Raw genomic sequence first — 57671 nt, 5'->3', positions numbered from 1 at the left:
GGGCTGGCCTGCGTGTTGCGGGGCCGGCCGCATGGCGCCGACGGCAAGCCGCTGAACGCCACCGAGGTGCTGGCGCTGTGGGAGCGCCATGGCGCCGCGCTGCCGCAGCAGCTGCGCGGCGGCTTCGCGCTGGCGCTGGTCGACGCGCGCCGCGGTCAGGCGCTGCTGGCGGTGGACCGCTTCTCGCGCGAAACCCTGTGCTACCGGCTGGCACCCGGCCATCTGGCCTTCGCCGAGCGCGCCGACCGCGTGCCCGGGCGCGGCAGCGATCTGAGCCTGCAGGCCATTTACGACTACCTGCTGCTGCACTGCATCCCGTCGCCGCAGACCGTGTTCGCCGACGTGCTGCGCCTGCCGCCCGGGCATGCGCTGCTGTGGGAGCGCGGCGAGGCGCGGCTGCAGTCCTACTGGCCGCTGGTCTTCGAGGAGCACCAGCGCCTGGGCTTCGCCGAGGCCAAGGAGCGCTTCCTGGGCCTGATCCGCGAGGGCGTGGCGCAGGAGCTGGACGGGGATGCCCGCGTCGGCGCCTTCCTGTCCGGCGGCACCGACAGCTCCACGGTGGCCGGCATGCTGGGCCAGGTCAGCGGCCGGCCGGCCAAGACCTACTCCATCGGCTTCGAGGCCGAGGGCTACGACGAGATGGCCTATGCGCGCATCGCCGCGCAGCGCTTCGGTTGCGAGCACCACGAGTACTACGTGACCCCGGCCGACCTGCGCGAGAGCATCGTCGCGGTGGCCCAGCACCACGACCAGCCCTTCGGCAACTCCTCCGCGCTGCCGGCCTACTACTGCGCCCGCTACGCGCGCAACGACGGCTGCGACAAGCTGCTGGCCGGCGATGGTGGCGACGAGCTGTTCGGTGGCAACAGCCGCTACGCGTCGCAGAAATTCCTCAACCACTACCATGCGCTGCCACTCGCGCTGCGCCGGCTGCTGGAGCCGCTGAGCGGCGAGGACAACCCGCTGCGCCGCATTCCCGGCGTGCGCCAGGCGCTGGGCTATGTACGCCATTCGCGCCAGCCCATGCCGGACCGGCTGCAGAGCATGAATTTGCTGCTGCAGCTGGGGCCGCAGACCCTGTTCGAGCCCGGCTTCTGGCAGCGCGTCGATGCGCAGGCGCCGCTGCGCCAGATGCGCGAGGTCTGGGGCCAGGCCCAGGCGCACAGCCTGATCAACCGCATGCTGGCCTACGACTGGCGCTACACCCTGGCCGAGAGCGACCTGCCCAAGGTGCGCGGTGCCACGCAGATGGCCGGCGTGGAGGTGGCCTATCCGCTGCTCAGCGACGAGCTGACCACCTTCTCGATGATGCTGGAGCCCGACTGGAAGCTGCGCGGCTACAAGCTGCGCTGGTTCTTCAAGGAGGCGCTGCGCGGCTTCCTGCCCGACGAAATCATCGCCAAGAAAAAGCACGGCTTCGGCCTGCCCTTCGGCGTCTGGGCCCACCGCGACCCCGGGCTGGCGCGCATCATGCGCGACGGCCTGGACTCCCTGGCCGCGCGCCGGCTCATCCGCCCCGAGTTCGTGCGCACCCTGCTCGACGAGCGCCTGCCCGAGCACCCGGGCTACTACGGCGAGATGGTGTGGATCCTGCTGGCGCTGGAGCATTGGCTGCAGGGACAGATGCCGGGGTATCGGCTCGATTGAATCGAGCTTGGTTCGGGTTCGGCTCGGTTCGCGGTGTGCCGGTCATGTGGTCGCCATCCCACGCCGTTGCGCCGCGCGCCGACCCCGCCGGGTCCCGCCCCGGCAGGCGGGTCACTTTCTTCTGAGCCCAGAAGAAAGTAACCAAAGAAGAGGGCTTTGAACTCGATCTGACAGAGAACTCCGCTCGAACCGAGAACCTCCCCGACCACCACCGCGCACCCCCACGATGCCCTCGCGGTACCCGCTCGCCGAGTACGGCTCGACTCGTCACCGAGCACCTCCCACACTCCCACACTGCCGCACTGCCGCTCTGCTTCTTCGTCTTCCTTTCTTCGTCTCGCCCCGTTTACACGAGGTTTGCAGCCGCGAGGGCGCGCGATGGAGTCTGTCCTGATGGTGGAAGCCAGGATCAGAGGCAGAGACGTGGCATGAGGCCCGATGTGGAGTCGAGCCGTACTCGGCGAGCGACTTGATGCCTGAGTGGTGGGATGGCCTCGATGGTGGTCGGGCCGGTACGCGGTGCGTAACGCGGGCCTCGGTCAAATCGTATTCAGGCCCTCTTCTTTGGTTACTTTCTTCTGGGCCCAGAAGAAAGTGACCCGGCCGTCAGGCCGGAACCTGGCAGCCAGGCATCAAACCAGTCCCAAACCGAACATCAAGCCCGCCACAGCCCCCGCCCGAAGGACGAAGAATCAAGCCGCCACCCGGTACGGCTCCCGATAGGCCTTCACCAACTGCCCCACCCACGCCGCCCCCGGACGGCGCCAGGGCGTGAAGCGGGGCAGCTGGAAGGGGTCGTCGCCGCGCGTGGCGATGCCCGGCGCGGTGCTGACCGCGGCCTCGAAGCCCAGTTCGCGCGCCAGCTGGGCATGCTCGGCGCGGTAGTCCTGGTCGGGCCGGCCGTTGGGATAGGCGAACAGCCGCACCGGCGCGTCCAGCCATTGCTCCAGCTGCGCCTTGCCCTCGGCCATTTCGCTGCGCGCCTGCGCCGGCGTCAGGGTCGCGAGGATGGGATGGTTGACGGTGTGGGCACCGATCTCCATGCCGGCACGCTGCAGGCGGCGCAGCTGGTCCAGGTCCATCATCAGGTCGCGCGGCGCGTCGCCGGCCTGCAGCAGCGCGCGCAGATGCGCGATGCGCGGCGCCCGCTCGGCGGGGGTCAGGTATTTGATCGGCCGGATCAGGCGCTCGATCAGCGCGGCGCGCTGGGCCTCGGTCTGCAGCGCGACGCGCTGCACGCCCTCCAGCCCCAGCGGCGCCAGATCGGCCTGCTGCAGCGGGCTGCGGCGCACGGCCTCGATGATGGCGTCGTTCCACATCAGCCCGCCGCCGATGAAGCCGGTGGCGATGAAGAAGCTGGCGCTCATGCCATGGCGCTGCAGCAGCGGCAGCGCCACCTCGGCGTTGTCGGCATAGCCGTCGTCGAAGCTGATGCTCAGGGCGCGCGGCGGCAGGCGGCCGTCGCGCAGCCGGCGCACCGCCTCGCCCAGCGGCAGCACGCGGTGGCTGCGCCCGACCAGACGCAGCAGCCGGTCGAAGCGCGCGGCGTCGATCTCGCCCGGGAACAGCGGGTCCGCCTCGGGCCGCACACGGTGGAAGATCAAGATGGGCAGCCGCTTCTCCCCGCCCAGCCGCGCCGCCAGCGTGAGCCCCGCGGCCGCCAGCGACGCCGTCAACAGGTCCACCACCGCCATCAGCCCCCCTGCCCGCCCGGCGCCGACGGGGCCGCCGCCTGCGGTTTCACCAGGGTGACCAGCAGCCAGCCCCGCAGCAGCTTGAGCGCGTCGAAGCGGCTGGTGACCCGCTCGAAGCACATGCCCAGGAAGAACAGCGCGCCGTTGAACATGAAGTAATTCGGGTATTGATTGAGATAGTCCAGGCTCTGCAGCCGCAGCCCGCTGCCGCGCGCCAGGCGCTCGATGTCGCCGCGCGTGTTGGTCTTGTACTGGGTCGGGAAGGTGTCCTCTTCCTTGCGGCCCTCGACATAGCGCACCACGCGCCCATGCCAGCGGTTGGGGATCAGGCGCGCGGCCAGCGTGCCGTAGTCCCACAGGTTGGCGGTGAGGAAGATCAGCGTGCCGCCGGGCTTGAGCACGCGCGCCATCTCGGCATAGACGGCCTGCGGGTCGGCCAGGTGCTCGAACACGCTGCGCGACATGATCAGGTCCACGCTGGCGTCTTCCAGCGGCAGGCGGCCCAGGTCGGCGTTGTAGGTCTCGATGCCCGGCGCGACGTCGACGAACTCGACCAGGTCGATGCCGATCAGCCGCTGCACCCGGCCCAGGTATTTGCGCAGCACCGGCGCGCTGCGCCCGCAGCCGGCATCCAGCAGCGTCATCCCCGGCCGCATCAGGGCCTCGGCATGCTGCTCGAACAGCCGGTAGGGATGGACCGCCCCGCTGTAGTACTTGTGCAGAAGACGCTCGGACAAGGTGCTGCTCACTGGACGACCCTCCTATGGCTCTGCAATCGAGCGCCGCGCCGCGCTCATGGACCCGACCCCAGGGCCCGGGCGCCCGCGAGGCCCCCCGCCGGCGGCGCCGCCAGGGCACGCCGGGCCCGTGCCTCGCGCATGCTGGCCTCGGTCAGCACCACGTAGCCGACGATGTAGTACGGCAGGTCGAAGTGGACCAGGGTCAGGAAGGCGCCGCCGACGGCAAAGCCCATCAGGCTGACCTGGCACATGCGCATCAGCAGCGGCACCCAGCTGGCGTATTCCGGGTCGTCGGCGGCCTCGCGCGCGACGCGCCCGGCCACGCGCCAGGTCGTGATGCCCAGCAGCAGGTAGAGGAAAAGGCCCGGGAAGCCATGCTCGCCCAGTGCCTGGAAGTAGATGCTGTGGGCGACGAAGATGCCGCCCTCGGTGTAGCTGCCCACGCCGCCCGGCGGCGCATAAAGCGCGAACACCAGCGGGTTGTCGGTCGCGAAGCCGCCGCCGACGACGGGCCGGTCCAGCGCCAGATTCCACAGCGTGGTCCAGGTATAGATGCGCGACATCGCCGACCCGTCCTGCTCGTAGGACGAGATGGTGTCCATGCGCTTGGTCCAGCTGTCCGGCATGAACAGGATGGCCAGGCCCACCATCGCGAGCAACACGAGGCTGGTGCGCACCGGGTGCTTGCCCTTGAGCCCGAGGAAGAAGGCCATCGCCAGCAGCGCCAGCAGCGCGCCGCGCGACTGGCTGCCCAGGATGGAGAACACGACGAGCACGATGCACACCACCAGGCCGCGGCGCATCCACTTGTTCTGCGCCGTCTGCTGCAGGTAGTAGAGGAAGGGCGTCAGCATCACCAGCGCCAGCCCCAGCTCGTTGTTGCCCTCGATCATGCCGCCCGGCGGGCCCCAGACGCGCCCGCCGCCGCCGGTGGTCACGGTCCAGAAGCCGCCCTTGATGCCGTAGTAGGCGATCGAGAAGGTGACCACCCAGATCAGCTGCTCGATCTGCACGCGGTCGCGCAGCAGCATCAGGGTCACGAACAGCATCACCTGGATCTTGGCGACGAAGATGAGCCGGTCCTGGATCTCCTGCGCCGGCGCCAGTCCGAACAGGCTGGTGACGCACATCCACAGCAGGAAGCACAGGTGCACCGCGGTGATCGCGTTCCAGGGAAAGGGCTTGCGCTCGCGGGTGAACAGCAGGCCCACCATGGTCGCCGCCGCCACCATCTGCGCGAAAGGCAGGGTGCGCGCGAAGCCGTAGGTCAGCTTGTGCGGGTTCATCATCGACAGCCAGGCCCAGGCCAGCGCGCCGATGCGCGGGCGGCGCAGGATGAAGGGCAGCAGCGCGAAGACGAAGCCGGCCAGGATCAGGTCGCGCATGCTCGGTCCTCAGCCTGCCAGCGCATGGCTTTGCACATAGCGGTACTTGCCCGACTTCTCAGCCGGGATCTCGTCGACCAGCCGCACGGTGATCTCCACGGCCTCGCCGAGGCGGCGCCGGAAGCCCTGGCGGATCTGCTCTTCGGCCTGGGGCTGGAAGCCCTGCTCGCGCACCAGCAGCACCTCGGTGTGCTCGCGCGTGTGCTGGACGATCTTGAAGCGCGCGATGCCCGGCAGGTCGCGCACCACGTAGATCAGCGCCAGCCCATGCATCAGCGTGCCGTCGCGCGCGACGACGAAGTCGGTACTGCGGCCGTCGATGCGCTCCAGCATGGGCAGGCCGCGGCCGCAGGCGCAGCGCGCGGTGGACAGCGCCGCGATGTCGCCGGTGCGGTAGCGCACGAAGGGGAAGTCGCCGGTGCCCAGGTGGGTGACGACGATCTCGCCACTCTCGCCCGGCGGCAAGACCTGGCCCTGCGGGTCGACGATCTCGACGACGATGTCCTCGGCGCTCAGGTGCATGCCGCCCTGCGGGCACTGGTGGGCGATGAAGCCGGCGTCGCGCGCGCCGTAGCCGTTGGCCACCGGGCAGCCGAAGCCGGCCTCGATCTGGCGCCGCTGCTCGTCATAGAGCCGCTCCGAGGTGACGAAGGCCACGCGGATGCCCAGCTGGTCCAGGCGCACGCCGCGCCGCGCCGCATGCGCGGCGATCAGCGACAGGCTGGACGGATAACCGAACAGCATGCGCGGGCGCGTGCTCGCGATGGTCCGCACATAGTGGTCCAGATTGGCCTCGGACATGTCGAAGGCCGGCAGCAGATGGCTGCGCATCAGCGCGTCGCGCAGCTGGCGCACGCGGTCTTGCGTGGACAGCTCCACCGGGCTGCCCCAGACCACCAGCTCCGGGTCGCCGATGTCCACACCCCACCAGCGCGTGGCGCGCCATTTGGCGCCCACGTCATGGCTCTTGCGTTCCAGCCCGATGTAGAAGACCAGCGGCTCGCCCGACGAGCCGCCGGTGTTGTAGCGCGTCACCGGGCCATGGCCATCGGCGAGCAGGCGCTCGCGGTGCTGGCGGATCAGCCCCTTGTCCAGGAAGGGCAGCCGTGCCAGGTCTTGCGCGCCGCGCACGCCGGCCGGGTCCAGGCCCAGCTCGCGGAATAGCTCGCGGTAATAGGGCACGGTCTGGCCGATGCGCTGCAGGAAGGCGCGCAGCCGAGCGCCCTGCTCTTCATGCAGCCGCTCGGGCGACCACCACTGGCTCTGCTCCAGCCGCCGGCGCACGGCCACCGAGTCGTGCTTCTTCAGGCGCTCATGCAGCGGGAACAGCAGCCGCGAGCACAGCGCGGTGTAGGGGCCGGAGCGCGGCGCGGCGACGGGCGCGGCCAGCATCTCAGCCCTCCCCGCCCGTGCGGGCCTGGCCCACCGGCCGCAGCGTGCGGCGCGCCGACCGGGCCACCTCGGCATAGGCGGCCAGCCACTGGCTGCGCACCGCCGGCCAGGCGTAGCGCTGGGCCTCGGCGTGGGCGGCGTCGATGCGCGCCTGGCGCAGCGCCGCGTCGCCCAGCAGCGCCAGGGCCTCGCGGGCCATGGCCGCGTCGTCGCCGATGTCCACCAGGCTGCCGGTGCGGCCGTGGGTCAGCATGTCGGGGATGCCGCCGGCGCGGGTGCTGACCACCGGGACGCCGCTCGCGAAGGACTCCAGGATGGAGATGGGCATGTTGTCGACGGTGCTGGGGTTGAGCATGCAGTCCGCCTGCGCGTAAAGCTGGGCCATGGCCGCATTGTCCATGCCGCCCGCGAAGCGGACCGCCTCCTGCACCCCCAGATCGCGGGAAAGCGCCTGCAACGCGCCCAGCTCCGGCCCGCGTCCGGCCACCGTGAGCCGCGCGCCGGGGAAGCGCTCGCGGACACGGGCGAAGGCGCGCAGCGCGGTGGCGTTGTCGTAGAGGGCTTCCAGGTTGCGCGTCACGATCAGGTGCGGCGCGTCGCCGAACGGCGCCGGCACGCGGCGCGCGAAGCGCGACAAGTCGATGATGTTGGGAATGATGGCCGCCTCCATCCCATGCGCGGCGAACACGCGCTGCAGGAAGGCCGACGGCGTAACGCGCAGCGCCACGCCGCGCAGCGTGCGCAGCACATGGCGCGGCGCGCGCTCGAAGAACTCGGCCGCATGCCCGCCCCGGTAGTTCACGATGGCCGGCCGGCCGCGCCAGCGCGCGAGGGTCAGGGCCGGCGCGGCGAGCAGATGCCAGGCCCAGCCGGAGTTGGCCAGCACATGCACGACCTCGCTGCGACCGATCGCGCGCCAGAGCTGGCACAGATAGGGCAGCAGGCGGAACAGCGCGCGCAGCATGGGGATGCGCCCGACCCACGCCGGGCGGTAGGGCGCGTTGGTGCGCACCAGCTCCACCACCACGCCCTCGGCGCGCAGCAGCCGGGCCAGTTGCTCGCACTGGTTGGCCATGCCGCCGGCCGGCGGCGGCAGCGGGCCGACCAGGCAGACGCGCGGCGCGGGCGACTCGGGCGGCATCGGGCCGGCGCTCATCGCGCCGCCTCCGCCTGCCCGGCGAGCGCGCGGCGCCGGTCGCGCCGGCAGCGCAGCCCCGCGTAGACGGTGAGTCCGGCCAGCAGCGGCGAGCCCACCAGCACGGCCAGCAGCCACAGCTTGAGTCGTTCCATGTTCTCCAGCGCGCGCGTCTCGTCGGCCTCGGGCAGCACGCGGATATGCGGATGCACGCCCGCGGCGATGGCCGCCAGCTGCTCCAGCCCGCGGCCCAACCGCGAGGACCAGCGCACCGCCTTGGACTGGTCGTAATCGAAGGCGTTGTTGCCCCACCAGAGATACCACTCCGGCAGGCCGCGGCGGAAATAGTCCCAGGCCTTGCGCTCGTCCGCATAGCCCGGACGCGCCTGCGGCGCGATCAGGTGCAGGCGCAGCGCCGGGTCGTTCTTCAGCAGCGCCTGGCGCAGCTCCATCGCCGCCAGCGGCTCGCCGCCCGCGGTGAAGTAGTAGTTGTTGTAGACGTCCAGCAGTTGCCAACGCTGGCGGTCGCGCAGCCAGACCTCCACCCAGACATGGCCGTGGCCGCCATAGCCGTCGAAGGAGAAGGCCCAGGAGCGCACCGGCATGCCGGCGGCCAGCGCCAGCGCGGTGTAGCTGCGCGTGAAGTCGGCGCAATAGCCCTTGCCCTCGCCGATGATGGCCTCGTAGGTGCTGCGCAGGTCGGCCTTGGTCGGCCCGCCCAGCAGCGTGGGCTGGCCGGTCAGCAGATGGGTGGCGATCGCCATCGCGCGGTCCCAGTCGCTGGGCAGGCGCTCCAGCTGCAGGGACTTCACCTGGCGGCGGAAGAACTCCGGCGCCTGCAGCTGCTCCCACAGGAAGTCGGGCGGCGGCTGCTCGGGCGTCCAGCTGCCCTGCGCGGGCAGCTCGTCGATCAGCAGCGCGTTGCGCAGGCGCACGAGCTCGGTGCCGCTGCCGAAGAAAGGCAGCAGGCTGCCCAGCAGCAACAGCAGCATCAAGGCGCACACCAGCGCGCCCCAGCACCCGTTCGAGCGTCGCGTCGCCTTCACCGGCTTACCAGGCCAGGCCTTGCACGCGGCCGCGCAGCGGCAGATCGGCCGGCAGACGCACCAGGTCCAGCACCTCCTGGTCCGCGCGCACCAGCTGCGCCAGACGGGTCGCGATCTCCGCGCCGTTCAGGCCCACGACCACCACCTCGGCCTCGGCCAGCGCCTCTTCCAGGCTGGCATGCAGCATGCGGCCCAGGTGCGGCAGATGGCGCTCGATGAAGCTCTTGTTGGCGCCCAGCAGGCGCGCCAGATTGACCTCGGGGTCGTAGATGGACAGCTCCATGCCCTTGCCCACCAGTTGTTCGGCCAGGGTCACCAGCGGGCTCTCGCGCAGGTCGTCGGTGCCGGTCTTGAAGGACAGGCCGACGAAGGCGATGCGGCGCTTGCCCAATGCCAGCAGCTTGTCCAGCGCGACGTCCAGATGGCGCCGGTTGGATTCCAGGATGGCGCCCAGCATGGGCAGCTCGACGTCGTGGACCTTGGCGAGGTAGCTGGTGGCGCGCAGGTCCTTGGGCAGGCAGGAGCCGCCGAAGGCGAAGCCGGGCTTCAGGTAGGCCTTGGAGATGTTCAGCTGCGTGTCCTGGCAGACCAGGTCCATCACCTCGAAGGCGTCCACGCCCAGCGCGTCGCACAGCCTGGCGGTCTCGTTGGCGAAGGTGATCTTCAGCGCGTGGAAGTTGTTGCAGCAGTACTTCATCATCTCGGCCGCGCGGACCGAGGTGCGGATGAACTTGCAGGGCAGATGGCCGAACAGGGCCTGCAGCCGCTGGACCGGGTGCTCGTGGTTGGCGCCGACGATGGTGAACGGCGGCTTGTCGTAGTCGCGGATGGACGAGCCCTCGCGCAGGAACTCGGGCTGGAAGCACAGGAAGAAGCCCTCGCCGTCCTTCTTGCCGGAATGGCTTTCGATGATGGGGCGCAGCACGTCCTCCACGGTGCCGGGCACCAGCGTGGAGCGGAACACGACGATGTGCGGCTCTTTCTTCGCCGCGATCGCCTTGCCGATGTCCACCGCCAGGCGCAGCACGGCGCCTTGGTCCTGGCTGCCGTTGGCCGCCGAGGGCGTGCCCACGCAGACCAGCGAGATCTCGCTGTCCAGCACCGCCTGCTGCGCGTCGGTGGTGACGCTGACGCGGCCGCTGGCGGCCACCTGGGCCATCAGCTCCACCATGCCCTCTTCCACCACCGGCGTCTTGCCCGCGCGGATCAGCTCCAGCTTGGCCGCCTCGATGTCCACGCCGATCAGCTCGTGACCGTCGCGCGACAGGCAGGCCAGCGACACCGCGCCCACATAACCCAGACCGAAGATGCTGATCTTCATTCGCTTCAACCCTCTTTCTTGCTTATCGGTTCGCACCGGCCACGATGGCGGCCCCGGCGGGGGCCGCATTGCGGCGGCTCAACAAGTTGTCAATGATGCCGTCCAGGCGCCGCATGGAGCCGGCCCAGGAATGGTGGCTCAGCACGCGCTCGCGGCCGGCGCGCGCGAGCTGCTCGCGGGCCTCGGGATGCTCGACCAGTTGCAGCACCGCGTCCGCGATCTCGGCCGGCGTGTCGGCCACGCGCAGATGATCGGGCGCCAGCGCGTCCACGCCGCCTGCGGCCACCGTGCTGGTGACCACGGGCACGCCCATCGCCATTGCCTCCAGGATCTTGTTCTGCGTGCCACGCGCGATCGCCAGCGGCGCAACCATCACCGCCGAGCGCCGCACATAGGGCCGCACATCGGGCACCGAGCCGGTGACGCTGACGCCGGGGATCTCGCCCAGCTTGCGCATCGCCGGCGACGGATCGGCGCCGACGATGACCAGCTTCAGAGTCGGGCGGCGCGCCCGCAGCAGCGGCCAGACCTCGGCACAGAAGCGCGCCATGCACTCCTGGTTGGGGTAGTAGTCCATGCGCCCGATGAAGCTGATCAGCTCGGGGTCGTAGGGCTCGCCATCGGGACAGAAGAAGCCGGCATCCACGCCGTTGGGAAACCAGTCGGTGCGCGCGCCGGTGCCGTAGTCCTCCAGCGTCTGCCACTCGGCCCGCGTCGTCGCGGTGCAGAGGTCGAACTTGCGCGCCAGACGCTTCTCGGCGCGCAGCATCTTCGCGCCTTCCAGCCGGTAGCCCAGCGACAGCGGGAAGGGCTTGTAGTTGGCGTACTCGAACCACTTCTGCGAGTCCATGTCGCCGAAGTCCAGGATCTTGGGAATGCCCTGCACGTCCTCGACATACTGGGCCACCGAGGAGCAGTGGACGAAGATCAGGTCCCAGCGCCGCGAGGCCAGCAGCTCGCGCACCTGGCGCGCCAGCTCGGGCGAGTAGAAGAAGCCCATGGACGAGGGCGTCAGCAGCGGCAGCCGCGCCACCATGCGCAGCACCTGCACCGGGTTGCTGACATGGCCCATCACGAAGCGCTCGCAATGCGCGGCGATGCCCTGCCCTTCCTGGGCCTCCGGCGCCGAGCGCGACAGCGAGCAGACCGTCACCTGGTGCCCGCGCTCGCTGAAGTGGCGGATCATGTTGAAGGGCCGGATCTTGCCGCCCCGCTTGGGCGGGAACGGGAAGCGGTGGCAGAGGTAGAGGATGTTCATGCGGCAATCGAATCGGAGGTCGCGGAGGACGGCACCGCGGCGGACGGCGCGAGGCGCGCCAACTGGCGCAGCTCGTCCGCCAGGTCGTCGCTGTCGCGACCGTCGATGTAGAGCCGCGCCCACAGCTCCAGGTTCATCAGCGCCAGCAGCGCGTCGGTGTAGTCGGCGCGCTGCGCCTCGTGATCGCGCACCAGCGCGGCGACCGGCGCGGCCTGCAGCCAGCCGCGCCGCGCCAGCGAGGCCGGGCTGAGCAGCTCGCGCAGCACCGGGGCCAGGTCTTGCTTGAGCCAGGCGCCCATCGGCGTGCCGAAGCCGCGCTTGGCACGGTACAGGATCTCTTGCGGCAGCAGGTCGGCGAGCGCCTTCTTCATCAGGCCCTTGAGCGCGCCGCCCGGGGTCTTCACCGCGTGCGGCATTGCCGCGCACAGCTCGACCAGCTCGTGGTCCAGCAGCGGCACGCGGCATTCCAGCGACACGGCCATGCTCATCTTGTCGGTGAGCAGCAGCAGGTCGTCGGTCAGTTGGGTCTCGGCGTCGACGGCGAGCATGCGGTTGAGCTCGTCCTCGCCGCCCGCGGCGGCGAAGGCGGCGGCCAGCGGGTCGGCGCCGCGCGCGCGCAGGCCCGCGTCGCCCAGCAGCGCGTCGACATGGTCCGGCGCCATGATCTGCAGATAGCTCTGGTAGCGCGCGTCCGGCGCCATCGCGGCGCTGGCCATGAAGCCCTTGGCCAGCCGCGCCTTGTTCATCCAGCCCGAATGGCGGTCGGCCGGCAACCGGTTCACCACCGCGCCCAGCACCGCGCGCAGCGGCGCCGGCACCGCCTGCAGCTTGCGCGCATAGTGGCCGCCCAGGTAGCGGCGGTAGCCACCGAACAGCTCGTCGCCGCCGACGCCGGACAGGATCACCTTGACGTCCTGGCGCGCGAACTGCGAAACCAGGTAGGTGGTGATGAAGGCGGTGTCGGCAATCGGCTCGTCCATGTGCCACAGCAGCTTGGGCAGCAGGCCGACGACGTCGGGCTTGACGACGATCTCCTTGTGCTGCGTGCCGAACAGCCGCGCGACCTGACGCGCATAGGGCAGCTCGTTGTAGAGCGCCTCCGCCGCGCCGCCCTCGAAGCCGATCGCGTAGGTGCGTATCGGCTCGCTGGCGTGGCGGGCCATCAGCCCGACCACGGCGCTGGAGTCCACGCCGCCGGACAGAAAGGCGCCGATGGGCACGTCGCTGACCATCTGCATCGCGACCGAGCGCTCCAGCTGCGCGCGCGCCATCTCCAGCCACTGCGCCTCGCTGCGCGCGCGCTCGATGCGCGGCGACAGCCGCCAGTAGCGCCATTCGCGCACCTGGCCGTCCTCGACCGCCAGCAGCGTGGCCGGCGGCAGCTTGCGTATGCCCTTGAACAGGCTGCCCGGCGCGGCCACATAGCCCAGCTGCAGATAGGCGGGCAGCTGGCTCATGTCCAGCTCGGCGCGCACGCCGGGCAGGCCCAGCAGGGCCTTGGCCTCGGTCGCGAAGGCCAGCATCCGGCCGTCCTGCAGCACATACAGCGGCTTCACGCCGATGCGGTCGCGGCCGATCAGCAGGCGGCGCCGGCGCGCGTCCCACAGCGCGAAGTCGAACATGCCATTGAGGCGGTGGACGAACTCATCGCCCTCGGCGTCGTACAGATGCAGCAGCACCTCGCTGTCGGAGCCGGTCTTGAAGCGGTAGCCCTTGGCGATCAGCTCGGCGCGCAGCTCGCGGTAGTTGTAGATCTCGCCATTGCAGACCAGCCACAGCGTGTCGTCGGCGTTGGAGATGGGCTGGTGCCCGCCGGCCAGGTCAATGATGGACAGGCGCCGCATCGCGATGCCGCAGGGGCCGGCGATGTGCTGGCCTTCGTCGTCCGGGCCGCGGTGCCGGGTCAGCTGCCCCATGCGCGACAGCAGCTCCGGCGTGACCGTGCGCCCGTCCAGGTAGTGGATGCCGTGTATGCCACACATTCTTCTTGCTCCTCAGGCCAGCGCCGCGTGCTGCTGGCCACGGCTCGCCATCGCCTGCGCATAGGCGTGGCGGTAGCCGGCGACGCTGCGCGTCCAGGTGCGCTCGTCCTCGACAAAGCGGCGCGCCTGCGCGCGCACGCGCGGCCAGTCCTGCTGCTGCGCCAGCACCTGCTCCAGCCGCGCCACCAGGGCCTGCACGTCGCCGGCGCGGAACAGAAAGCCGGTCTCGCCGTCGCGGATCAGTTCGCGGTGGCCGCCGACGTCGGAGGCCACGAAGATGCGCCCCTGCGCCATCGCCTCCAGCGGCTTCAGCGGCGTGACCAGCTCGGTCAGGCGCATGGGCAGGCGCGGATAGGCCAGCACGTCGATCAGCTCGTAATAGCGCTGCACCTCGCTGTGCGGCACGCGGCCGGTGAAGACCACCGCGTCCTGCAGGCCCAGGCGCTGCACCTGGTCCTTGAGCGCCTGCTCCTGCGGGCCGCCGCCCACCAGCAGCACGCGCAGGGCCGGATGGCGCGCGCGCATGGCCGCCACCGCGTCCAGCAGCAGCGCCAGCCCTTCGTAGGCATAGAAGGAACCGGCGAAGCCCAGCACCGTGGCCCCGTCCAGCCGGAGCCGGCTGCGCAGCTGCGCATCGGCGGGCACGCCGAACTGGAAGGTCTGCGCGTCGACCGCGTTGGGAATCACGGTGATGCGCTCGGCGGGGATGCCGCGCGCCACGATGTCGCCGCGCAGGCCCTCGCAGATGGTGGTGATCGCGTCGGCGCGCTTCAGCGCGAAGCTCTCCAGCGCGCGCGACACGCGGTAGCGCGCGCTGCCCTCGCGCGTCGTGCCATGGTCCACCGCCGCATCCTCCCACGAGGCGCGCATCTCATAGACCACCGGCACGCCCAGCCGGCGCCCCACCCACAGCGAGGGCAGCGCGTTGAGCACCGGCGAATGGGCGTGGATCAGGTCGGGCCGCAGCTCCCTCACAAGCTCGCCCAGGCGCGCCGCGGTCAGCCGCATCTGCGCCAGCAGCCCGGTGCCGGGCTCGCTGGGCGTGCGGTAGAAGTGCCAGTCGCCGGCCTGCTCCTCGCGGTCGGCCGTCGCGCCCTGCTTGGGCGTGGTCAGCTGCCAAGTCTGCCAGCCCAGCGCGCGTTGCTCGCGCAGGATGGACAGGGTGCGGAAGGTGTAGCCGCTGTGCAGCGGCAGCGAATGGTCCAGTACATGGAGGATGCGCAGCGTCATCGGACAGCCCTTCGCGCCCGCGGTTGGCCCAGCCGGTTCATGCCAGCGCCTCCGCCTCTTCGCGCGGCAGCGCGTGCGAGGCATCGCCGTCCATCACCTGGCGCAGGAAGCCCTCGAACATCATCAGCGTCCACAGCGGCGCGCTGTAGTCGCGGCTGCCGTTCTGGTGCGCCTCGACCAGGTGCTCCAGGTAGCCGCGGTTGAAGTAGCCGGTGTCGGCCAGGCGCTGGCCCAGGACCACGTCCTTGACGCGCTGCTTCAGCGGGCCGCGGAACCAGCGCGCCAGCGGCACGGCGAAGCCCATCTTGGGGCGGTACAGCACGTCGTTGGGCAGCGCGGGCTCCATGGCCTTCTTGAACAGGAACTTGCCTTCGTTGCCGCGGATCTTCAGATCGCTGGGCAGGCAGGCCAGCCATTCGACCAGCTCGTGGTCCATCAGCGGCTCGCGCACCTCCAGCGAATGCGCCATGCTGGCGCGGTCCACCTTGGTGTTGATGTCGCCGACCAGATAGGTCTTCAGGTCCAGGTACTGGATCAGCGCCAGCGGGTCCTCGGTGCCGGCCTGCGCGGCGTGGCGCTCGAAGAGCTGCAGCGCGTTGTAGCCGCCCAGCTCGGACTTCAGCCGCGTGCTGTAGAGCTGCTCGCGCATGGGGCCGCGCAGGATGGAGACGGAATGGAAATAGGCCTCCACCGAGCTGCGCGCCATGCCCTCGAAGGTGGTTTTGGCGCGGAACATGCGCGGCGCCCAGTCGGCCTTGGGATAGAGGCGCCCCAGCAGCCCGAACAGCGGCCGGCGCAGACCCTCGGGCAGCGCGGCGCGCATGCGCTCTTCCATCAGGTGCAGGCGGTAGCGGCGGTAGCCGCCGAAGGACTCGTCGCCGCCGTCACCGGACAGCGCCACGGTGACATGCTGGCGCGCCAGCTGGCAGACGCGGTAGGTCGGCAGCGCGGACGAGTCCGCATAGGGTTCGTCATACAGGCGCGCCAGCCGGTCGATCAGGCTGAAGTCGTCGCTCTGCACCAGGTGCTCGTGGTGATCGGTGTGGTAGCGCTCGGCCACCATGCGCGCGAACTGCGATTCGTTGAAGGCCGGGTCGTCGAAGGCGATGGCGCAGGTCTTGACCGGCTCGGCGGAGAGCCCGGCCATGGTCGCCACCACCGCGCTGGAATCGACGCCGCCCGACAGGAAGGCGCCCAGCGGCACCTCGGAGATCATGCGCAGCTGGACCGACTCCTTGAGCCGGCGCTGCAGCTCCTCGCAGGCCTCTTCCAGGCCGATCTTGTGGTCCAGCGTGAAGCGCACGTCCCAGTAGCGCTGCGGCCGCGGCAGCGGCTGGCCGCGCTTCCAGAGCAGGCTGTGGCCGGGCTCCAGCTTCAGCGCCTGGCGGAACACCGTGCGCGGCTCGGCCACGTAGCCCAGCGAGAAATACTCCTCCAGCGCCTGCGGGTCGATCTCACGCTTGAGCCCGCCATGGGCCAGCAGCGCCTTCAGCTCGGAGCCGAACAGCATCTGTCCGTCGTCCAGCAGCCCGTAGTACATGGGCTTGACGCCCAGGCGGTCGCGCGCCATGAACAGGGTCTGCTGCTTGCGGTCCCACAGCGCGAACGCGAACATGCCGCGGAAGCGCTTGACGCACTCCGCCCCCCAGGCCTCCCAGGCATGGACGATGACCTCGGTGTCGCTGCGCGTGCGGAACTGGTGGCCCAGCGCCTTCAGCTCGGGGATCAGCGACTGGTAGTTGTAGATCTCGCCGTTGAAGACCACGACCACCGAGCCATCCTCATTGAACAGCGGCTGCTGACCGGTGGCCACGTCGATGATGGAAAGGCGGCGGTGCCCCATGCCCAGCCCGGGCTCCAGGTGCACGCTGCCCTCGTCGGGGCCACGGTGGTGCAGCGCCTCGTTCATCCGATGCAGGCAGGCCGGGTCCAGCGCGCGCTGGCCTCGGGTGTCGAAAATGCCGGTGATTCCACACATGCTTGCTTCCCCTGGTGGTCCTTGCCCGCGGGCCTTCAAGGCCCTGTCGTTCGTGTTCTGTCATGCGCGACAGGCCCGGTCCGGCCCGCCAGCTCGCGCCGGTACAGCGCTTCGTAGGCCTGGCGCATGGACTGCAGGCTGAACATCGCCTGCACCCGCGCGCGTCCGGCCTGGCCCATGGCGCGCGCGCGCGCCGGGTCCGCGGCCAGCTCGGCCATGGCGCGCGTGAGCGCCGCCTCGTCGCCCTCGGGCAGCAGCAGGCCTTGCTGGCCCGACTGCAGCAGCTCCGCGTTGCCGCCCACCTCGGTGGCCAGCACCGGCAGCGCGCAGCCCATGGCCTCCAGGATGGTGTTGGAAATGCCCTCGGCGCGCGAGGGCAGCACGAAGGCGTCCAGCCGACGCATCAGCGCGGGCACGTCGGCGCGGTCGCCGGGCAGCCAGGCCAGCGCCGACAGTCCCTCCTGCGCGAGCAGCGCCTGCACCTGTCCGCGCAGCGGGCCCTCGCCCACCTGCACCAGCCGCAGCCGCTCGCGCAGCGCCGGCTGCTCGCGCAGCAGGCGTGCGAAGGCACGCGTGAGCAGCAGCGGGTTCTTCACGTCCTGCATGCGCCCCACGCTGCCGAAGACGAAGAGGCCCGGCGCGCCGAAGGGCCAGCCGGACGGCGTCGTGTCGTCGGCACCGCCCGGCGGCGCGGGATGGAAGCGTTCGGTGTCCACGCCGTTGTAGATCTGCACGATGCGGGCCGCGTCCAGCCCGACGCGGTCGCGCAGATAGCCCGCCAGGTCGCGCGACAACGCCACATGGCGGTGCACGAAGGGGCTGAAGGCGCGGCGGATGCGCTGGTGCTTGCGGCTGAGGCCGTGCAGGTCGTCCATGTCGCGGCCATGCTCGCCATGGATGCGCACCGGCACGCCCGCCGCCCAGCCCACTGGCTGCAGCTCCAGCGCCGCGAGATTGCGCGTGTGCAGCACGGCCGGCCTGAGTTCGCGCAGCAGGCGCCAGACGCGCGGATAGAGCGCGAAGGCATGCCCCGGCGGCTTGTTCAGCGCGATGAAGCGCACGTCGGCGCGGCGCACGCGCTGGCGAAAGCGCTCGCTGACCTCGGTGAGCGCGATCACCGCGTGGCGCCAGTGCTGCTCGCCCATCTCGTTGATCAGGTTGACCAGCCCGTTCTCCAGCCCGCCGGTGTCGAAGCGGTAGACCACATGAGCGATCAGCGGGCGGCCGGTCTCGTCGCGCTCCGGGCTCACGATCCGCTCCCCCGGGCCTGGCGATGCAGGCCCTGCAGCGCCTGTTCCAGCGCCGGCCGGGCCTCGGTCCACCAGGCCTGCAGCCGCGCGCCCGCCTCTTCGCCGCGGTCGCCGTCGCGCAGCGGCGTGTGCAGCACCAGCACCGCCGAGTCGTCGCCACGGCGCAGCAGCTTGTTCAGCATCACCCAGGCACGCGCCTCCAGCGCGCGCTCGGTCCAGCGTCCGCCCACCCAGTAGACCTGGCGCACCAGCGCGCGCGTGCGTGCCACCTCGACGACCGCCCCGCCTTCCAGCACGAACTGCTGCATCGCGGCCCCGCCCACGTCCACGCGCCGCGGCTCCAGCAGCCGCCATTGCGATTCGCCCAGCACCAGCAGGCCCTGGGTGGAGCTGAGCATCTTGCGCTGGTAGTCCTGGGCGGCGTAGTAGGCCAGGTCGCTGAACACCGGCGGCGCCTCGTCGCCGCGCTGCCAGCGCGCGGCCTGGCGCAGGTCGGCCTGCGCATAGTTGGGGCTCCAGCGCGAGGCATCGTCGGCCTGGCGCGCCCAGGCGCCCACGCGCTCGGACAGCGCCAGCGTCAAGCCCTGCGTCGCCACCTCCGGCGAGGCCGGGCGCAGCAGCAGGGGCAGCAGCACCAGCACCGCGCAGGCCAGCGCGCCACCCGCCAGCGCCGCGCCGCGCTGCGGCAGCGGCGACGCCACGGCGGTAATGGGCGCGGCGGCGGCCGGCTCGACGGGGTCGGCCCAGCGCGAGCCGATCACGAACATCGCGAACATCACCAGGCCGAAGAACACCCAGCCATAGATGAGGTGGTCCACGCCGGTGGCCAGCTCATTGCCGGACAGGTGGGCCAGCATCACGATCATGTAGGCGCGCAGCCAGTTGGCCACCAGCGGCAGCAGCGCGGCGACCAGCATGAACAGCCAGCGCTTGCGCGCGCCGCGGTAGCTCAGGTAGGCGAACAGCGAGCCCACCATCAGCGAGGCGATCAGGTAGCGGATGCCGCTGCAGGCCTCGACCACCGACCAGTGGCCGGACGGGATGACGAAGTTCAGCCCCTCGCGGTAGACCGGCACGCCGCTGGCGCGCAGCGCCGCGATGGTGAAGTCGGCCGTGCCGTCCATCAGCAAGGGCACCAGCGCCTCGCCCATGGGCACGGCGAAGAACACGAAGAGCAGCGGGAAGGCCATGACGCGGCCCACCGCGGGGCCCAGCAGGGCCAGGCTCAGGCACACCCACTGCGCCACCAGCGCGAACTGGGTCAGCGCGTTGAGCCCCGACAGGTCGCCGGCCAGCCACAGCGCGCCGGCCAGCGCCAGCCCCAGCAGCGGCCAGCCCCACAGCCGCGGCGTCAGCGCCAGCCAGCGCGCCCGCGCGCGCCAGATCAGCCAGGCGGTGATGGGCGGCACCAGGTAGGCGTGGGCAAAGGTCTCCGAGCGCGACCAGATCTGCACCATGCCCCAGGCCGTCTCGCGGTAGACCGCCAGCAGCAGCACGGTGAGCAGCAGCCACAGCGGCAGCAGGCGCTGCCACGCGGCCGGCAGGCGTCCGGCCGCGGCGCCCGTGGCGGACAGCGGTTTATCCAAGGTACTTCACCACGAAGGGGCCCATCCAGTTGGCCAGCGCCAGCGGCATGCGCCGCCAGGTGTTGATCAGCAGCTTGTACTTGGGGTTGGAGGGGTTGTTCTGCGGCACCTGGTCGCGCTTGTAGAGCCGGTACTCGTAGTGCAGCGGCGCCGGCTCGAAGCCCCAGTTCTTCTTGAACGAATAGCTGCCCGTGCCCTGCTTGCTGCGTCCGTAGTCGAAGGTCTTCAGCCCGCGCTCGCAGGCCAGGCGCATCAGCTCCCAGTACTTGAAGTCGTTGGCCGCCAGGTCGCGCGCGCGCACGTCGTCGCCAGCGTAGTAAGGCAGCACCTCGTCGCGGAAGTAGAAGCTCATCACGCCGCTGAGCGGCCGGCCGGCCTCGTCGCTGACGATGAGCAGCTCGCAGTCCGGCCCGAACTCGCGCATCAGCGCGGCGAAGTAGGCGCGCGGCAGCGCCGGCGTGCCGTGCCGGTGCACGTTGTCGGCATAGAGCGCGAAGAAGCGGTCCAGTGACTGGTCGATCTCGCTGCGCAGGTTGTTCTTGATGCCCTTGCGCACCATCGCCCGCTGCTTGCGCGGGATGGCGTTCATGTTGGCCTCGACCTCGGGCAGGATTGGCTTGCGGAAGGTGACGTACAGGTCCTGCGCGGGCCAGCCCTCGTGCTGGCGCGCCAGCTGGCGCAGCTCCAGATGGTCGGCGCCCAGCTCCCGGGCCAGCGCGTCGGCGCGCGTCTCCAGCAGCTGCGCGGCCTCCTCGCCGGCCGCGCCGTCCAGCGCCGCCACGCCGCCATAGACGGCGAAGGGCAGGCTCACCAGCGCGTGGCCGAACAGCAGGCTGCGCACCTGCACCAGCGGCAGCACGGCCTCGATGCGCCCGTCGCGCTGCGCGTAGAGGTAGAGGCAGCGGTGGCCGAAGGCCTCGGCGATCACGCGCTGCCAGCCGCTGCGGTGGAAGAAGGTGGCCTGCGGGCAGTCCCGCACGAAGGCGTCCCAGCGTGCCGCGGTCGCGGCGTCGCCCAGGGCCAGCTCATGGCATTGCACGGCTTGCGCGACGGTCACAGCCGGCCCTCGTGCGAGAGCGCGGCTCCCAGGCGCGGCAGCGCGGCGGCGGCGGCGCCGGTCGTCGCGGCCTGCGCGGCGCCGGAGGGCGGCAGGAAGATCTCGTCCATGCGCCCCCAGCGGAAGTCGCCCAGCAGGCGGTCGATGCGGCCCAGGGTGTGACGCAGGTTCACGTAATGGCGGAAGCGCGACTTGGCGTCGATGCCGGGTACGCGGGGCTGTTCGGCGTCGATCTCCCAGGGGTGGAAGTAAAAGACGGCGCTCTGCCCGTCCTGTTCGTTGACGCGGCGGATCATCCAGCGCGACAGCGCATAGGGCAGCAGCCGGAAATAGCCGCCGCCGCTGGACGGCAGATTGCGCCCGCGCAGGCGCAGCGTGGTCACCGGCACCTCGATCAGCCCGGGCTTGACCTCGTAGGCGAAGCGCGGCGAATCGGGCATGCCGTAGTGGTCGTGACGGATCGGGTAGACGCTGGAGCTGTAGCGGTGGCCGGTCTCGCCGAGCACGTCGAAGGCCCACCAGTTGGCCGGTCCGATCGAGAAGCTGGGCGCGCGGTAGCCCAGCACGGGCCGGCCCGACAGGTCTTCCAGCAGCGCCTTGGCGCGCGTCACGTCGGCACGGAACTGCGCCGGGTCCAGCTCGCTGGCGCGCTGGTGGCCGTGGCCGTGCGACGCCAGTTCGTGCCCCGCGTCAACGATGCGGCGCACCGCCTGCGGATAGCGCTCGGCGATCCAGCCCAGCGTGAAGAAGGTGGCCTTGACGCCATGCCGGTCCAGCAGCGCGAGGATGCGCTCCAGGTTGCGCTCGACGCGGCATTCCAGCCCGTCCCACTGGGCGCGGTCGATGTAGGGCGCGAAGGCGGAGACCTGGAAGTAGTCCTCCACGTCGATGGTCATCGCATTGCGCAGCGGCTGGCCGGCGGCCGGCATTCCCGTCATGGCTTGGGCTCCTCGGCGTGGCTGCGCACCGCGTGCACCAGCTGCTGCAGCAGCTGCAGGGTCTGCGCGTTGATGCGCTCCAGCCGCATCAGGCTTTGTTCCAGGCGCACCAGGCGTTCCTCGTGCTGGCTCTGGCTGAGCACCGAGAAGCTCTGGTGCAGCCCCTCGGCGGCGCCGTTCAGGCGCAGCTTGGCGGGGTCCAGCTCCAGCGGCAGGTCCACCGCGATGGCGGCGGACGCGCCCGCCGCGCCGCCGCCGGGCACCTGGGCCTCGCGCGCCTGGTCCTCGATCACCTCGCGCACATCGGCCTCGGTCAGGTGGCTGCGCTCGGCCATGAAGCCCAGCAGCAGCAGCCGGTCGCACAGGCCGTTGATGCGCCGCGGGATGCCCTGCGTGGCCTGGTGGATGAGCGCGAAGGCGGCGTCGTCGAAGCTGGGCTTGCCGCTGCTGCCGGCGCAGCGCAGGCGGTGCTGGATGTAGGCCTTGGTCTCCTCCTCGTCCAGCGGGCCGATGTGGCAGGTCGCCGCGATGCGCTGGCGGAACTGCTCCATCTCCGGCCGCTGCAGGATCTGGCGGAACTCGGGCTGGCCGACCAAGAAGGTCTGCAGCAGCGACTGGTTGCCGAACTGGAAGTTGGAGAGCATGCGCAGCTCCTCGACCGCGCGCATGCTGAGGTTCTGCGCCTCGTCGACCACCAGCAGGCAGCGCTTGCCCTGGCTGACCTGGGTGGTCAGGAAGGCCTCCAGCGTCATCAGCAGCTCGGACTTGGGCAGGTCCTTGACGCGCACGCCGAAGGCCGCGCCGACCATGCGCAGCGTGTCCTCGGCGTCGAGCTGGGTGGTGACCAGGTGGCCGATGACCACGGTGTGGCGGTCCAGGCTGTCCAGCAGGCCGCGCAGCAGCGTGGTCTTGCCGGCGCCGATCTCGCCGGTGATGACGATGAAGCCGTCGTTGCGCAGCACGCCATAGTCCAGATAGGCCTTGGCGCGGCGATGCTGCTTGCTGCCGAAGTAGAAGCTGGGATCGGGGCTGAGCTGGAACGGCTTGCTGTTCAGCCCGTAGAACGATTCGTACATCGCATTCAGAACAACTGCGTCAACAGGAAACTCAACGCGTGCTCGTCATAGGGCTGCGTCGGGTTGGTGTACTTGGCCTTGCGGGCATTGACCAGCAGCGTGGTGCTGGGCCCCAGGCGCACGCTGACGCCGGCGCTGAGGCTCTTCAAATCGCTGCTCAGCGCGCTGGTGTCGCCACTGGATCGCTGCCAGGCGGCGGAGCCGGTCAGCGAGGTCAGCGGCGTCAGCTTGTAGGACAGCGCGAGGTTGAGCCCATGCTGCAGGATGGAGCGCGAGCGGCTAAGGTCGTCGTTGCCGGACACCGGCAGGTCGGACAGACGCTGGGTGCGGTTGCGCGAGACGCCGAACACGGCGCTCAGGCGCTGCCCTTCCCACGATGCACTGAACTCCTGGCGCTGGGTGCGGCTGGCGGTGGAGGCCAGCAGGCCGCCCGGCGTGGCCTTGGGATCCAGCCCGTTGGTGCGCAGGAACTGGTCGATCCACTGGGCGCGCTGCGCCGGATCGGGGATGCGCGCCTGCAGCTGCAGGTCCAGCAGCGTGGCCCAGTCCGGCGCGGTCGGCGCGGCCAGCCCGCCGCCCGAGGACACGCCGGTGGCGTGGGTGTAGCGCAGCGCCGAGCGCGCCAGCCGGTGCTCCAGCCGAAACTCATGGCTGGCGCCGTACAGATGCTGCTGCCAGTTGCCCTGCACACGCGTGCGCGGCGTGGGCGTCCAGAGGAAATCGCCGCCGTAGGTGGTGTCCGTGCGCTGATCCTCGCTGATCATGTTGTTGCGCTCGCGGCCGCCGTTGACGCCCAGCGACACATCCACGTCCGGGCGCCAGGCCAGGCCGAAGGTCAGCTGCGCCTCGCGCGTGTTGCGGCCCTGGGTCACGTCGGCGCGTCGCGCCAGCGCGTTGAGGCTCCAGTTCAGCTCGCCGCCGCGCAGGCCGTTGATCGTCAGCGTCGCGTCGCGCTGGCTGCCGTCGCCCTGGTCGGTCTTGCGCGCCCGCGTCTCGCCGACGCCGGCGCTGAGGCGGTAGCCGAAGAGCTGGCCGACGCTGCCGCGCAGCTCGGGGCGCAGCATGATGGAAGCCACCTCGACCTGGTTCTGGCTGCTGCCGGTGGACGAGCTGGGCAGCGGCGAGAACACCGACTGCGCCTGCTGGCCGATGCTGGCCACGCCGTTGAGGATCAGGCGCCCGTCCAGCCACTCGGCCATGCCTTGGGCCTGCAGGTTGTTCTGCAGCCGGCTCTTCTCCTCGGTCTTCAGATAGCCCAGGCCGCTGAGCGAATAGTCCAGCGAGCCACGCACCGGGCCGCTGTCCTTGCGCAGCGCCAGGCCGGCGCTGAGCTGGGTGATGATGGCGCGGTCCTCGGCCCCCGGCGTGCCGACCCCGGGGCGCAGGTTGTCGGTGAGGGTGACGCCGGCGGAGATGCGCGGCTGCACGAACAGCCCGGTGCGTCCGCCGCCTTCGCCGCCGCCCTCGGCCGCCATCGCCGGCAGCGCCAGGCCCGCCAGCAGCGCCAGCAGCCGCGGGGTGCCGACCGGCCGGACCTCAGCCGCCATCGCGGGCTCCGTGGCCGGCACTGGCGCTGGCGCCGACGTCATGGCCATAGCCGTACCCGTAGCCATAGCCGTAGCCATAGCCGTCGCCCCCTCCGGTGCCGGTCTGGTTGAGCACCAGCAGCTTGAGTGGGCAGGACTCGATCGTCGACAGCGCCTGCTGGACCGCGCCCTGCAGCGTCTTCTCGGCATGCACGACGACGACGATCTGCCCCATGTGCGAAGCCAGCACGCGCGACTCGGTGGTCAGCAACAGCGGCGGGGAGTCGAAGATGATGATGCGGTCCGAATAGCGCTGCGCCATGTCGTGCAGCAGCGCGGACATCGCATCGCTGGCCAGCAGCTCGGTCGCCTTGGGATGCGGCGTGCCGCTGGGCAGGATGGTCAGCTTGTCAACATTGGTGCGCAGCAACACGTCGGACATGCTGGCCTTGTTCTCCAGGATGTCCAGCAGCCCCGGCCCCTCGGGCTGGCCGAGCATGCGCAGCACCGAAGGCCGCGCCACGTCGGCGTCGACCAGCATCACGGTGTTGTCCAGCTCGGCGGCGATGCTCATCGCCAGGTTCAGCGAGGTGAAGCTCTTGCCCTCGCCGGGCAGCGCGCTGGTCACCATGATGAGGTTGGCGTGGTTGAGGGTCTCGGCGCCCTTGCCCATCGCGTTCTTGATCAGCGGGCGCTTGATCACCCGGTACTGGTCGGCCAGCTGGCTGCGCGGTGCATTGGGCGTCAGCAGCCCCTGCGCCTGCAGCGCCACCAGGTCCAGCTCGATGCGGCGCGAATACGCATGCGCCTCGGGCGAAGGCTCCGGCGTGGCGACGGGCTCCGGGGCCTGGCGTGCGGCCGTGGCCGCGGCCGCGGCCGTGGCCGTGGCCGTGGCCGGGACGGCCGGCGTCAGCGCCGGCAGCTCCACGCCGGCCTGGCGCAGCTGTTCCAGCCGTTGCGCCGCCTGTTCGATCAAACTGCTCATGGCTGATTACCCCGCCTGCCTGCTGATGATGATGGCCATCGCGGCCAGTCCCAGGGCGAACACCCCCAACAACCCGCCCGACGCAGCGAAGAAGCGGACCAGATCGACGCGCTGGCGGCGGCGGTCGTCCGCCGTGACCAGGCGCGACACCACGCCCAGCACCGGCAGCTGGGTCTTGAGCCGCAGCTCGCTGGCGTCCAGGAAGACCGGGCGCAGCTGGCCGACGATGAAGCTGGTCAGCAGCCCCGCCGCCAGCGCCGCGACCAGTGCACCGGCCAGCAGCAGCATGCGGTTGGGCGCCACCGGCTTGTTGTTGGCCCGCGGCGGGTCGATGGTGCGGAAGTCGGCCAGGCCGCTGGCCACGTCCAGCTCGCCGGAGATCGCAGCCGACTCGCGGCGCGCCACCAGGTCTTCGTAGTTCTTCTTGTGGATCGCGTAGTCGCGGTTCAGCTGGGCCGCCTCGGCCTCCAGCTGCGGCGCGGTCTTCAGCGCGTTGACCGCCTGGCGATAGCGCGCCGAATACTCCTCCACGCGCGCCTTCAGCGCCGCCACCTGCACCTCGGTGCTGGCCAGCGTGCGCGCCATCTCCTGCTGCGCCAGGCTGCCGCCGCCGGACAGCGCGCTGACCGGGTTGCGCGCCGCCTGCGCGCGCAGGTTGGCGACCTCCTTGGCCTTCTGCTCCTCCAGATCGCGGATCAGCTTGCGCGTGCCGACCACGTCCGGATGGGCCTCGGTGTAGCGCTGCAGCAGCACGTCCAGGTTGCGCCGCTGGGTCTCGATGCGGGCGTCGATCTCGGGCGTGTTGAAGCCCTGCGAGCCGGCCAGCAGGTCGGGCAGCTCGGAGCCGCCGCGCTCGCCCGCCAGCTGGCGCTTGGCGGTGTCGCGGGCGTTCTCGGCCTCGCGCAGCTCCAGCCGCGCGCGCTCCAGCGCATTGTTCATCTCGCTGATGCGCGCCGCCGAGTCCTTGCCCTCGCCGGCCATCAGCTCGATGTTCTTCAGCCGGAAGGCCTTCAGCCGCGCCTCGGCCTCCTCCAGCTTGGCTTCGTAGTTCTTGATCTGCTCGTTGATGAAGCTGGCCGCGGTGGCCGTGTCCTTGCGCGAGGCGCCCAGGCTGGACTCGACGAAGATGGACACCATGGACTGCACCACGCGCTTGGCGGTCTCGGGGTCTTCGGCGCGGTAGGACAGCGTGTAGAGGTTGTCGCGGCCGGTGCTCTGGATGGACAGCGAGCGCGAGACCGCGTCGATGGTCGCTTCCTGCTGGGCCTTGGTCTTGTTCTTCAGGTCCAGGTCGGCCATGCGCACCAGCTTTTCCACATTGGGACGGCTGATCAGCGTGCGGCTGAGCATGGCCACCTGCTGGTCCACGTTGGACGGCACGGCCAGCCCGGACATCAGCGGCTTCAGGATGGTCTGGGTGTCGACGTAGATGCGCGCGCTGGCCTCATAGCGGTCGGGCACCATGAACACGGCCACCGAGCCGATCAGCCCCACCACCCAGGCGGCAAGCACCCCGTACCAGCGGTACTTCCACATGCGCCGCGCGACGGACGCGATTTGAGCCAGCAGCAAATCCATGAACCCACACTCTCAAGAAAACGACGGGCCGGTCCCGAGTTGGTCCTTCCCCTCGGGGCCAGACGCCGAGCGACAGGCCTGGGGACGTTCACGACGGCCGGGCACCGAGCCCGCGCCCGCCCCGGACGACCGCGCCCACCGGCGCCACGGCCGCCCGACCGAAGGTCAGAAGAAGCTTTGAGGAATGATCAGGATGTCGCCGGGACGCATCTCGACATTGGCCGAGACGTCGCCACGCTTGAGCAGGTCCTTCAGGCGCACGCTGTACTGCTTGTTGCCCTCGGCGGTGCGCAGGATGGTGGCGCTGTTGCCCGACGCGAAGTCGGTCAGGCCGCCGACGGCGATCATCACGTCCAGCAGCGTCATCTTCTGCTTGAAGGGCAGGAACTGGGGCTTGGCGGCCTCGCCGACGACGCGGATCTGCTCGCTGTAGGGGCCGATGAAGTTGGAGACGATCACGGTCACGACCGGATCGCGCACGTATTTGCTGAGCTGCTTCTCGATGTCGCGGGCCACCTCGACCGAGTTCTTGCCCTGCACCACCATTTCGTCGATCAGCGGCGCGGAGATCTTGCCGTCGGGCCGCACCGGCACGACCATGGACAGCTCGGCATTGCGCCACACGATGATGTTCAGCGAATCGCCGGCACCGATCACATAGCTGTAATCCCCCTGCTCGGCCGAGACGGGCGCCGGCGGCAAACCCCGGTTGCTGGCGCAACCGGCCGCCAGGGCCACGGCGACCAGCGCCACCGCCCAACGGGCGGTACGAACAAAATAGGATGAGCCCGATGACAGTGTTGTGTGCAGCATTGTTGCCCCTTCGATTCGACCAAGCGCAGCGCTCGCCAGCGCCGGCATTCGATGCCCATCCGGTGCCGTCACCCCAATTGATGATGCCACAGGCTATCGACGATTCTGGTGACGTCTCACAGGGCCAACCGGCCCTGACGACGTGACCTCCATCACGCCGCCGCCGGTTTTGGAGCAACAGCCGGAATGCTGAAGCGCGGGGCAGATTGCACCTCAGCGCGGGGACGACTGAAACCCCCCGACTGAGGGCGTGAATTTTCCCGTTCCGCCGCGGACTCCGTGCTACCTCCAGTTCAGCCGCGCAACACCGGACGAATCAAGGCAATCAGCAGCTTCTGCATCGGGTTGGCATTACCCCAGGGCCGCCAGGTGTGATGCAGGCGTTGGCGGTAGGCATCGAAATGCATGCCCCAGGGCGCCGGACGGAGGTCACCGCGCCGCAGCACCACCTTCAGCACCGCCGTGGCCATCACGCCGGCGCACAGCTCGCAGGCCATGGGCGTGGACGGGCCGCGCCGCTCCTTGAAATTCACGCCCTGGGGATCAACCAGATAGCGCCGCTGCAGCATCGCCGGCGAGAGCCCGGCGATAAAGCGCGCGTACTGCTCCTGCTCCGGCTGCCCCTCCAGCCGGAAATAGCGTTCGAAGGACATGGCACCCGGCTTGAAATACAGCAGCGCCACGCCCATGCCCAGGGGGGCGGCGGTCAGCGCGGGGATTCCCTTGCGCTCGCAGGCGTTGAATAGCATGCGCCGGGCTTTCATCGCGAAGAAATCAATGCCATCCACGTAAACATCGATTCCATCCAGGAATGCGTCCAGATTGGATTCGTTGACGCCTTCGTCGAATATCCGGATTTCTGCTTCCGGATTGATATCCCGGATCATTTCCGCCATCACCTCGGCCTTGGGCCGACCGACGGTGCTCATGAATGCGCCCGCCTGGCGATTGAAGTTATGGACGTCGAAACTGTCGAAATCCGCCAGATGGAAATGGCTGATTCCCAGCCGCGCCAGGGTCAGCGCATGGACCCCTCCCACCCCGCCCTGCCCCGCGATCGCGACACGAACCTTGCGGAGAATGGCCTGCTCGTCGCGCGTCACCCAGCCGATATTTCTGGAAAACGCCTTGTCGTAATCGAATTGCGCGTGCTGCCCTTGCATGAGCCCTCTCCTGCCGGCGGATCCGCCTCTTTAAGCCGAAGCATTTACTTGGGACAACATGATAGATTCAACCCAGACTCTGTCCCATCCTTGTTGTGCATTCACCGCCATGAACTCCTCTGCCGAACCAAGCCCTCTGCTGCGCGTGCTGGACCGGGGCCGCTGGGCGCCCAGTGGCGACAACATGCAGGTCTGGCGCTTCGAAGTCATGGGCCCCCATGCGCTGCGCGTGCACGGGTTCGACACGCGCAGCCATTGCGTCTACGACCTGGACGGGCACCCCAGCCAGATTTCGCTGGGCGCGCTGCTGGAAACGCTGGCCCTGGCCGCCTCGGAGATGGGCTGGTCGCTGGAAGAAGCGCGGCGCCTGCCCGAAAGCCCCGAGGAGAAGCCGGTGTTCGAGCTGCGCTTCGACCCCGATGCGGCCTGCCCGCCCGACCCGCTGGCGCGCGCGATCGAGACCCGCTGCGTGCAGCGCCGCCCCTTCCGCACCCGCCCCCTGAACGACGGCGAGAAGCGCGCGATGGAGGCCGCCGTGGGCGCCGGCTATTCGCTGCTGTGGCTGGAAGGCGCGGCGACGCGCTGGCGCACCGCCAAGCTGCTGTTTCATTCCGCCAAGCTGCGCCTGACCCTGCCCGAGGCCTATGAAGTGCACCGCGACGTGATCGAATGGGGCACCCGCTTCAGCAAGGACCGCATTCCGGATGCGGCACTGGGCGCCAACCCGGCCACCGTCGCGCTGATGCGCCAGGTGATGAAAAGCTGGGGGCGCGTGCAGCTGATGAACCGGTTTTTCGCCGGCACCTGGGCGCCGCGCATCGAACTGGATCTGCTGCCGGGCCTGGGATGCGCCGCGCATTTTGTGCTGCTGGCCGACAGGCCGGCCGCCGACATCGACGACTATGTGGCCGCGGGCCGGGCCATGCAGAGGTTATGGCTGAGCGCCACCACGCTGGGCCTGCAATTTCAGCCCGAGGTAACGCCCCTGGTATTTGCGCGTTATGCGCGCGAGAAGCGGGTGTTCTCCTCGGTCACGTCCTGCCTGCCGCGCGCGCAGCGCGTGAAAGAGCGGCTGGAGGATTTGATCGGACAGGACGCACTGGCGCGCGCGGTATTCATGGGGCGGGTCGGGGAAGGCGATGTCCCGACCGCTCGCTCGCTGCGCAAGGATCTGGCCGAGCTGATGCACAAACCCTGAAACCGGCGGCAGGCCGCCTTGGGGTTGCGGCCAGCCACCCATGAAAAAAGGGCGCCGAGGCGCCCTTTTGTTTCCCTGCTCCGGCCATCGCCGGCGCGTGGATTACTTGGCCGACTTGCGGCGACGCACCAGGCCGGCACCCATCAGGGCCAGGCCGGCCAGGGCCAGGCTGCCCGGCTCCGGAACGCGTTGCACCAGGTCCACCTGCAGGTCCACGTCCTTGATCGTGCCGCCGGTGTTGATGACGGCTTCCAGGGCGCCGATGCTGCCGAAGTTCACCGCACCGCCGGAGCCGTGCGTGCCCAGCACGCCGAAGGCCGCGAAGGGGATGAAGTAGATGCCCGGGCCCGTGGAGATCACGGTCAGCGAGGTCCAGTGGGTGGCGTCGGTGTAGGCGTTGATCGTGAACGGGAAGTTCAGGTCAGCGTTGGTCACCTTGATTTCGAAGCCGTTGGCGTCGCTGGCGAAGTTCACGCCGCCCAGACCGGTGTAATCGATGGTGCTGAAGCCGTCGAAGTGGGCGCCGTCCCAGCGCACGATGCCGTAGCCGTTCTGGCCGGAATCGCTGCTGAAGGCCAGGTTGCCCGTGCCGGCGGGGTTCACGCCGATGCGCACGGCGGAACCGAACGCGTCGTCGTTGCCATCGCCCAGCTTGGTGACGTACAGGTCACGGTAGCCGCCCAGGATGCCGGCGCCGCTGACGGTGGACGACAGGCCGAGACCGTTGGTCGTGCTGTCAGCCAGTTGGGCCTGGCCGGTGGTGAAGTTGTCAATGACTGCGGCAGCTTGGGCCGAGGCGGTCATCGCCACAACCGCCGCAGCAACTGCCAGCTTGGCTGCAAATTTCTTCATTTGATCCGCTCCGATTGATACGTTGATCGTCGATCGCTAGTGCCCATGAACCGGGACCTGCGCCCTCTTCTATGCAGCCACCGTGCCAGCTTTGTTTTTTCTTTATGGATCAACGACTTGCAGAGCATCTTCGAGAAAATACCGGGATTCCGCAGGGCAACTGTCAAGAACGCCGACACCCGCTTTCAAGGGGCCGGCCGGCGGCGGCCTCAGCCCAGGCGCTCGATCAGCGTGGCCAGGGTCTGGGCCGGCCGGTAGCGGGCCAGGTCCTGGGCGATCTCGGCGGCACGCCGGGCGTGGCGGGCGTCGTTCAGCAGACCTTCCACGGCCCGGCGCAGTTCGGGGGCCGAGTGCTGGCCGCTGCGGATCAGCAGCCCCGCGCCGGCTTCGCGCACCAGCGACATGTTGAGGTACTGGTCCAGGTTGATCGGCAGGCCGATCACCGGGCGGCCGGCCGCCAGCGCCTGGTAGCAGGTGGGGCTGCCACCGTTGCAGATCACCAGCGACGCGCGCCGGACGGCCTGGTCGCCGGGCAGGAAGTCGGCGACGAATTCGTTGGCCGACAGATCCTTCAGCGCCACGCGGCCCGCGGTGGCGGCCATCACCGTGACCGGCATCGCGGCCAGCACCTCCAGCATCTCGGGCAGCAGCTTGCCGTGGCCCGAGCTGCCCAGGTTCACATAGACCAGCGGCTCGTCGCTGGGCATGTCGTTCCACCAGCTGGGCAGCGGCACGCGCGGCGACCATTGGACGGGCCCGATGAAATGGTGGTTGGCGGGCAGCGGCCGGTGGGGCACCAGCTCGGCGGCATCCGAATACAACACCTGGTCGGCCTCGGTGTAGGCGTGGCGCAGATCGGCCGCCAGCCGGGGCAGGCCGAAGTGGGCCAGCATGCGGTTGACCGGCGCGGCATGGCGGGCGAACGCGATGGGCCGGAAGAGGTCGAACAGCCATTGCGCGGCGTGCACCCCCACCACGCGCGTCAGCGGGATCTCCGGCACGATGGGCCGGATCTGCGCATAGGGGCTCCAGTAGGCGTTGGTGACGCTCAAGTAGGGCTTGCGCTCCAGGCGCGCGCTGGCCGCCAGCGAGAGACGGAAGTCACCGACGATCACGTCCGGACGCTGCGCCTGGATCAGCGCGCGGTCCTGTTCGACATAGGCCAGCAGATCGCGCCAGCCGTAAATGGGGCTGCCCCGGTCCAGCGCGTCGAAGAACTGCTGCGACGGGATGGTCTGGATCTCGACCAGCGGCACGGCCACCTCGCCGATCGCGGCGCGGTACCGCGGGTCGCAGGCGACGACCACCTCGTAGCGCTGCGGATCCAGCCCCTGCGCCAGCGAGAGCATGCGCCCCACATGGGCCAGGGTGACGGCTTCGGCGATGAACAGGACCTTGCGACGCATCGCGCGATTTTCGCCCGTCCCGGCGGCGCCCGCAGCGCGGGCCAGGTTCAAGGGGCCGTCGACCGGGGTCAACGCGCGCCCATCAGCTGGTGGACCCAGCTCACCGGGATCGCGTAGCTGATGCCGCTGGGCTGGCTCAGCGCGGTCTCGCGGCTGCCCTTGACGAACACCATGTTGACCACGCCCACCACCTTGCCGCTGTCCTGGCTGATCACCGGTCCGCCGGAGTTGCCCGGATAGGCCGTGGCATCGAGCTGCAGGATCTCGAACGCGCCCTCGCGCAGCCGGCGCAGCGCCGCCGCGTTGAGCTGCTGGGACTGCGGCGGAGGCAGCGCGATGGTGGTCAGCGCCGACACCATGCCGCGGTGGGTCACGAGCGAGAAGCCCAGCGCGCCGCCGAGCGGAAAGCCGCTGAGGATCACCGGCAGCCCCTCGCGCGCCTCGGCCGGATCGGCCAGCTCCAGCGCGGGCAGCGCCGGCCCCTTGAAGCGCAGCAGCGCCAGGTCGCGCTCGCGGTCGGTGGCCACGACCTCGACCGCCTCCAGCTCCTGCCACAGCCCGCGGCGCGGCGAGAAGCGCAGGCTGAGCCGGCGCCGCGCCGGGTCGTCCAGGCTGGTGGACAGGGCTTCGGGCAGCACATGCACATTGGTGATCACATGGCGCCCGTCGCCGACCGCGAAGCCGGTGCCGCGGAAGGTGAAGCGGGGGTTGTCGGTCTCGGCATGGGTGCCGACCAGCACGACGCCGGGGCGCACCTTGTCGATCAGCTCGGGCAGGCCGCCGGCCCGCGCGGCCAGGGGCAGCACGCAGGTTCCGGCCAGCGCGGCGGCGAACAGGTGGAGGTGGCGGCGCTTCATTGCAGCAGGTCCGTCGAGGTCTGCCCCAACTCCAGCGCCGACACGCAGCGGCGCCATATCGGGTCCGGTTCGTCGAGGCGAAAGCCGTAGAACTCGCCTTCGTCGGTGTGCTTGCGCCGCATCACGCGCACGCGCACCCGCGACACCAGGCCCTTGCCCAGCTCCACCATGGCCTCGGCCTCCTGCCCCACCGGCAGTTCGCTCAGGCTGCGCGCCTGGAAGCCGGACAGCGACAGTTCGATCACCGACAGATCGAACTCGCGGGGCTGCCCCTGGGCCGGCAGCTCGGAGGGCACGACGATGTGGGCCGGGCACTTGATCGAGTAGCGCTGATGCTGGCGCAGCGGATGCGAGCCCAGCGCCTGGCCGGCCAGCATGGGCAGCACGGAGCGGTACTCGTAGGTGTTGTAGATGGACCAGAGCAATGCCTTCTTGCGGTCGTCCATGCGCTCCAGCACCGGGCTGATGCGGTTGAAGAAATGGTCCAGCAGCTGCGGCGTCATCACCGGGTCGTTGGTCGTGAAATAGCGCCGGTGCGGCAGCTTGATGTTTTCCAGCTTGAGCTGGAAGAAGTACTTGTGCAGATTCTTGTGCGCCGGCCGGCCCTTGTAGCCGGCCTTGAACAGCTCGGCGGCGAAGGCCAGGTCCAGCGTCGCGCCCACGGCCGGCGCGCCGTTGGCGAAGTCATAGCTGTCCACCACCTTTTCCTGCAGGCGTTCGAAGTACAGCAGCGCCTCGTAGAGCTCGATCTTGTCGGGGTTGACCGCGATCACCAGGTGCCGGGTGTCGAAGTACTCCGAGCAGTACTGATGCATGAACTTCATCAGCGGGAACAGGATGGCCCCGCCGGTGCGCCGGAAGTCCGGATGCACGGCCAGTGCGGAGATCTCGGCGATCTGCCCGCCCTTGGCGCGCACGTTCTCGAGATCGAAGATGGCCTGCATCGGGAAGCCGAACACGCCTTCGCGGATCATCGAGATGGTCCCCACCACGCGGCCGTCGTACTTGGCGCACAGCGTGGTGGTGGTGGGCAGCGCATGGTAGACGGTGATGCGCATGCCCGAGGGGTCGGGCTTCATGAAGCCGGCCGCCACGTAGGCGTCGTGCAGCAGGCGGAAGCTGGCCTCCAGCTCCTCCTGCGTTTCGGCGATCTTCAGCTCCAGCCGCGCATCGGGTTCCGGGTCGCATTGCGCCATGCGGCGGTAGATCGCGTGCCGGGTGCTGCGGGGCAGCCGCGCGAACAGGTCGCGCAGCACCAGGTGCATGCGTTTGCGAAGACTGGAGCGCTTGATCTGAGACATGCTTGTTCCCCCCCGCCGCCCGGCCTGCCGCTCACTGCAACGAGGCCTGCAGCTTGCGAACCTCGGCGATTTCCGCGTAGCGATCCCCCAACTCGGCGAGGCGCTTGAGCTCCTCGCGCGCCTTGTCCTTCTTGCCGGCCGTGATGTAGAAGCGGGCCAGATTGAGGCGGTGGTGGTGCGCCTGGGGCAGCAGCGCCACCGCCTGTTCCTGCAACGCGATCGCCTTGTCCATCTGGCCGCCCGCCGCCAGGATGGCGGCCAGGGTGTCCATGAAGGCCGGATTGCCGGGCTGCAGCTGGTTGGCCTTCTCGGCCATCGCCTGCGCGCCGGGCTTGCCGCTGCGGTAGAGCAGCCAGGCCACGTTGTTCAGCGCGCCGGGATGGTCGGGGATGAGCTTGAGCACGCGGTTGTACTGCTCCATCGCCTGCTCGTTCTGGCCCTGCGCCAGTGCGAGGTCGCCGAGGTAGTAGACGAAGGCGGCATCCTTGGGATAGCGCGACTGCCAGTTCGTCGAGAACTGGCGCGCCTCGCCGTCGCGCTTGGCCGCCAGCAGGTTGCGGTGCAACTTGATCGCGAACTCCGAGGCCGGCTGCAGCTCCAGCGCCTTGCGGTAGACGGCCACCGCGCCATCCCAGTTCTTGCGCCAGGATTCGACGTCGGCTTCCAGCGCCAGCCCGCGCAGCTGCGTCGCCTTCGTCGACTGCAGCTTGCGCGCGATGTCCATCACCTCCTTGGTCTGGCCGGACTCCAGCTCCAGCCCCACGAAGGTTTCCAACGCGCGCGGATGGTCGGGTTGCAGCGCCAGCGCCTTCTTGATGGCCTGCAGCGCCGCCGGCTTGTCCTTGTTGGCCAGATGCGCGTCGGCCACCAGCACCAGCGGCTGGGCCGACTGCGGCATCACCGCCGCCATCTTGTTGAAGGTGCTCAGCGCCTGGTTGGCGTCGCCCATGGCCAGCTGCACCTGCCCCAGCAGCTCCAGCAGCGGGCCGTTGTCCGGGTTGGCGGCATTGGCGCGCTGCGCCGAATCCAGCGCGGCCTTCAGCGCGCTGCGGTCACGCAGTTGCTGGCGGATCAGGATCTGCCAGGCCTCGACGGCATCGGGCTGCAGCTTGGTCAGCGCCTGCAGCTCGCGGATCAGGTCGGCGCTGGGCGTGCCCAGCCGCGCGCGCAGTTGCACCAGCGCCAGCGGCAGCGAGCGGTCCTCGGGCGCCGCCTTGATCGCGGCCTCGAAGCGCTGGACCGCGGCCTGGCCCTTGCCTTCCTTGACGTCCAGCGAGGCCAGCGCCTGCAGCACCCCGAGCGCGTTGGGCGCGACCTTCTGCGCCTGCTCGAAGGCCTTGCGCGCCGCCGCCGCATCGCCGCGTGCCAGCTCCACCTGGCCGCGCAGCAGCGGCGCGGCCGGCAGCTTGGGCTGCTTGCGCTCCAGCTGGGCGATCGCCTCCAGCGCCTTGGCATGCTCGCCACGGCGCATCAGCGCGCCGATCAGCGCGAGATCGGCGGTGCCGCGGGCATCGTTGGCGGCGAGCCGGCGCAGCTCGTCCACGCCCTCCTGGTAACGCCCCTTGCCGATCGCCACCGCGGCCAGCGCGATGCGGCTGCCGACGTCGTCGGGGTCGGCATCGGCGGCTTTGACCAGCATGGCCTCGGCCTTGTCGACCTCGCCGCGGCGCATGTAGATCTCGGCCGCGACGCCATAGACCGAGGCCTTGGGGCGCTTGGCGTCCAGCAGCGGCTGCAGGGTCGCCAGGGCCTTGTCGACCGTGCCCTGGCGCAGCTGGATGCGCGCCAGCAGCGTGCGCAGCGCATCGGCGTTGGACGGGTTGAACTGCAGGGCCTTGCCGACATGGCTTTCGGCCTGGTTCAGCTCGCCGATCTGGAACTCCGCGCCGCCGGCCAGATGCAGCACCGCGGGATTGTCCGGCATCACCTTCAGCAGCCCCTGGGCCAGCTCATGGGCCTTGCGGTACTCGCCGCGCTCCATGGCCATCAGCGCCTGCAGCAGCGCGGTCTGCGGACTCTTGGGCTGCTGCTTCTGCAGCGCGTCGAGCTCCACCTGCGCCAGGTCCAGCTGGCGCGTCTCCAGCAGCACGCGCGCCAGCGCGCCGCGCAGCACGGTGGCCTCGGGCAGTTGCTTGACGGCCTCGCGCAGCACGGCGGTCACCGCCTCGGAGCGCGGCTCGCGCGCGTTCAGCAGCTCGGCCTTCTGCAGCCACAGCGCCGGGTCCTTGGGCTGGGCCTTCAGCGCCTTGTCGATCAGCGCCACCGCGTCGTCGAACTTGCCCGCGCGCGCCAGCAGTTTGGCCTGCAGCATCATCACGCTGGCGTCGTCCGGCGCGGCTTGCATCGCCAGCGCCGACAGCCGCTCCGCATCGGCGAACTTGTCCAGCGAGGCATAGGCGGCGGCGAGCAGGTTCTGCAGCTCGGCCATGGCCTTGGGATCCGACAGCGTCTTCTGCGCGTAGGTGTCGATGAGCTTCTGACTCTGGTTCTTCGCCAGCAGCAGGCGCGCATGGGCGACGTCCAGACCCGGCGCCGCGTAGGACAGCTCGCGCGCCTTCTCCAGCTCCACCTCGGCTCCGGCGAGGTCGCCGCTGTCCAGCAGCGTCTTGCCCAGCAGGTAGCGCGCCTCGCCCAGCGAGGGGTTGCGCTGCAGCGCGTTCTTCAACTCGATCACCGCGGCCTTGCCGTCGCCGCCGGACAGGTGTTGCTTGGCCTTGTCCAGTGCCTGCTCCGCCGAGCCGCCGGAGCAGGCGGCGGCCAGCACGGCCACACTGATCGCCAGCAGATGCCCCCGTGCATCGCCCAGGAAACGCCGGGCCGCCCCGGGCTTCCTCGATCCCCTGGAGGGGCGCGGGCCAAGCCCGCCGGGGGCGCTTTTCACGTTCATGCTCACTCCCAACAAAGAGGACGCCGGTGGCGTCACTTGATCTGCAGTCGATTGACGAGGTCGTACAGCGTGGGCCGGCTCACGCCCAGCAGTTCCGCGGCCTTCAGCATGTTGCCGTCGACCCGCGCCAGCGCGGTCAGCACCGCCTGGCGCTCCGCGCGTTCGCGCACGGTGCGCAGGTCCAGCTCGTTGTCGGCGTCCGCGGGCGGCCGCGCCTGCGGCAGGCCCAGATCGTCCGCCGTCACACGGTCGCCGTCGGCCATGATGAAGGCTCTCTTGATCACGTTCTGCAACTCGCGCACGTTGCCGGGCCAGGCATGGGCCTCGATCGCGCGTATCGCGTCGTCGCTGAGCGCGGGCACCGGCCGGCGCTGCTCCGACGCGTAGCGGCGCAGGAAGGCATGGCTCAGCAACACCGCGTCGCCTTCGCGCTCGCGCAGCGGCGGAATGTCGACGACGATCTCGGCGAGCCGGAAATACAGGTCCTCGCGAAAGCGCCCTTCGCGGATCAGCGCGCGCAGGTCCTGGTGCGTCGCGCCGACGATGCGCACGTCCACCGGGATCTCCTGGCGCCCGCCGAGGCGCTCGATGCTGCGCTCCTGCAGGAAGCGCAGCAGCTTGGCCTGCAGCGGATGCGGCAGATCGCCGATCTCGTCCAGCATCAGCGTGCCGCCGTTGGCGGTCTCGATCTTGCCGACGGTGGTCTTGGTCGCGCCGGTGAAGGCGCCCTTCTCGAAGCCGAAGAGCTCGCTCTCCAGCAGCGTCTCCGGGATCGCGGCGCAGTTGATCGCGACGAAGCGGCCCTTGCGCTTGGACGCATCGTGCAGGGCCTGCGCCAGCACCTCCTTGCCGGTGCCGCTCTCGCCCAGCAGCAACACCGTGGCATCGCTGCCGGCCACGCGTTCGACCATGCGGCAGGCCTTGAGCATGGCCGGCGCGCGCGTGATCACGGCGCCGGTCGCGTCGCCGTGCTGCTGCATCTGCAGTCGGCGGTTCTCCTGCTGCAGCTCGTAGAGCCGGTAGGCGCGCTCGACCGTGAGGCACAGCACCTCCGGGTCCACCGGCTTGGCGAGGAAATCGTAGGCGCCCAGGCGGATCGCGCGCAGCGCGTTGTTCTGGTCGTTCTGGCCGGTCAGCACGATGATCTTGGTGGCCGGCTCGATCTCGAGCAGGCGCTCCAGCAGCCGGAAGCCTTCGCTGACCGAATCCTGGTCGGGTGGCAGCCCCAGGTCCATGGTGACCACCGGCGGCTTGTAGCGGCGGAACTGCAGCAGCGCGCTGTTGACGTCGTCCGCGGTCACGGACTCGAAGCGGTCCAGCGACCACTTCAGCTGCTTTTGCAGCGCCAGGTCGTCCTCGACGATCAGCAGCCCGGGCTGGGTCGCGCTCACAGCAAGCCCCCTTCCCCACCGCGCGGCGGTGCCGCCACGGCGGCGGCGTCGCCGTCTTCGACCCAATGTTCGATGTCGATCATCGTGCCCCCGACAGGCTGGCGTCGCTGCCCTCCTGGGCCAGGAACAGCGGCAGGCGGATGCTCACCCGGGTTCCCTGCCCCGGCGCGCTCTGCACCGAGATCTTCCCGCCCAGCTCCTGCAGGTACTGGAAGCTCTCGTAGGCGCCGATGCCCATGCCTGCGGCCTTGGTGGTCTGGAAGGGCTTGAAGAGCTGCGTGTCCATGAATTCCTGCGTCATGCCGCAACCAGTATCGCCCACTTCCACGCAGGCATTGCTGCCTTGACGCTCCAGTCGCAGCCATACCCGCCCATCTAGGGGAGTCGCATCCAGCGCGTTCTGCACCACATGGCCGAGCACCCGTTCGATGCGCTCTTCCTGACCGCGCGCGCTCAGGGGCGCCTGCACCTGCAGCTCCAGCTCGCGGCCCTTGCCCGCGGCCGCCTTGGCCAGCCGCTGCGCGATCTGGGCCAGGTCGACACCGCCGCTCACGCCGTGAGGTTTGGCGCCTTCGCGCAGCTGCAGCATCAGCTGGCGCATCTTGTCCAGCGAGTTCTCCACGGTATCCAGCATGTCCTGCTGGAACTCCGGGTTGTCGCGCAGCCGCTTGGCGTTCTTCATCATCAGCGAAAGCTGGGTGACGATGTTCTTCAGGTCATGCACGACGAAGGCCGACATGCGGTTGAAGGCCTCGAACTTGCGCGCCTCCAGCAACGCCTCGGTGGCCTGCATCTGCGCAAGATAGCTGGCGGCCTGGCTGCTCGCCGTGCGCAGCAGGTCGCGCACCTCCCAGTCCAGTTCGATGCGGGTGCGCGGCTGGCCCAGCACGACCAGCCCGGTCAGCTCGCCGGCATTGAGCAAGGGCACGAGCAGCCAGGGGCGCGGCTCCGTGAGCAGGCAGCCGGGCAGGAACAGCCCCTCGTAGCGCCCCGGGGCCTGGCGCCATTCGTCCAGGTCCACGATCCAGCCCTTCTCGGCCAGCCAGGGCAGCAGCGGATCGTCGGCGGCGATGGCCTGCGCCTGCGCGGCCAGGTTCCAGCGCGCCACCTGCACCAGCTCCGCCGTGCTCGCGTGGCGCAGCCACAGCGCACCCGAGGTGCTCTCCACCAGATTGGCCAGCCCGCGCACCACCGACTCGCCCAGCTGCGCGGGCGACTCGCTGGTGGACAGCATCGCGGTGAAGCGCAGCCATTCCTCGCGGTAGTCATAGCGGTAGCTGAAGAAGTTCTTGCTGATGTACACGCGCAGCCGCGCCCGCATGGAGCCCGACAGCGCCACCAGCAGCGCCGCCAGCAGCGCCAGCGCCACCAGCACCTGTTGCAGCGCACGACCCCATTCGCCGCCGCTGTAGCGCACGTAATACCCCACGCCCGACACCAGCACCAGGTAGGCGCCGACGATCAGCAAGGTGGCCGAATGAAAGATCGCCGCGCGCGAGACATGCAGCTTCTCCAGCCAGGCCGGATGGCGGCGACTGGCCAGCCACAGCAGCGGCACCGCCATCGCATGCACGGCGGGGCGCACCACCTGCGCATCCAGGTCCGAGCTGCTGAACAGCACCTGCTGCGAATACAGGAACAGGTCGAAACCGAACACCACCGCCAGCCCCAGCACCACCGGCTTGGCGTTCCACAGCGCATCGCGCACCAGGTTGCGCAGCAGCTGCTCCAGCAGCACCAGCCCATAGATCGACAGCGCCAGCGCCAACATGGCCTGCGGACGTTCGAAGGTGCTCAGCGGATAGGCCGAGTAGTAAGACAGCAGCACCAGGCTCAGCGATGCCAGCACCAGGCCCGCGCCGGCCCAGAACAGCCAGCCGCGCCGCTGCGGCGCGCTCGCGCGGTGGTGCACCAGCTCCAGGATGAAAGCGAACCAGGCCGCGTCGCGCAGCAGATCCAGCGCCGGCAGCGCCAGCTCGGCGGCCCAGCCATGAACGGGCAACCAGCCCGCCTGCTCCGCGGCCACGCCCAGCCCCCACAGCGCGCTGCCCAGCAGCGCCGCCAGCAGCAGCGCGCTGCGCTGCGAGCTGGCGCGCCATTGCGCCAGCACCTTGCCGCACAGGCTCAAATAGGCAATGCCGGCCAGAAGGCCGGCACTCGTGCCCAAATCCAGTCCGCGTTCAAACATCCGTCATGCGCCAGGCTTGCCAAGCAGCGCGAACGCGGCCCCGAAGGCGGCGTCAGCGCGCGCCGCGTCCGGTCAGCACCACCGCCACCGTTTCCAGCATGATCAGCAGGTCCAGGAACAGCGTGTGGTTCTTGACGTAGTAGAGGTCGTACTGCAGCTTCTCGATCGAATCCTCGACCGTCGACCCGTATTCGTAGCGCACCTGCGCCCAGCCGGTCACGCCCGGCTTCACGCTGTGGCGCACGGCATAGTAGGGAATCTTGGCGACCAGCTCGTCGACGAAGAAGGGGCGCTCCGGACGCGGCCCCACCAGGCTCATCTCGCCGCGCAGCACATTGATCAGCTGCGGCAGTTCGTCGATGCGCACGAGGCGGATGAAGCGGCCGACGCGGGTGATGCGGTCGTCATTCTTCGTGGCCCAGCGCGGCTTGCCGTCCTTCTCGGCGTCGGCACGCATGCTGCGGAACTTGATCACATTGAAGATGCGTCCGTTCAGGCCCACGCGCTCCTGCTTGTAGAACACCGGCCCGGACGATTCCAGCTTGATCAGCAGCGCCGTGATCAGCATGATGGGCGCGGCGAAGACCAGGATCAGCGCGGCCGACAGCAGGTCGAACAACCGCTTGACCAGCGTGCGCATCACCCCCTGGTTGAAGCCGTCGCCGAAGATCAGCCAGCCGGCATAGACATGGCTGATCTTGATCTGGTTGAGGGTCTTCTCGAAATAGGTGGCCAGGTCCAGCACGCGGATGCCGTAGAGCTTGCAGTCCAGCAGCTGGCGCAGCGGCATGCTGCCGCCGCGGCGCTCGGACAGCGCGACCACGATCTCGTCCACGCCCAGGCGCAGCGCCGCCTCGGTCAGGCTGCCCTGCGACGGAATCAGTTGGTCGGGGGGCACCTGGAACTCGGTCTCGTTGGGGCCGGGCAGGAAGCCGACGATGTCGGCATGCGGGTCCGCCGCGCGCAGGCTGTCGGCCACCGACAGCGCCGCGGCGCCGGAACCGAAGATCAGGATCTTGGTGCGGCCGGCGGCCTGTGCGCTGGAATGCGCCGCATAGACCCGGTGCACCATCACCAGCGCGACCGCGATCATCGCCGCGCTGCCGATCAGCTGGCGGTGTTCCGGTGCCACCGGCATCAGGCTGACCAGCCCATAGGCCAGCGGCAGCCCCACCAGCAGCGCGAACAGCGCGCGGGCGCAGGACTGCGTCAGCGAGCGCTTGTGCGCCTGCTGGTACAGCCCCGATGCGGAGTTGATGACGAACATCCCGCCGGCCAGCGACAGCCCGTAGGAGGCCGCCAAGCCGATCACCTGCGCCGAATCGGCCTGGCTCAGCACGACCGCGAACAACGCGGCGATGATCAGGCCGAGATCGAACAGCACTTGAACGAGAGTTCGACGATGCAGGTAGTGATTGAATATACGGACCATGCCAATCCCCAAAGCACGTCGTCAGCGCCTAGCCGGCAGAGGCGTCCTCCTTACGCCGGCACTGCTCTCGTTGTTCTGGCAACAGCGTGCAACGCTTGTAGCGCCGCGATCATGCCCTTGGCCCGCCCCCTTGAAAGCCCCCCGTTTGAAGGGGAGACATCCGGAGCCGCCCGAGGCGGTGCGACGACACTGCGCGCATGTTGCCTGCCCCTGATGACACCTTGAGGGCTGACGACTGAGACCCATTGTCGGCAGCCGCCTGCCGCCCCTGCACCCCTCGAATCGGCGCCCGCCCCCCACTCACGTGGCGGATTCCACGAATCCCGATGGCTTGAGTCGGGCTCCGCCCGCGCCGGCACAGAAAACAAAAAGGCCCACCGAGGTGGGCCTGGGGTCGTGAGCGCGGAAAGGCTCAGCGCACGACGGCGATCTGCTCGCGCTTGCCACCCTTGTAGGTGTAGAGCGTCAGCGCGCCATTCTTGATGTCGCCCTTGCTGTCGAAGGCGATCGTGCCGGTCACGCCCTTGTAGCCTTCGGTCTTGGCCAGCGCCGGCAGGTACTTCGCGGGTTCGGCCGAGCCGGCCTTCACCATGGCGGCGGCCATCACGTTGACGGCGTCGTACACGTAAGGCGCGTAGATCTGCACGTCGGCGTTGTACTTCTGCTTGAACTTGGCCTTGAAGTCGTCCAGCGACTTCTTCGAATCGCCCTCGACGCCACCGGCCTCGGCGCAGACCACCTGGTCGTCGCCCATGGTGCCGGCGGACAGCTTGGGCAGCTCGCCCGAGCAGATGCCGTCGCCGCCCATGAACTTGGCGGTGATGCCCAGCTGCTTCATCTGGCGCAGCATCGGGCCGGCCACCGCGTCCATGCCGCCGAAGAACACCACGTCGGGCTTCTTCGCCTTCAGGCTGGTCAGGATGGCGGTGAAGTCGGTCGCCTTGTCGTTGGTGAACTCGCGGCCCACCACCTTGCCGCCGGAGGCCTTCACGCCCTTCTCGAATTCGTCGGCCACGCCCTGGCCATAGGCCGTGCGGTCGTCGATCACGGCGATGGACAGGCCCTTCAGTTCCTTCACCGCGTACTTGCCCAGCGTGCCACCCAGGTGCACGTCATCGGCGACCACACGGAAGGTGGTCTTGTAGCCCTGGCGGGTGTACTTGGGGTTGGTGGCCGACGGCGAGATCTGCGGGATGCCCGCGTCGCTGTAGACCTTGGACGCCGGGATGGAGGTGCCGGAATTCAGGTGACCGATGACGCCGTTGACCTTGGAGTCCACCAGCTTCTGCGCCGCGGCCGTGCCCTGCTTGGGATCGCCGGCATCGTCTTCGGCCAGCAGCTCGAACTTGGCCTTCTTGCCGCCGATGGTCACGCCCTTGGCGTTGAGTTCATCGATCGCCATGCGGGCGCCGAGCTCGTTGTCCTTGCCCAGGTGGGCGATGGCGCCGCTGGTGGGGCCCACGTGGCCGATCTTGACGACCAGCTCCTGAGACATTGCCGTGCCGCTAAGCGCCAGCGCAATGGCGCCCACGACCACGTTCAACTTGACTTGCATGAATGACCTCCGAATAGGGAGAAAAGGTGCAGCAGATTGTTGAGTTCTCAACGCGCACAAACATACCCCAAGCCCGGGTCGCTTTCCATGGGGAAATCTTGGTCAACCTGGACCCCGACCGCCGTTGTGTCGCCTGTCGACCACCCGGACAAACCCGGGGCGACGGCCCCTCTGGCCTGGGCTACCGAGGCCCGGCTCGATGCGCGGGAGATGATCAGAGAACGAACGATAGGACGGCGGGCGATCCGGCGGCAACGAGAGAGGGCCGCGCGGGGCAGCCCGGTCGCTCGCCCGATCAGTCGCGCGGCGCGTTGCGCGCCGCGAGGTGCAGGCGCCGCTCCAGCTCGGGCAGCAGCGCATCGGCCGCCCCCTGCACCCATTCCTCCAGGTGCCGGGCGACCAGATCGGTCAGGGTGCGGCGCAGCTGATCTTCCAGCATGGCACGCAGTTCGGTAGGAAGCGGCGGCAGGGCCGCGTCAGGACGTGGCAGCGGGTCCGCATCGGGACGTGGCAGCGGCGCGTCGGCCACGGGCTCCGGCTCGGCCGCGAAAGCCGGTGCGGGCGCATCGGCCGGCGCGGCCGGCGCGCTCCCCTCGGGCAGCAGCAGCTCGAATTCCGGCGTCGGCGCCAGGTCCAGCACCTCGGTCAGCGTGGGCACATGACGGTGCGGCGCAGGCGCGTTCACGCATCCCCTCCCGTCCGGGCTCCGGCGGACCGGTCCGGCGTGATCACATGGTGGCGCACCTCGTACCCCAGCTGCTTGTAGCGGCGGAAGCGATCGCGGCCGGCGCGCATCTGTTCCTCGTCCTGCGACACCACCTCCAGCACGCGCTCGAAGCCCTCGAAGCCTTCGGGAATCGAGGCCTCCAGGTTCAGCAGCGCCTGGCGGTGCGGCAGGTCCAGCGGACGCTCGGCCAGCACGATGGGCGTGCGGCGCAGCTGGAAGTCACTGACGCCGCGCGCGCCCACGCGCACATGGGGCAGGAAGCCGGTGGACTCGAAGGTCCACAGCGCCTGGTCCAGGCGATCCAGCAGCCGTGCGGGGCCGCAGACGCCGGTGTTCACCCCCGCCTGTGCCGCCTTGCGCAGCAGGCGGCACAGATAGGGCAGGCGGTCCGGCACGCCGGTGTAGAAGCTGACCTCGGTCAAGACCTGCCCCCCTGCCCGATCCGCGTCAGCGGGCCTGCGACAGCACGAAGTGCGTCAGCAGCCCGACCGGACGGCCGGTGCCACCCTTGGCCGCGCCGCCCTTCCAGGCGGTGCCGGCGATGTCCAGGTGGCCCCAGCGGTACTGCGTGGCGAAGCGCTTCAGGAACATCGCGGCGGTGATGGAGCCGCCGGCGCGCGAGCCCACGTTGGCGACGTCGGCGAAGTTGCTCTTCAGCCCCTCCTCGTACTCGTCATCCAGCGGCATGCGCCAGCACGGATCCAGCGCGGCATCGCCGGCGCTGCTGAGCGACTGGGCCAGTTCGTCGTCGCTGGCATACATGCCGCTGCGCACGCCGCCCAGCGCGATCACGCAGGCGCCGGTCAGCGTCGCGACGTCCACCACGGCCTTGGGCTTGAAGCGCTCGGCATAGGTCAGCGCGTCGCACAGGATCAGGCGGCCTTCGGCGTCGGTGTTCAGCACCTCGATGGTCTGGCCCGACATGGACGTGATCACGTCGCCCGGCTTCAGCGCGCGGCCGCTGGGCATGTTCTCGCAGGCGGCGATGATGACCACCAGGTTGATCTTGGGCTTGAGCTCGGCGACGGCGCGCAGCGTACCCAGCACGCTGGCGGCACCGCCCATGTCGAACTTCATTTCGTCCATCTCCGCGCCAGGCTTCAGCGAGATGCCGCCCGAGTCGAAGGTGATGCCCTTGCCCACCAGCACCACCGGCGCCTGGGTCTTGGGCGCGCCTTCATAGCGCGCGACGATGAAGCGCGGCGGCTCGTCCGACCCCTGGGCCACGGCCAGGAAGGAGCCCATGCCCAGCTTGGCGATGGCCTTCTGGTCCAGCACCTCGACCTTCAGTCCGTGGCTGCGGCCCAGGCCGCGCACCTGGTCGGCCAGGAAGCTGGGGGTGGCGTAGTTGCCGGGGCGGTTGGCGCATTCGCGCGCCAGCTCGATGCCGGCGGCGATGGCCTGGCCGCGCGTCAGGCCGGCCTTGACGGCCTTGGCCTGGTCCTTGTCGGCCAGCAGCGTGATCTTGGCCAGCTTGCCCGGCGCCGGGGCGCTGGGCTTGGTGTGGCGGTAGACGTAGACCGCGTCGGCGGCGGCCAGCACGGCGTGCTCGGCCAGCGCCTCGGTCTGCTCGGCCGCGAAGCCGGCGAACGCGATCGCGGCATGCGCGGCGCCCTTGCCCTTGAGCTGGCCCAGGCCCGCCGCGACGGCGGCCTTCGCGGCCTTGGTCGTCGCCGCACCGGCGGCGACCAGCACCAGACGCTGGGCCTTGAAGCCCGCGGGGCGCAGCAGGGACAGGCACTGGCCGGCCTTCAACTCGAAATCGCCCAGCTTGATCGCATCCTTGATCAATGCGGCCGCGGCGCTGTCCAGCCCCTGGGGCAAGACCTGACCCGCAATCACCAGCACCAGCGCATCGGCAGCCTGGGTCGCCAGCCCATCCAGGGCGGCCGACTGAGAACGGAAGTCCATAATATCGAGAAGTAGATAAAGTGCCCGCATGTTATTCGATTCCACCCTGCGCAAGGAGTTGGCACGCAGCTTCGGGGTCAGCTTCGTCGTGATCCTCACCATCGTGCTGACCATGATGCTGATCCGCTCCCTGGGCCTGGCCGCCAAGGGCAGCGTCGCGCCCCAGCATGTGCTGCTGTTCCTGGGCTATACCGCGCTGCCGCACCTGGCCACCATGCTGAGCCTGTCGCTGTTCATCGCCGTGGTGAGCACGCTGGGGCGCATGTACAAGGACTCCGAGATGACCATCTGGTTCGCCAGCGGCATGGGCCTGGCGCGCTTCGTGCGCCCGGTGCTGCGCATGGCCTGGCCGGTGCTGCTGGTCGTGCTGGGCCTGATGCTGGTGGTCTGGCCCTGGGGCAACGAGAACAGCGCGCAGCTGCGCGAGCAGTTCGAGCAGCGCGGCGATTTCTCGCGCGTCGCGCCGGGGCAGTTCCAGACCTCGGCCGACGGCTCGCGGGTCTTCTTCATCGAACGCGATCCGAGCAACGAGCAGATGGCGCGCAACGTCTTCATCATGAGCGGCACCCGCCAGGGCGAGTCGGTCACCACGGCCTCGCGCGGCTTCCTGGAGTTCAAGGACGGCCAGCGCCACCTGGTGCTGGAGCATGGCCAGCGCAACGACGTCGACCAGAAGACCGGCGACAAGACCGTGGCCCGCTTCGAGCGCTACCAGGTGGTGGTGGACGACCAGGTCATGCGCAGCGACAACAGCCGTAACCCCAAGACCCTGCCCACGCTGGAATTGCTGAGCCAGCGCGGCCCGGCCAATGACGGCGAGATGGCCTGGCGGCTGGGCATCGCGCTGGGCTGCGTGAACCTGGTGCTGCTGGGCATCGGCATCTCGGCGACCAATCCGCGCCGCGCGAGCAACTGGGGCCTGCTGTTCGCGCTGCTGTCCTTCGCGATCTACTTCAACCTGATCAACCTCAGCCAGCGCTGGGTCGCGAGCGACCGCATCGCACTGCTGCCCTGCCTGTTGCTGCTGCACGGCGGCGTGCTGATGGTGGCGCTGACGCTGCTGTGGTGGCGCGACCATGGCAATGCGCTGCGCCTGCGTGCCGTCCGCAGCGCCAGCCCGGCGCCGCGCGCCCGCGACGTCGCCGGGAGCCGCGCATGAGAACCGTCCGCCGGCTGCTCTACCGCGAGATCCTGGGCTCGGTCACCCTCGTGATGCTGGGCTTTCTCGCGCTGTTCTTCTTCCTGGACTTCATCGACGATCTGGAGCGCTTCACGCGTTCGGGCGCCGGTGCTGGCGCGGCGGCGCTGATGACGGCGCTCAAGCTGCCCGGGCACTTCTACGAGCTGCTGCCCATCGCCGTGCTGATCGGCAGCATCTTCAGCCTGGCGCGGCTGGCGCAGTCCAGCGAGTACACCATCCTGCGCACCGGCGGCCTGGGCCCGGGGCGGGCGCTGGGGCTGCTGAGCAGCCTGGCGCTGGGCTTCGGCGTGCTGGCCTTCGTGGTCGGCGACTATGTGGCCCCCTGGACCGACCGCATGGCACTGGACGTGAAGGCGCGCGCCACCGGCGGCGTGACCGCCGACGCCGGCGCCTGGCTGAAGGACCGCGTGGGCACGCCCGACGGCGAGTTCAGCTACGCCGTGCGCGTGGGCAAGGCCAAGGCCTCCGGCGTGCTGGAAGACGTGCTGATCTACGAGTTCGACGAGCGCGGCGCCATGCTCACGCGCACCACCGCTCAGCGGGCGCGCGTGGACGCCGGCGGCCGCTGGGCGCTGGAAGGCGTGCAGCTGACCGAATGGACGGCGCAGCACACGCCCATGTCCGCGGCGCTGCAGACCGCGGGCCAGGCCCCGCAGCCCATGGCCGATGGCAGCCTGCCGCTGGTGCGCCAGCACCAGCTGCCGCAGCATGTCTGGCAGAGCCGGCTCGGCGCGGGCGTGGTTTCGGCGGCGCTGCTGCCGGCCTGGAACATGTCGACGCTGGAGCTCTACCGCTACACCCGCCATCTCTCCAGCCAGGAGCAGTCGGCGCAGCAGCACGAGATCGAGTTCTGGCGCAAGGCCCTCTATCCCTTCGCCTGCATGGTGATGCTGTCGCTGGCCCTGCCCTTTGCCTACCTGCACTTCCGCTCCGGCGGCATCAGCTACAAGGTCTTCGGCGGCATCATGCTGGGCATCTCCTTCGTGCTGCTGAACAACCTCGCCGGACACCTGGGCATCCTGCGCGGCTGGACGCCCTGGGCCGTCGCGGCCGCGCCCAGCCTGCTCTACCTGGGGCTGGCGATGGGCGCCTTCACCTGGCTGGTGCGCTACCGCTGAGGGACAAGCATGGACGGACTGATTCTTTTTGCCCATGGCGCGCGCAACCCGGACTGGGCGCGCCCCTTCGAGGCCATCGCCGCGCGGCTGCGCGCCGCCCATCCGGAGCGCCCGCTGGCCTTGGCCTACCTCGAACTGATGCAGCCGGACCTCGCCACCGCCGCGCAGGCGCTGCTGACACAGGGCTGCACGCGCGTGCACATCCTGCCCATGTTCCTGGGTGCCAGCGGCCATGTGCGGCGCGACCTGCCGCCGCGCGTGCAGGAACTCGCCGAGCGCCATCCGCAGGTGCAATGGCTGCTGCATGACGCGATCGGCGAGCAGGCGCGCGTGATCGACGCGATGGCCGCCGCGGTGCAGGACCTGATCAGCGCGGCGCCGGCCGCCGGGAGCCCGAGCCGATGAATCTCCACCAGTTCCGCTTCGTGCAGGAGGCGGCGCGCCGCAACCTCAACCTCACCGAAACCGCGAAGGCCTTGTTCACCTCGCAGCCGGGCGTCTCCAAGGCCATCCTGGAGCTGGAGGAAGAGCTGGGCGTGGACATCTTCTCCCGCCACGGCAAACGCCTGCGCGCGATCACCGAACCGGGACGCGAGGTGCTGAAGTCCATCGAGATCATCATGCGCGAGGTCGGCAACCTCAAGCGCATCGGCGAGGAATACTCCAAGCAGGACGTCGGCACCCTGTCCATCGCCACCACCCACACCCAGGCGCGCTACGTGCTGCCCGGCCCGGTGGCCCAGCTGCGCCGCCTGCATCCGCAGGTCAACATCAGCCTGCACCAGGGCAGCCCCGACCAGGTGGCGCGCATGCTGATCGACGAAAGCGCCGACCTGGGCCTGGCCACCGAATCGCTCAGCCAGTTCGAGGAGCTGGTCACCCTGCCCTGCTATGAATGGCAGCACATGCTGGTGATGCCGCGCGAACACGCGCTCGCCCAGGTGGACCATGTGACGCTGGAACAGCTGGCCGCCGAACCGCTGATCTCCTACCACCCCAGCTTCACCGGCCGCACACGCATCGACCGCGCCTTCGCGCAGCGCCAGCTCAAGCCCAACATCATCCTCGAGGCGATCGACTCCGACGTGATCAAGACCTATGTCCGGCTGGGCCTGGGCGTGGGCATCGTCGCCGAGATGGCGGTGCGCGAGGACGCGCCCGGCGGCGAGCTGGTCTCGCGCCCGCTGGGCCATCTGTTCGGGCAGAACCTGGCCCGCATCGCCTTCAAGCGCGGCGCCTATCTGCGCAACTACGTCTATGCCTTCGCCGAGCTGCTCTCCGACCGCCTGGACCGCGCGCTGCTGCAGCGCGCGATGAGCGGCGAGGCCAGCGACTACGACCTCTGACCCGACCCGCCACCCGACCATGCTCGAGGACCGTCCCGTCACCGCCCCTGCCACCGCCGCCCTCCCGGCCCCGCCCAGCCGCCTGCCCGGCGTGGGCACGACCATCTTCAGCGTGATGTCCGCGCTGGCCCAGCAGCACGAGGCCGTGAACCTGGGCCAGGGCTTCCCTGACTTCGGCTGCGACCCCGCGCTGGTCGAGGCCGTACACGAGGCCATGCGCGCCGGCCACAACCAGTACCCGCCCATGCCCGGCGTGCCGGCGCTGCGCCAGGCCATCGCCGCCAAGATCGCGGCCCTGCATGGCCACCACTACGACGCCGACCGCGAGATCACCGTCACCGCCGGCGCCACCCAGGCCCTGCTGACGGCGCTGCTGGCCATCACCCAGCCCGGCGACGAGGTGGTGGTGCTGGAGCCGGCCTACGACAGCTACGCCGCCAGCATCGCGCTGGCTGGCGCGGTGATGAAGCCGGTGCCGCTGGACGCGCAGAGCTTCCGCCCCGACTTCGAGCGCCTGCGTGCGGCGCTGAGTCCGCGCACCCGGGCTCTGATGATCAACAGCCCGCACAACCCCAGCGGCACGACCTGGTGCCGCGAGGACCTGGACCGGCTGGCCGAGCTGCTGGACGGCAGCCCCATCCTCGTGATCAGCGACGAGGTCTATGAGCACATGGTGTTCGACGGCCAGCCCCACCTGAGCGTCGCCGGCCACCCCGCGCTGGCGCCGCGCAGCCTGGTGGTCTCCAGCTTCGGCAAGACCTTCCATGTGACCGGCTGGAAGGTCGGCTATGTGGCCGCGCCGGCCGCGCTGAGCGCCGAGTTCCGCAAGGTCCACCAGTACAACGTGTTCACCGTGAACACGCCCATGCAGCACGGGCTGGCCGCCTACCTGCAGGACGCCCGCCCTTACCTGGATCTGCCAGCCTTCTACCAGCGCAAGCGCGACCGCTTCCGCGCCGGCCTGGCCGACTCACCGCTGCGCCTGCTGCCCTGCCAGGGCAGCTACTTCCAGTGCGTGGACTATGGCGCGCTGGCGCCCGCGCTGGCGCGGCTGGATGACCTGGCTTTTTGCCGCTGGCTGACGCAGGAGCGCGGCGTCGCCGCGATCCCGCTGTCGGCCTTCTACAGCGGCGGCAGCGACGCGCGCGTGGTGCGCTTCTGCTTCGCGAAGCAGGACGAGACCCTGGACCGCGCGCTGGCGCTGCTGCAGCGGCTCTGACTCCGCGCGGCCTGCCCCGGCCTCAGGGCAAGGGCTGGCGCGGCGGCACCGGTTCGTGCTCGACCAGCGACAGGTCCAGATCCAGGTCCACCGTCGGCGTCGCCGCCGCGGCGCCCGGCGCGGGCCCCTGCCACACCATGGTGGCCATCAAGTCCTGGCCCGGCTGGGTGTCCAGCGGCAGGAAGAGGTCCACCTCCTCACCGCGCACCTCGTGTTCGGAGCGGTCCCGCGCCACCGCGTACAACATCAACAGGTCGCGGTAGGACGGCAGGTCCAGCGCCTTCACCCCTTCGCGCTTGTGCGCCAGCAGCTGCTGCAGCAGCGCCATGCTGGCGGCGCTGTCGCTCCAGACCGCTTGCAGCATGGACACCAGGTCCGGATGCGCGGCCAAGCCTTCGCTGCCGTTGAGGTCGGCGCTCCAGGCGGGCGCAGCCACGCCAAAGCGGCTGCTGAAGCGCGCCGCGGTGCGCTCGAAGGCCTCGCGGTCGCCGCGGCCCTGGTGCAGCTCCAGCAGCTGCAGATAGGGCAGGCCACTGGCCTCGGCACGCTGGCCCAGGCGGTCGGACAGCAGTTCGATGGCCGCGTCGTCCTGGCCCAGCACGAGGAAGAAATCGACCTGCTGTTCGAGGTCGATCAACTCCTCCACGCTCACCTCGGCGTTGACCGCCGGTGGCAGCACGGCCGGCAGCGCGGCGGGCGTGGTGTCGACCAGCTGCAACCCCACCGGCTCCTCGTGCGGCAACGGCACGGGCGCCGGCGGTGCATCCGGCGGCATGGTGGACGGCATGGTCGGCAGCGCGGTCGCGTCGCCGAGCAGGCCGGGCAGCTCCATGGTCTGCTCGTCGGCCGGAGCGCGCACCGCAGCAGCCGGCGCCACCGGCGCGGGCACCGGACGAACAGCGGAACGGACGGCGGGCCGGGCCGGCTTGGCCGGCGCATCGGCGTCGGCGACGGCGGGCGTCGGCCTCTGCCCGTTGTCCCACCACGGCGACTGGCCGCGCTGCAGGCGGCTCTTGCGCCACAGCATGAAGCTGGACAGGCCCAACGCCACGCACAGGCCCGACAGCAGGATCACCACCAGGCTGTTGTCGCCACCGCGCGCCAGCACCTCGCGATTGGCCGACAGCTCGCTGCGCAGCGCCTGCATGGCCTTCTGCGCCGCGGCCTGGTCGGCCTGCAAACGCGCCAGCTGGCGCTCCATCGTGGCCAGCTGCTGTTGCGATTGTTCGGCCAGGGCGGTCGCGCTGGCCGCCGCGGCGATCAGCGCGGCGCGCTCCTGCAGCACCTCCGGCTGCTCGAGCGAGAGCTTGGCGCTTTCACGCGCTGGCGCGGGCGCCGCCGCCTTGGGTGCGCTGCGGCGCACCGCCGGTGCGGCGGCCTCGGTGCGGGCCGCCGGCCGGGTTGCAGGACGGCGCGCGGGCGAGCCTTCGCCAGACGAGGTGGCGACGGAGGTGCCCGCCGACACCGGGGCCTCGCGCGCCGGGTCCAGCAAGGTCTTGGGGTTGGCCTGAGAGGTGGCCAGCGCCGCACGCACCGCGGGCGAGAACTCGCGCACCTCGGCCTGGGCCTCGGGCTCCTGGCCGGCGCCGCCGGGCGGGTCGATGAACGCGGTGAGTTGGCGGGTCAGGCGCGCCGGGCAGCCCAGCGCCAGTTGCACATGGACCAGCGGCTCATCGATCGGCGACGCGGTGCGCAGGCGGATGGCGCGCACGCGCTCTTCGCTTTCGCCTTCCAGCTGCACGCTGAGCATTTGAGGCGCCACGCGCGTCTCGCCCACCTGCACCTCGGCGCGCACGCAATCGGCGCTGAGCGATTCGCCGGCCGACAGCTGCACCGGCAAGAGCAGGTTCAGCGGCTGCCCCAGCGCCGACAGAGTCTGCACCCTCCCCGCGCCCAGAGCTTGCGCTTCTGAGGGCCAGCAGGCGGCAATGGCCAGGGCCGTCAGGGCCCACGAAGCCATCGGAACACCCGGGCTCCGCACGAGAGACGCTCGATTCATTCCCGCTGTTACTGTTGTTTGCATTTGACTCTAGCATGCCTGCCCGGTCCGACCCTCGCACACCGACCGCCCGAACGGGGCGGTTGGCGCCAGCACGCAACAGCCGGCGGTCCGGGTGGGCTCGTCAGACGTCCTACAGGCCGCGGTGGCAGCGTCGTACACAATAGCCGGGAACAGGAGACTGCTGGCCTGTCGCGCCAGAGACAAAGCATGAATAGTTCGGTTCTTACAATTTCTGAACGCAACAACATCGATTCCGGGCCGTGGTTTTCCAAGCTGTCACTGCCGCTGCGCAGCGACATTCTGGCGCGTGCAACTGTCAGACGTCTTTCGGACGGCGGCATGCTGACCTGTCGCGGCGAACCGGCCGAGGAATGGGTGGGCGTGGCGCGCGGCGCGGTGCGCGTCAGCTCGGTCTCGCTGTCCGGCAAGCAGATCACGCTGACCTATGTGGAGCCGGGCACCTGGTTCGGCGATATCTCGCTGTTCGACGGACTGCCGCGCACCCACGATGCCAGCGCGCATGGCGACACCACCCTGCTGGTGGTGCGCAAGCCCGACTTCAAGGAGCTGCTGAACAAACACACCGAGCTGTACGAAGCCCTGCTGCGGCTGAACTGCCGCCGCCTGCGCCTGATGTTCGACGTGGTGGAAGACCTCAACACCCGGCCGCTGGCCTCGCGCCTGGCCAAGCAGATCCTGCTGCTGGCGCGCAGCTACGGCGTGCCGCAGGGCGAGGAGGAAATCCGCATCGGCCTGCAGCTGGCCCAGGAAGACCTGGCGCAAATGCTGGGCGCCTCGCGCCAGCGTGTGAACCAGGAGCTCAAGGGCTTCGAGCGCGAAGGCGCGGTGCGCGTGGAACCCACGCGCCTGGTGGTGCTCAGCAAGGACAAGCTGCTCTCCATCGCCAACCGATAAACCGCCCCGGAGCCGTGGCTCCGGGGTGTCCAGACCCGACACTCTAGGAGACCCCGTGGACGACGCATTCACCGGCACCCGTGCTCCCACCCAGGCCATCGATCACGAGGCCCTGGGCGCCTGGCTGGCCCAGGCCATCGACGGCTTTGCCGGGCCGCTTCGCATCGAGCAGTTCAAGGGCGGACAGTCCAACCCGACCTACAAGCTCATCACGCCGGACAAGGCCTATGTGATGCGCGCCAAGCCCGCGCCGGTGGCCAAGCTGCTGCCCTCCGCGCATGCGATCGAGCGCGAGTTCGCGGTGATGCGGGCACTGGCCGGCAGCGAGGTGCCCGTACCGCGCATGCTGGCGCTGTGCGAGGACGAATCCGTGATCGGCCGCGCCTTCTACGTGATGGAGTTTGTGCAGGGCCGCGTGCTGTGGGACCAGTCGCTGCCCGGCATGACACCGGCGCAGCGTGCGGCCCTCTACGAGGAGATGAACCGCGTCATCGCGGCGCTGCACCGCGTGGACGTGCAAGCCGTGGGCTTGCAGAACTACGGCAAGCCGGGCAACTACTTCGAACGCCAGATCGGCCGCTGGAGCCGCCAATACCAGGCCTCCATCACCGGCCCCAACGAGGCGATGGACCGGCTGATCGAATGGCTGCCGGCCCACATCCCTGCGTCGGCGCGCGACGAGTCCGAGGTCTCCATCGTGCACGGCGACTACCGGCTGGACAACCTGGTCTTCCACCCCAGCGAGCCACGCGTGCTCGCCGTGCTGGACTGGGAGCTCTCCACGCTGGGTCATCCGCTCGCGGACTTCAGCTACCACTGCATGTCCTGGCACATCCGCCAAAACGGCGCGGCGCGCGGCCTGGGCGGCGTGGACCTGGCGGCGCTGGGCATCCCGTCCGAGCTGGACTATGTGCGCCGCTACTGCGAACGCACCGGCCGAGCCGATCCGTCCGCGGTGATGAAGGACTGGAACTTCTACCTCGCCTACAACCTGTTCCGCATCGCCGCCATCCTGCAAGGCATCGCCAAGCGTGTCGAGGAAGGCACGGCCTCCAGCGCGCAGGCGCGCGAGGCGGCGGCGGGCGCCCGCCCGATGGCCGAGCTGGGCTGGAGCTTCGCCCAGAAGGCCTGAGCCCGCCGCGGCCGCAGGCGCGCGGCCCGCTCCTCAGACCGGCGTCGGGTTCTCGCCTTCCGGCGGACGGCTGTGCCAGGCCACCGAGGTGGTGGTGGGCCACACCCCGCCCTCGCCCAGACGCTGGTTGGCGCTCTGCAGCGCGCGCGCCGCGGCCTCCAGCAGCCGGCACAGGACCTGGACCTGGTCCAGGTCGGGCTCCGCCATCGCGGTGCGCAGATAGGCGTTGCCGCGCAGCCCCATCAACACGAAGGGCCGGCCGGCCGGCACCAGGTCCTGGCTGGCCTGCACCAGCTTGTCCGCCAGCGCCGGCTCCAGCCAGCTCGCGCACAGCTCGCGGTTGATGCCCAGCACGCCGAAGCGCTCGCGCAGCAGCTTGGACTCGATCTGCGGCAGCTTGGGGAACATCACCAGCCAGCGCATCTCCTCGGGCGTGTCGGTGTCGATGCGCGTCTTCAGCGTGTCGGTGTAGGCCTCGAAGACCTCGCGCTCCAGCCGCTCCATCAGCTCTCGTTCGATCACCATCATCTGCAGCTCGTGGCTGAGCCGCATCTCGCAGCGCATGCGCAGCTCATGGCCTTCGATATAGCTGCGCTGCGACGGTCCCCATTCGATGCGCACCTGGCCCGGCAGACCCTGGCTGAGCTCGACCACGAAACCGGCGCCATCGCGCGCCATCCGGAAGCTTCCCTTGCGTTGATCGGCCCAGTCCGCGAATGCCCGCCAGCGTGCCGCGTTCGCGCGCACGGTGAACCATTGTTTGAGTTGTTTCAGTACCATGAGGCCAGTTGAACCGGATGCCTTGAGCGCGCCCCAGACCCGCCGCGTCGCGTCAGGCCCCCACGGGAGCCCGGAGACACGCGGAGCGCCCCTTCGTTTCTTGAGACCGCCCCTCCCGGAGACGCACGATGATCGAAGTGTATTCATGGCCAACCCCCAACGGCCACAAGGTCCACATCATGCTGGAGGAATGTGAACTTCCTTACCGGGTGATTCCCGTGGACATCGGCAGCGGTGCGCAGTTCGACCCCGCCTTTCTCGCCCTCAGCCCCAACAACAAGATCCCCGCCATCCGCGATCCCGACGGGCCGGATGGCGCGCCCATCACGCTGTTCGAGTCCGGCGCCATCCTGCTCTACCTGGCCGGCAAGACCGGCCGGCTGCTGCCTGCCAGCACGCGCGACAAGTACGAGGTGCTGCAATGGCTGATGTTCCAGATGGGCAGCGTCGGCCCCATGCTGGGCCAGGCCCACCACTTCCGCCTGTATGCGCCGCAGAAGTTGCCCTATGCGATCGAGCGCTACAGCAACGAGGCCGCGCGTCTGTACGGCGTGATCAACAAGCGCCTGGCCGCCAGCACCTACCTGGGCGGACGCGAGTACAGCATCGCCGACATCGCGGTCTTTCCCTGGCTGCGCTCCTGGAAGAACCAGGGCGTGGCGCTGTCCGACTATCCGCACTTGAAAGGCTGGTTCGACGAGATCGCCGCGCGTCCCGCGGTGCAGCGCGGATTGCAGGTGCTGGCCGACGCGCGCAAGCCGCTGACCGACGACAAGGCGCGCGACGTGCTCTTCGGCGCCACACAGTACGGCCGGCACTGAGGCATCCAGGCCCCACGCCGCCACGCCCCTTCAGCGCCGGAAGAACACCACGCTCATCGCCAGCCCGATCACGATCACCGCGGCGCGCACCCAGGCCACCGGCAGCCGCCGGGCCAGGTGGGCGCCGACATAGCCGCCCAGCGTGGCGGCGACCATCATCAAGAGCCCCTCGCGCCAGGCGATCGCACCGGCCAGCACGAAGGTCGCCACCGACAGCCACGACAGCACGAGCGAGTTCAGGTTCTTCAGCGCATTGATCGTGTTCAAACGGGTTTCGCCGGCCACCGAATACAGCGCCATCAGCAGGATGCCCAGCCCGCCGTTGAAATAGCCGCCATAGACCGCGACCAGGAACAACGCCGGCTCGCGCCAGCGCGGTCCGCCCTCCTGCGACGCCGCGCCCGGCCCGCCCAGCCAGCGCAGCAGCAGCGGGCCGGCAGCGAACACCGCGGTCGCGAACAGCAGCAGCCAGGGCACGATGCCGGCGAACAGCCGCGCCGGCGTGAACACCAGCAGCAGCCCACCGGCGATGCCGCCCAGTGCTGCCAGCAGGCTTTCGCGCATCAGCCGCCGTCGCGGCAGCGCCCGCAGCTCGGCGCGAAAGCCCAGCGTGCTGCCCAGATAACCCGGGCTCACCGCCAGCGCGCTGGTG

Annotated in this window: 46 protein-coding genes (2 of these 46 running past the window's edge); 10 read left to right on the top strand and 36 right to left on the bottom strand. The window is 69.7% G+C overall.

The window, feature by feature from the left end; genetic code table 11:
* Nucleotides 1–1647: the 3' portion of an asparagine synthetase B gene (locus LZ017_RS12370; protein WP_241397128.1), read on the top strand. Its footprint begins 108 nt before the window's first position; only the last 1647 of its 1755 coding nucleotides appear in the window; its start codon lies off the left edge, out of view; it ends in the stop codon at nt 1645–1647.
* A gap of 692 nt (nt 1648–2339) precedes the next feature.
* On the opposite strand, the gene LZ017_RS12365 is transcribed toward LZ017_RS12370, so the two are convergent.
* The 21 genes from LZ017_RS12365 to LZ017_RS12265 all read right to left on the bottom strand — a co-directional run bounded on the left by LZ017_RS12365 (nt 2340) and on the right by LZ017_RS12265 (nt 28780).
* Nucleotides 2340–3341, bottom strand: a complete 1002-nt coding sequence (locus tag LZ017_RS12365) for a polysaccharide deacetylase family protein (protein ID WP_241397127.1) — start codon at nt 3339–3341, stop codon at nt 2340–2342.
* On the bottom strand, nt 3341–4090 hold the full coding sequence (locus LZ017_RS12360) for a class I SAM-dependent methyltransferase (protein WP_241397126.1): 750 nt from the start codon (nt 4088–4090) through the stop codon (nt 3341–3343). Before LZ017_RS12360 ends, LZ017_RS12365 begins: the two co-directional genes overlap by 1 nt.
* A gap of 44 nt (nt 4091–4134) precedes the next feature.
* Nucleotides 4135–5466 carry a putative O-glycosylation ligase, exosortase A system-associated gene (locus tag LZ017_RS12355; protein ID WP_241397125.1) on the bottom strand — a complete coding sequence of 444 codons (1332 nt, stop codon included), beginning with the start codon at nt 5464–5466 and terminating at the stop codon, nt 4135–4137.
* A 9-nt stretch (nt 5467–5475) separates the two neighbouring features.
* Nucleotides 5476–6858, bottom strand: coding sequence for a phenylacetate--CoA ligase family protein (locus LZ017_RS12350; protein WP_241397124.1), 1383 nt, complete (start codon nt 6856–6858; stop codon nt 5476–5478).
* Nucleotide 6859: 1 nt separating this feature from the next.
* Entirely contained in the window at nt 6860–8014 is a 1155-nt protein-coding gene (locus LZ017_RS12345) for a glycosyltransferase family 4 protein (protein ID WP_241397123.1), read from the bottom strand.
* The gene (locus LZ017_RS12340) at nt 8011–8985 is read right to left on the bottom strand and encodes a transglutaminase-like domain-containing protein (protein WP_241397122.1); all 975 of its coding nucleotides are present in this window, start codon (nt 8983–8985) and stop codon (nt 8011–8013) included. The genes LZ017_RS12345 and LZ017_RS12340 overlap by 4 nt, the downstream gene beginning before the upstream one ends.
* A gap of 58 nt (nt 8986–9043) precedes the next feature.
* A complete protein-coding gene (locus LZ017_RS12335; RefSeq protein WP_241397121.1) occupies nt 9044–10360 on the bottom strand; it encodes a nucleotide sugar dehydrogenase in 1317 nt (438 codons plus the stop codon).
* A gap of 22 nt (nt 10361–10382) precedes the next feature.
* Nucleotides 10383–11618 (bottom strand): TIGR03087 family PEP-CTERM/XrtA system glycosyltransferase, encoded by a 1236-nt coding sequence (locus LZ017_RS12330; RefSeq protein ID WP_241397120.1) that lies wholly within the window; start codon nt 11616–11618, stop codon nt 10383–10385.
* Nucleotides 11615–13600 carry an asparagine synthase (glutamine-hydrolyzing) gene (gene asnB / locus LZ017_RS12325; protein WP_241397119.1) on the bottom strand — a complete coding sequence of 662 codons (1986 nt, stop codon included), beginning with the start codon at nt 13598–13600 and terminating at the stop codon, nt 11615–11617. The genes LZ017_RS12330 and asnB overlap by 4 nt, the downstream gene beginning before the upstream one ends.
* Nucleotides 13601–13612: 12 nt before the next feature.
* Nucleotides 13613–14824 carry a TIGR04063 family PEP-CTERM/XrtA system glycosyltransferase gene (locus tag LZ017_RS12320; RefSeq protein WP_241397203.1) on the bottom strand — a complete coding sequence of 404 codons (1212 nt, stop codon included), beginning with the start codon at nt 14822–14824 and terminating at the stop codon, nt 13613–13615.
* Nucleotides 14825–14867: 43 nt separating this feature from the next.
* Nucleotides 14868–16808, bottom strand: coding sequence for an XrtA/PEP-CTERM system amidotransferase (locus LZ017_RS12315; protein WP_241397118.1), 1941 nt, complete (start codon nt 16806–16808; stop codon nt 14868–14870).
* 35 nt (nt 16809–16843) lie between these two features.
* Nucleotides 16844–18058, bottom strand: coding sequence for a TIGR03088 family PEP-CTERM/XrtA system glycosyltransferase (locus LZ017_RS12310; RefSeq protein WP_241397117.1), 1215 nt, complete (start codon nt 18056–18058; stop codon nt 16844–16846).
* Complete coding sequence (gene xrtA / locus LZ017_RS12305) at nt 18055–19644, bottom strand: exosortase A (protein ID WP_241397116.1); 1590 nt, start codon at nt 19642–19644, stop codon at nt 18055–18057. The genes LZ017_RS12310 and xrtA overlap by 4 nt, the downstream gene beginning before the upstream one ends.
* Complete coding sequence (locus LZ017_RS12300) at nt 19637–20701, bottom strand: FemAB family XrtA/PEP-CTERM system-associated protein (RefSeq protein ID WP_241397115.1); 1065 nt, start codon at nt 20699–20701, stop codon at nt 19637–19639. Before LZ017_RS12300 ends, xrtA begins: the two co-directional genes overlap by 8 nt.
* A complete protein-coding gene (locus LZ017_RS12295; protein ID WP_241397202.1) occupies nt 20698–21630 on the bottom strand; it encodes an XrtA system polysaccharide deacetylase in 933 nt (310 codons plus the stop codon). The genes LZ017_RS12300 and LZ017_RS12295 overlap by 4 nt, the downstream gene beginning before the upstream one ends.
* Before the next feature lie 5 nt (nt 21631–21635).
* Complete coding sequence (locus LZ017_RS12290) at nt 21636–22715, bottom strand: XrtA/PEP-CTERM system-associated ATPase (RefSeq protein ID WP_241397114.1); 1080 nt, start codon at nt 22713–22715, stop codon at nt 21636–21638.
* Nucleotides 22716–22720: 5 nt separating this feature from the next.
* Nucleotides 22721–24262, bottom strand: coding sequence for a TIGR03016 family PEP-CTERM system-associated outer membrane protein (locus LZ017_RS12285; protein ID WP_241397113.1), 1542 nt, complete (start codon nt 24260–24262; stop codon nt 22721–22723).
* A complete protein-coding gene (locus LZ017_RS12280) occupies nt 24252–25226 on the bottom strand; it encodes an XrtA-associated tyrosine autokinase (RefSeq protein ID WP_241397112.1) in 975 nt (324 codons plus the stop codon). Before LZ017_RS12280 ends, LZ017_RS12285 begins: the two co-directional genes overlap by 11 nt.
* 6 nt (nt 25227–25232) lie before the next feature.
* Complete coding sequence (locus LZ017_RS12275) at nt 25233–26804, bottom strand: XrtA system polysaccharide chain length determinant (protein ID WP_241397111.1); 1572 nt, start codon at nt 26802–26804, stop codon at nt 25233–25235.
* A 165-nt stretch (nt 26805–26969) separates the two neighbouring features.
* Nucleotides 26970–27617 carry an XrtA/PEP-CTERM system exopolysaccharide export protein gene (locus tag LZ017_RS12270; RefSeq protein ID WP_241397110.1) on the bottom strand — a complete coding sequence of 216 codons (648 nt, stop codon included), beginning with the start codon at nt 27615–27617 and terminating at the stop codon, nt 26970–26972.
* A 293-nt stretch (nt 27618–27910) separates the two neighbouring features.
* Nucleotides 27911–28780, bottom strand: a complete 870-nt coding sequence (locus LZ017_RS12265; protein WP_241397109.1) for a ThiF family adenylyltransferase — start codon at nt 28778–28780, stop codon at nt 27911–27913.
* A gap of 109 nt (nt 28781–28889) precedes the next feature.
* On the opposite strand from LZ017_RS12265, the gene LZ017_RS12260 reads away from it, so the two are divergent.
* Nucleotides 28890–29978 carry a molybdopterin biosynthesis protein MoeY gene (locus LZ017_RS12260; RefSeq protein ID WP_241397108.1) on the top strand — a complete coding sequence of 363 codons (1089 nt, stop codon included), beginning with the start codon at nt 28890–28892 and terminating at the stop codon, nt 29976–29978.
* A 102-nt stretch (nt 29979–30080) separates the two neighbouring features.
* Here the strand turns inward: LZ017_RS12260 and LZ017_RS12255 are convergent, their stop codons facing one another.
* The 12 genes from LZ017_RS12255 to LZ017_RS12200 all read right to left on the bottom strand — a co-directional run bounded on the left by LZ017_RS12255 (nt 30081) and on the right by LZ017_RS12200 (nt 46485).
* Nucleotides 30081–30830 carry a PEP-CTERM sorting domain-containing protein gene (locus LZ017_RS12255; protein ID WP_241397107.1) on the bottom strand — a complete coding sequence of 250 codons (750 nt, stop codon included), beginning with the start codon at nt 30828–30830 and terminating at the stop codon, nt 30081–30083.
* Between the two features lie 209 nt (nt 30831–31039).
* Complete coding sequence (locus LZ017_RS12250; protein ID WP_241397106.1) at nt 31040–32236, bottom strand: glycosyltransferase; 1197 nt, start codon at nt 32234–32236, stop codon at nt 31040–31042.
* Nucleotides 32237–32304: 68 nt separating this feature from the next.
* Nucleotides 32305–33093 (bottom strand): serine protease, encoded by a 789-nt coding sequence (locus LZ017_RS12245; protein ID WP_241397105.1) that lies wholly within the window; start codon nt 33091–33093, stop codon nt 32305–32307.
* Nucleotides 33090–34394, bottom strand: a complete 1305-nt coding sequence (locus LZ017_RS12240) for a GNAT family N-acetyltransferase (protein ID WP_241397104.1) — start codon at nt 34392–34394, stop codon at nt 33090–33092. Before LZ017_RS12240 ends, LZ017_RS12245 begins: the two co-directional genes overlap by 4 nt.
* Before the next feature lie 31 nt (nt 34395–34425).
* The gene (gene prsT, locus LZ017_RS12235; protein WP_241397103.1) at nt 34426–37281 is read right to left on the bottom strand and encodes an XrtA/PEP-CTERM system TPR-repeat protein PrsT; all 2856 of its coding nucleotides are present in this window, start codon (nt 37279–37281) and stop codon (nt 34426–34428) included.
* A gap of 32 nt (nt 37282–37313) precedes the next feature.
* Nucleotides 37314–38672 (bottom strand): PEP-CTERM-box response regulator transcription factor, encoded by a 1359-nt coding sequence (gene prsR / locus LZ017_RS12230; protein WP_241397102.1) that lies wholly within the window; start codon nt 38670–38672, stop codon nt 37314–37316.
* 79 nt (nt 38673–38751) lie between these two features.
* Entirely contained in the window at nt 38752–40860 is a 2109-nt protein-coding gene (gene prsK, locus LZ017_RS12225) for an XrtA/PEP-CTERM system histidine kinase PrsK (RefSeq protein ID WP_241397101.1), read from the bottom strand.
* Nucleotides 40861–40912: 52 nt separating this feature from the next.
* The gene (locus LZ017_RS12220; RefSeq protein ID WP_241397100.1) at nt 40913–42292 is read right to left on the bottom strand and encodes a TIGR03013 family XrtA/PEP-CTERM system glycosyltransferase; all 1380 of its coding nucleotides are present in this window, start codon (nt 42290–42292) and stop codon (nt 40913–40915) included.
* 412 nt (nt 42293–42704) lie between these two features.
* A complete protein-coding gene (locus LZ017_RS12215; RefSeq protein WP_241397099.1) occupies nt 42705–43847 on the bottom strand; it encodes a branched-chain amino acid ABC transporter substrate-binding protein in 1143 nt (380 codons plus the stop codon).
* Nucleotides 43848–44142: 295 nt separating this feature from the next.
* Complete coding sequence (locus LZ017_RS12210; RefSeq protein ID WP_241397098.1) at nt 44143–44532, bottom strand: hypothetical protein; 390 nt, start codon at nt 44530–44532, stop codon at nt 44143–44145.
* The gene (locus tag LZ017_RS12205; protein ID WP_241397097.1) at nt 44529–44996 is read right to left on the bottom strand and encodes a DNA polymerase III subunit chi; all 468 of its coding nucleotides are present in this window, start codon (nt 44994–44996) and stop codon (nt 44529–44531) included. Before LZ017_RS12205 ends, LZ017_RS12210 begins: the two co-directional genes overlap by 4 nt.
* A gap of 25 nt (nt 44997–45021) precedes the next feature.
* Nucleotides 45022–46485, bottom strand: coding sequence for a leucyl aminopeptidase (locus LZ017_RS12200; RefSeq protein WP_241397096.1), 1464 nt, complete (start codon nt 46483–46485; stop codon nt 45022–45024).
* Nucleotides 46486–46513: 28 nt separating this feature from the next.
* On the opposite strand from LZ017_RS12200, the gene lptF reads away from it, so the two are divergent.
* From lptF to LZ017_RS12175, 5 genes are read left to right on the top strand one after another with little or no spacing between them, the layout of a single operon-like run.
* Nucleotides 46514–47644 (top strand): LPS export ABC transporter permease LptF, encoded by a 1131-nt coding sequence (lptF, locus tag LZ017_RS12195; protein WP_241397095.1) that lies wholly within the window; start codon nt 46514–46516, stop codon nt 47642–47644.
* Nucleotides 47641–48804 carry an LPS export ABC transporter permease LptG gene (gene lptG, locus LZ017_RS12190; protein WP_241397094.1) on the top strand — a complete coding sequence of 388 codons (1164 nt, stop codon included), beginning with the start codon at nt 47641–47643 and terminating at the stop codon, nt 48802–48804. Before lptF ends, lptG begins: the two co-directional genes overlap by 4 nt.
* Before the next feature lie 9 nt (nt 48805–48813).
* Nucleotides 48814–49209, top strand: coding sequence for a CbiX/SirB N-terminal domain-containing protein (locus LZ017_RS12185; RefSeq protein WP_241397093.1), 396 nt, complete (start codon nt 48814–48816; stop codon nt 49207–49209).
* A complete protein-coding gene (locus LZ017_RS12180; RefSeq protein ID WP_241397092.1) occupies nt 49206–50150 on the top strand; it encodes a CysB family HTH-type transcriptional regulator in 945 nt (314 codons plus the stop codon). Before LZ017_RS12185 ends, LZ017_RS12180 begins: the two co-directional genes overlap by 4 nt.
* A gap of 19 nt (nt 50151–50169) precedes the next feature.
* Nucleotides 50170–51369 (top strand): pyridoxal phosphate-dependent aminotransferase, encoded by a 1200-nt coding sequence (locus LZ017_RS12175; RefSeq protein WP_241397091.1) that lies wholly within the window; start codon nt 50170–50172, stop codon nt 51367–51369.
* 22 nt (nt 51370–51391) lie between these two features.
* On the opposite strand, the gene LZ017_RS12170 is transcribed toward LZ017_RS12175, so the two are convergent.
* Nucleotides 51392–53251, bottom strand: a complete 1860-nt coding sequence (locus LZ017_RS12170; protein WP_241397090.1) for a hypothetical protein — start codon at nt 53249–53251, stop codon at nt 51392–51394.
* Nucleotides 53252–53578: 327 nt separating this feature from the next.
* Between LZ017_RS12170 and LZ017_RS12165 the strand changes: the two genes are divergently transcribed.
* Complete coding sequence (locus tag LZ017_RS12165) at nt 53579–54286, top strand: Crp/Fnr family transcriptional regulator (protein WP_241397089.1); 708 nt, start codon at nt 53579–53581, stop codon at nt 54284–54286.
* Between the two features lie 55 nt (nt 54287–54341).
* On the top strand, nt 54342–55418 hold the full coding sequence (locus LZ017_RS12160; RefSeq protein ID WP_241397088.1) for a phosphotransferase: 1077 nt from the start codon (nt 54342–54344) through the stop codon (nt 55416–55418).
* Nucleotides 55419–55451: 33 nt separating this feature from the next.
* Here LZ017_RS12160 and LZ017_RS12155 read toward each other — a convergent pair whose 3' ends face one another.
* Nucleotides 55452–56198 (bottom strand): hypothetical protein, encoded by a 747-nt coding sequence (locus tag LZ017_RS12155; protein WP_241397087.1) that lies wholly within the window; start codon nt 56196–56198, stop codon nt 55452–55454.
* A 128-nt stretch (nt 56199–56326) separates the two neighbouring features.
* Here LZ017_RS12155 and LZ017_RS12150 point away from each other — a divergent pair, with 128 nt between their 5' ends.
* Nucleotides 56327–57019 (top strand): glutathione binding-like protein, encoded by a 693-nt coding sequence (locus tag LZ017_RS12150; protein ID WP_241397086.1) that lies wholly within the window; start codon nt 56327–56329, stop codon nt 57017–57019.
* Between the two features lie 30 nt (nt 57020–57049).
* On the opposite strand, the gene LZ017_RS12145 is transcribed toward LZ017_RS12150, so the two are convergent.
* Nucleotides 57050–57671, bottom strand: the 3' portion of a protein-coding gene (locus tag LZ017_RS12145; protein WP_241397201.1) for a sulfite exporter TauE/SafE family protein. Its footprint extends 116 nt past the window's final position; the window shows 622 of its 738 coding nt (coding positions 117–738); its start codon lies beyond the right edge, outside the window; the stop codon is at nt 57050–57052.

The sequence above is a fragment of the Pelomonas sp. CA6 genome (assembly GCF_022549225.1).
Lineage (GTDB): Bacteria > Pseudomonadota > Gammaproteobacteria > Burkholderiales > Burkholderiaceae_C > Roseateles.
The sequence above is the reverse complement of the archived record's forward strand: the minus strand, read 5'-3'. Positions and strand labels throughout refer to the sequence as shown.

Excerpts from the sequence above, each read along its gene's own strand:
- LZ017_RS12250 (WP_241397106.1), bottom strand. The coding sequence starts at position 32,236 with ATGCGTCGCAAGGTCCTGTTCATCGCCGAAGCCGTCACCCTGGCCCAT.
- LZ017_RS12315 (WP_241397118.1), bottom strand. The coding sequence starts at position 16,808 with ATGTGTGGAATCACCGGCATTTTCGACACCCGAGGCCAGCGCGCGCTG.
- LZ017_RS12350 (WP_241397124.1), bottom strand. The coding sequence starts at position 6,858 with ATGCTGGCCGCGCCCGTCGCCGCGCCGCGCTCCGGCCCCTACACCGCG.
- lptG (WP_241397094.1), top strand. The coding sequence starts at position 47,641 with ATGAGAACCGTCCGCCGGCTGCTCTACCGCGAGATCCTGGGCTCGGTC.
- LZ017_RS12345 (WP_241397123.1), bottom strand. The coding sequence starts at position 8,014 with ATGAGCGCCGGCCCGATGCCGCCCGAGTCGCCCGCGCCGCGCGTCTGC.
- LZ017_RS12280 (WP_241397112.1), bottom strand. The coding sequence starts at position 25,226 with ATGAGCAGTTTGATCGAACAGGCGGCGCAACGGCTGGAACAGCTGCGC.
- LZ017_RS12275 (WP_241397111.1), bottom strand. The coding sequence starts at position 26,804 with ATGGATTTGCTGCTGGCTCAAATCGCGTCCGTCGCGCGGCGCATGTGG.
- prsK (WP_241397101.1), bottom strand. The coding sequence starts at position 40,860 with ATGTTTGAACGCGGACTGGATTTGGGCACGAGTGCCGGCCTTCTGGCC.
- LZ017_RS12185 (WP_241397093.1), top strand. The coding sequence starts at position 48,814 with ATGGACGGACTGATTCTTTTTGCCCATGGCGCGCGCAACCCGGACTGG.
- LZ017_RS12180 (WP_241397092.1), top strand. The coding sequence starts at position 49,206 with ATGAATCTCCACCAGTTCCGCTTCGTGCAGGAGGCGGCGCGCCGCAAC.
- LZ017_RS12290 (WP_241397114.1), bottom strand. The coding sequence starts at position 22,715 with ATGTACGAATCGTTCTACGGGCTGAACAGCAAGCCGTTCCAGCTCAGC.
- LZ017_RS12330 (WP_241397120.1), bottom strand. The coding sequence starts at position 11,618 with ATGAACATCCTCTACCTCTGCCACCGCTTCCCGTTCCCGCCCAAGCGG.
- LZ017_RS12240 (WP_241397104.1), bottom strand. The coding sequence starts at position 34,394 with ATGTCTCAGATCAAGCGCTCCAGTCTTCGCAAACGCATGCACCTGGTG.
- LZ017_RS12265 (WP_241397109.1), bottom strand. The coding sequence starts at position 28,780 with ATGCAAGGGCAGCACGCGCAATTCGATTACGACAAGGCGTTTTCCAGA.
- LZ017_RS12165 (WP_241397089.1), top strand. The coding sequence starts at position 53,579 with ATGAATAGTTCGGTTCTTACAATTTCTGAACGCAACAACATCGATTCC.
- LZ017_RS12200 (WP_241397096.1), bottom strand. The coding sequence starts at position 46,485 with ATGGACTTCCGTTCTCAGTCGGCCGCCCTGGATGGGCTGGCGACCCAG.
- LZ017_RS12335 (WP_241397121.1), bottom strand. The coding sequence starts at position 10,360 with ATGAAGATCAGCATCTTCGGTCTGGGTTATGTGGGCGCGGTGTCGCTG.
- LZ017_RS12220 (WP_241397100.1), bottom strand. The coding sequence starts at position 42,292 with ATGGTCCGTATATTCAATCACTACCTGCATCGTCGAACTCTCGTTCAA.
- LZ017_RS12255 (WP_241397107.1), bottom strand. The coding sequence starts at position 30,830 with ATGAAGAAATTTGCAGCCAAGCTGGCAGTTGCTGCGGCGGTTGTGGCG.
- LZ017_RS12260 (WP_241397108.1), top strand. The coding sequence starts at position 28,890 with ATGAACTCCTCTGCCGAACCAAGCCCTCTGCTGCGCGTGCTGGACCGG.
- lptF (WP_241397095.1), top strand. The coding sequence starts at position 46,514 with ATGTTATTCGATTCCACCCTGCGCAAGGAGTTGGCACGCAGCTTCGGG.
- LZ017_RS12175 (WP_241397091.1), top strand. The coding sequence starts at position 50,170 with ATGCTCGAGGACCGTCCCGTCACCGCCCCTGCCACCGCCGCCCTCCCG.
- LZ017_RS12245 (WP_241397105.1), bottom strand. The coding sequence starts at position 33,093 with ATGAAGCGCCGCCACCTCCACCTGTTCGCCGCCGCGCTGGCCGGAACC.
- LZ017_RS12270 (WP_241397110.1), bottom strand. The coding sequence starts at position 27,617 with ATGCTGCACACAACACTGTCATCGGGCTCATCCTATTTTGTTCGTACC.
- LZ017_RS12340 (WP_241397122.1), bottom strand. The coding sequence starts at position 8,985 with ATGCTGCTGTTGCTGCTGGGCAGCCTGCTGCCTTTCTTCGGCAGCGGC.
- LZ017_RS12155 (WP_241397087.1), bottom strand. The coding sequence starts at position 56,198 with ATGGTACTGAAACAACTCAAACAATGGTTCACCGTGCGCGCGAACGCG.
- LZ017_RS12295 (WP_241397202.1), bottom strand. The coding sequence starts at position 21,630 with ATGCCGGCCGCCGGCCAGCCGCTGCGCAATGCGATGACCATCGACGTG.
- LZ017_RS12150 (WP_241397086.1), top strand. The coding sequence starts at position 56,327 with ATGATCGAAGTGTATTCATGGCCAACCCCCAACGGCCACAAGGTCCAC.
- prsT (WP_241397103.1), bottom strand. The coding sequence starts at position 37,281 with ATGAACGTGAAAAGCGCCCCCGGCGGGCTTGGCCCGCGCCCCTCCAGG.
- LZ017_RS12365 (WP_241397127.1), bottom strand. The coding sequence starts at position 3,341 with ATGGCGGTGGTGGACCTGTTGACGGCGTCGCTGGCGGCCGCGGGGCTC.
- LZ017_RS12355 (WP_241397125.1), bottom strand. The coding sequence starts at position 5,466 with ATGCGCGACCTGATCCTGGCCGGCTTCGTCTTCGCGCTGCTGCCCTTC.
- LZ017_RS12215 (WP_241397099.1), bottom strand. The coding sequence starts at position 43,847 with ATGCAAGTCAAGTTGAACGTGGTCGTGGGCGCCATTGCGCTGGCGCTT.
- asnB (WP_241397119.1), bottom strand. The coding sequence starts at position 13,600 with ATGTGTGGCATACACGGCATCCACTACCTGGACGGGCGCACGGTCACG.
- LZ017_RS12285 (WP_241397113.1), bottom strand. The coding sequence starts at position 24,262 with ATGGCGGCTGAGGTCCGGCCGGTCGGCACCCCGCGGCTGCTGGCGCTG.